The organism is Nocardia sp. NPDC052316, assembly GCF_044547795.1.
GTDB lineage: Bacteria > Actinomycetota > Actinomycetes > Mycobacteriales > Mycobacteriaceae > Nocardia.
The window spans coordinates 685,902-741,721 of sequence record NZ_JBIUBB010000003.1; the positions used below are offsets into that span (position 1 = coordinate 685,902).

Sequence of the window (55,820 nt, forward strand, 5' to 3'; positions counted from 1 at the left end):
TGAGCCCCGACCGGCCCGTGCATGTGCTCGCGCACGACTGGGGCTCGGTGCAGGTGTGGGAGGCGGTCTGCGAGCCGCAGGCGGCCGCGCGGGTCGCCTCGTTCACCTCGGTGTCCGGGCCGAACCTGGACCACATCGCGAATTGGATGCGCGCCAGGTTGTCCCGGCCCACCCCGCGCAATCTCTGGCAGCCGTTCAGCCAGGTCTTGTCCTCGGCGTACACCTTCTTCTTTATGACGCCGGGCTTGCCGAGGGCCGTCTTCGGACTGCTCGGCACCGAGCAGCGCTGGCAGCGGGTGGTCTCGATCATGAACGAGACATCGCCGTCGAAGGTGATCCTCGGCCCGACGTTCCGGCAGGACATGGTCGACGGCCTGCTGATCTACCGGGCCAATATCGTGCAGCGGCTGCTCGCGCCGCGCGAGCGGCACACCGAGGTGCCGGTGCAGCTGATCGTCGCGGGCCGCGACGTCGCCGTCCGGCCCGCCGGATACGACGACGAACGCAAATGGGTGCAGCGGCTGTGGCGCCGCGATGTGCCCGCCGGGCACTGGATGCCGTTCTCCCACCCCGAATTGCTGGCCACCGCGACCACCGAGCTGATCGACACGCTCGGCGGCGGCGCGGCCCCGCGCGGGCTGCGCCGAGCCGAAGTCGGCCGTAGCGCAAAGCCGTTCGAGGATCAGCTCGTGGTGATCACCGGCGGTGGCAGCGGTATCGGCCGGGAGACGGCGCTGGCGCTGGCGCGCCGCGGCGCCGAAATCGTGCTCTCCGACATCAATCTCGTCGCGGCCAAGGAGACGGCCGAGCTGATCGCCGCCGAACATGGTGTGGCGCATGCGTACCAGCTCGACGTGTCCGACGCGGCAGCGGTGACCGATCACGCCGCCGCCGTGCTGGAAACCCATGGCGTGCCGGACATTCTGATCAACAACGCCGGAATCGGCCAGGCCGGTGGCTTCTTCGACACCTCGGCGGCGGAGTTCGACCGGGTCATGCGGATCAACCTCGGCGGCGTGGTGAACGGGTGCCGGGCTTTCGGCGCCGCGATGGCCGAGCGGGGGCTGGGCGGACACATCGTCAACCTGTCCAGCATGGCGGCCTACAGTCCGCAGCAAGGGTTCAGCGCCTACTCCACCAGCAAGTCGGCGGTCTTCATGTTCTCCGACTGCCTGCGTGCGGAACTGTCCGGTCGCGGCATCTCGGTGCACACCATCTGCCCCGGCATCGTGCACACCAATATCGTTGCCAACACGACCTTCTCGGGTGTCAGCGCGGAGGAGGAGAAGCGCAAGCAGGAGCGCTACGACAACCTCTACCGGATGCGGCGCTACGGTCCGGAGAAGGTGGCCGAGCAGATAGTGCGGGCGGTCGAGAAGGACCGCAGCATCGTCCCGGTCACCCCGGAGGCCAGGGTGCAGTACCACGTCAGCAGGCTCGCACCCGCGATCGGCCGGTTCGTCGCGGCGCGGGTGAAGCTCACCTAGCCGGCGGGCAGGGTGCGCAGCTCCGCCTCGATGGCCGCGACGCGCGCGGCGTCGACGCCCCACGGGTGTTCGACGCCGACCCTGCTGTCCAGATCCCACAGCACACCGGACTCGCCCGGCTCGGCGACCAGCGCCCAGGCGACCACGGTGCGGCCGAGCTGCTCGCCCATCGAGCCGTGCGAAACCTTCGGTGGCCCAGCACCTTCCGGGAAGTGATGCAGGAAGCGGCCGTACGCGTCGGCACAGAACGCGGCATACCGCTCGGTGCACAGAATGAAGCCGTGCCATGCCTCGTCCACCGCGTGTGACGGCATGCCGATGACCTGTCCGTCGCGCATGGCCGCGCCACAACAGCGCAACCATTGCCGTAGGCCCGTCTCCACCAGGTCGCGCGGCTGCCACGGGACTGTCTTGTAGACGGCCTCGGGCAACTCCAGCGCGGTGACGGCGGCGTTCACGGCACCGAGATCGATCGGGCTCTGCCGGGGTCTGCGGAAGCTGAAAGACGGCACAGTTCACTGTACGCAGGCGGGAGGGGCCGCTACGGTTCATGAATGGGTGGAGTTCTCCTTTTCCTGATCCTGGTGTTTGCGGTCGTGGCGGTGGTCATCATCAGCGTGATCGTCCGGTCGAAGCGTGGTAACAGGCGCAATCCGCGCTACCGGATTGAGCGTGGTGATTCGCACCACGGATATGGCAGCAGTTCTGATTCGTACTGGGTGGCGGGTGTCGCCGGTATCGATGCCGGTTCGTCGAGTAGTTGCAGCGGAGGCTGGTATCCGGAGTCCGGGGGCGGGCACCACCAGCACGGCGGAGGTCACCACGACAGCGGTGGCGGCGGCAGCAGCTGCGGTGGGGGTAGCAGTTGCAGTGGTGGAAGTAGCTCCAGCTGTGGTGGCGGGGGTAGCAGTTGTGGTGGCGGCAGTTCGTGAATTGCTTTCGCGCTGAGTGAAACCACTCGCACACGGCTTGACCTCAATAACGGTTCAGGTTCCATGCTGATTCCTGTCGGACGAAACAGGAAAGCTATGGAGGTTGGTCGTGCGCGCTGTGCAGGTAGCGGAATTCGGTGGGCCCGAAGTACTTACGGTGCATGACGTGCCGGAGCCGGTGGCCGGACCGGGCGAGGTGGTGGTGGATGTGGCCGCCGCCGACGTGATGTTCCTGGACGCCCGGCTGCGCGGCGGATGGGGTGGGGACTATTTCCAGCTGGCGACCCCCTACGTGCCCGGTGGCGCGGTGGCCGGCGTGGTCAGCGCGGTCGGTGCCGGAGTGGACGCGTCCTGGATCGGCAAGCGTGTCACCACCGCTACCGCAGCCAGCAAGATCGGCGGCGGCCAGCCGATCGGCGGCTACGCCGAGAAGGCACTCGCCAGCGCGGCAACACTCACCGTCGTGCCCGACGGGTTGAGCCTGGCGCAGGCCGTCGCGCTCGCGCACGACGGGCAAACCGCATTGGCCGTGTTCGACAAGGCCGCGATCCGGCCGGGGGAATGGGTGCTGATCACGGCGGCAGGCGGTGGACTCGGCACCCTGCTGATCCAGCTCGCGCGTGCGGCGGGTGCACACGTGATCGCCGCGGCGCGAGGCAGCGCGAAGTTGGCGTTGGCCGAACGCGTCGGCGCCGACACCGTGCTCGACTACGCCGAGCCCGGCTGGTCGGACAAGGCCAGGGCGGCGACCGGTGGTGCGGGGGCGAATGTCGTGCTGGACGGCGCGGGTGGTGCACTGGGCGAAGCCGCCCTCGAGGCCATCGCGGACAATGGACGATTCCTCGGCTATGGCATGGCCGCAGGCGAATTCGCGGCGATCGACAGTGCGTCGGCGGCTGCGCGCGGCATCACGGTGACCGGTCTGCTCGATATCACCGACGCCGAGACCGAGTGGCCGCGGCTGGCCGAGCGCGCGCTCGCCGAGGCCGCGGCCGGGCGACTGGAAGTGGTGATCGGCCAAACCTTTCCGCTCGACGAGGCCGAAAAGGCACACGCCGCCATCGAATCCAGGACTGCGGTCGGCCGCACCCTGCTGACGCTGGATTCCGCTGTCTGAGAGACCACCCGAGCAAGCTCTGGCGGGCACCCTGGCTCGGCGCTAGGGTGCCCTGCGTGGAGACTCTGATCGTTGTGGGTGTGGTCCTACTGGTACTCGCTGTCGTGGTGGTGGTCGTGCAAATAGCCAGCAGACCGCCCAAAGACGAAAGTCAATGGGACAGGGATGATCCCGACGACTGGGACGAGCGCGAAGACGACTACCGAGACTGACCCGCAGGCGTCAACACCACCACCGAGATCGGCCGCTTGGTCATCTTCTGATAGGCGCGGTAGCGACCCTTGTTGACCTTGTCCACGATCGCGAACCGGCGGTCATAGTCCGAATCGTCCGGATAGGTAGCCCGCGCGACCACCGGCACCTTGCGCCGCCCGATCTGAATCTCACACTCCTTATTGGCCTTCACATTCGCCAGCCACCCCGGTGGTCGCGGCGATCCACCGTTGGACGCCGTCACCAAGTAATCCGCCCCGTCCCGCCCATACGTCAACGCCGACGTGCGCGCCTGCCCCGTCTTACGCCCCACCGTCCGCAGCAACAGCGTCGGATTCCCGAACAGCGCCCGATGCCCCACCCAACCGCCGCTGTTCTCGTACACCCACTGATGCGCCTTCAGCACCTTCGCGAACACACTCGACATGGTCGACCCTCCACAACGGTTGCCGGACGCCCCACCCTAACCGCCACCCCGGGTCCGAGTGGTGCAAGTCCCACCCCAGCCGGTAGCATCCCCCACGCCTGCGGTACACCCGCAGAAGAGGGGCGGTAGCTCAGTCGGTTAGAGCCGTGGACTCATAATCCATTGGTCGCGGGTTCGAGCCCCGCCCGCCCCACACCCACGCATAAGCGGCTCATGCTCAGGAAGAGTATGAGCCGCTCTCGTTTCGTCGGGGACGACCATTTACCAGCGGCTTCGCCCAGGTCCGCGTGCCGACGTCTTCTTCCGGACCGGAATTTCGATCCGACCGCGCTGACCTGCTGATTCACCGTGTGATCGCCTCACCTGGCTTGGCGGCACATCTGTGCTTCTGATGATGATTGCGGTGCCATCCGCTGGGCAACGGAGCCCGATGGTCGAAGCGCCGCCGGTGGAGGGGATCAGCGGCGTCTTCGGTCTCAGGGGGCCGGTGCAGGGGATCACCGGCGAGGGGGGGCGAGGGCGGAGATGGGTTGTCGCGGTGTTGGTTCGGAGGGGCCGCCGCGGTAACCGATCTCTCGGATCAGATGCTGAGCTCGGCGGCTTGGTCGTGACTACCGGCAAACCGCGCCGAGCCGCGCCTCGGTGGCGCGCTGGTGCAGCCGCAGCGCCGAAATCACGGTGGGCCTGCGTGTTTCAGTGATGCCACAACTGGGGAATTTCATCGCATTTCCACGCGACTTCCGTTGGGCTACCGTCGATTTCACGGTAAGTGCAACATTGAACTTGATGGGGAGGACATGGCAATGCGCATGACTATCAGACAGGGTATGGCGGCGGCGCTGACGGTCGCCGGGCTGGCCGGAATGGGCGCGTTAGCCGCACCGGCGCAGGCCGAGGCGGGGTACGACCGATGCCCGGCCGCTCGCTTCTGCATCTTCAGCGAACCTAACGGCGGCGGCCGGATAGCCTACTTCCGGCTCGGATCAACCGACCTTCGCCTGCAGAACATGGATGGCCAGGTGCATTCGCTCTGGAATCGCACCTCCCAGTGGTGGCAGGGGTATACGGAATACAACTACCGCGGCGGGGTCATCTTCAACGTGAATCCAGGCTTGCAGTCCAACGTTCCTTCCGACGTCGCCCCTCAGATCCACTCGGTACGGGGCGTCTGACTCGCACTCAGTAGATGGCTCGATACCGCAGCCGGGCTCGACGCACAGACTCGACCCGGCTGCGGCTTCGATATCGCGGTGTAGGAAGCGGTTGGGCCGATCGTGACAACCGGCCGCCGCGGTGTTGGGCCTGGGCTTAGCGGCGGTAGTCGGCTCAGGCCGCGCCGCAGGAGTGCACTATCACGCGCGACCTGGCGTGCGCCCGTGGTTCACCATTGTCTAGACCTGGTATGCCGAGCGGAGTGTGGGTATCCGGGAGACGGAGCTGTTGCGGTAGGCGGTGGAGCTCGGTCGCCGCCACAGATGACCCGAACCAGCAGGAGTGGCTGCGCTATGACGACCCGATTTCGTGGTGTGACAAGGGTTTTGGTGTGGTTGGTGATGGCGGTCGTCGGGTTGGTAGGGGTGCCGTCGGCTGCGGCTGCGCCGGTGTATCCGGTCGGTGAATCCGATGGGTTCTACGCGGCGCCAGGGGATCTCGCGAACTATGCCGCGGGGGATGTGGTGCGCAGTAGGCAGGTTTCCGCGCCTGGGTTTCCTGGGGTGGTGGCGTGGCAGCTGTCGTATCGGTCGACGAACTCGGCGGGCGTCCCGATCGCGGCGGTGACGACGGTGTTGGTGCCGCCTGGTGGGGGGAATCGGCCGCTGGTGTCGTATCAGCCGTTCGTCAACTCGCTCGGGGTGCGGTGCGCGCCGTCGCACAGTCTGTTCGACGGGACGATGCAGGAGGCGCCTGCTGTGAATCTGCTGCTGGCCCGCGGGTGGGCGATCGCGGTGCCAGATCATCTGGGGCCGGCGAGTGCCTATGGTGCGGCGCGGCTGGGCGGCACGCTCACCCTCGACGGGATCCGCGCGGTGAAAAGGTTTGCGCCTGCGGGTCTGGCTGCGAGCCCCGTTGGTATGGCCGGTTATTCGGGTGGGGGCATGGCCACCGGATTCGCTGCCGCGCTCGCGCCGGAGTACGCGCCGGAACTGCCGATCGTCGGTGCCGCGCAGGGCGGGGTGCCGGTGAACCTGGCTACGTTGGCCCGTGATGTCGGGTCGACGCCGAACCAGCTGTTCGGGCTGGGTTTCGCAGCGGCTGTGGGATTGGAGCGGGAGTATCCCGATCGGTTACGGCTGGAGCCGCGGCTCAATCCTGCGGGGTTGGCGCTGCGCGACCGGATAGCCAACGCCTGTGCCACCGAGATCATCGACGCGGGGGCCAACCGCCGGCTGGCCGATGTCTTCACCGGCGGCGCCCTGGATGACGATCCGGCGACGGCGCAGGTGTTGCGGGAGAACAGTATCCAGGATTTCGGCGGTGTACCGCGGGTCCCGGTGTACCAGTGGCACGGCACCGATGATGTGGTGTCGCCGCAGGCGGTTCGCGACGTGGCGGGTCGGTACTGCCGTGCGGGGACCCCGGTGCGGCTGGACATGATTCCGGGGGCCGATCACGGTGCCGCCATGCTGGCGGGAGCGCCCCGGGCGCTGGACTACCTGGCCGACCGCTTCGCCGGGCGCCCAGCTCCCAGTACGTGCTGACCGCTAGCTCGGTATGCCGATCTTCTTGGTTTGTTTGGCAAGTTCCTGCTCGAACTGCTCGGGGGTGAACTTCAACTTCCCCTTGGGAAACTCCATGCACCCGTCGGCGGTGACGTCGCCGGTGAGGGCGGCTGCGCCGGTCTCCTCCGTGGCACCGGCCAGCTTGCCGTCGGGTTTGACGCCGCAGACGAAATACTGCCCCTTCTTCGCCGAATCGAGAATGAAGAAGAAGCCGTGGATCTCGCCTGCCTTCGGGGCCTTGTTCGCCGCGGTGCATTTACCGGCTTCGACGGGAGCGAGGTTGTCGCCGATGGCTTTTCCGGGCGTGATCGTCGCGCACCGGTAGCTCGGCGACGTTTCGGCGTTCGTGGCCGGGGCGACGGCCAACAAAGTCGCGAAGGTGGCGGCACCGGTCGCGACGAGATGAGCGGGTCGATAGTGCACGGGGTGACCTCGTTTCTGTGGACGGCTCTGGCGTGGGTATTCGGACCCGAGCCGGTTCTGGATTGGTCACCAAAGGGCGGCGGTCGAATTCGATGATGAAAGTGCTCATTTGGTGAGCACTTAACTGCGGATGATGGGTTCATGGAAAGCATCGACGCAGGTTCTCTTCGTTTCCCGGACGCGGCGCACTGGGAGTCGTGGCTGGCCGACCACTACGACGAGTCGGCGGGCGTCTGGTTGCTGATCGCGAAGAAGGGCGCCGAGGGGATCACGATCGGCGACGCCCTCGACGTCGCCCTGTGCTACGGCTGGATCGACAGCCATCGCAAGGGCTTCGACGACCAGCACTACCTGCAGCGGTACTCGCCACGGCGGCCGAAAAGCCCTTGGTCGCAGGTGAATGTGGCGAAGGCCGAGGCACTGATCGTCGCGGGCCGGATGCGCGAGCCCGGCCTGGCGGCGATCCGGGCAGCCGAGGCGGACGGGCGGTGGGCAGCCGCCTACCAGCGCCAGCGCGACGCCACCGTCCCGGCCGATCTGGCCGCCGCGCTGGCCGAGGACGAGCGGGCGCGGGTCCAATTCGAACTGCTGGATCGGACGCGGCAGTACGCGCTGTTCCTTCGGCTGATGAAGGCACGCACCCCGGCCGGGCGGGCCACGCAACTCGGCCAGATCGTCGCGTCACTCGTGCAGGCGAGCTAGTTGTGTTGCGCTCAGCCCAACGCAACCTTCCGGTCGAACGCCGCTTGGGCACGCTGCGCCAGGCCGCTACCGAGTTTGTACCCCTGGGCGGCTAGTTCTTCATGAGCATGCGGGTCACTGGTCTCGGTCCCATAGAGAACTTCGACGGAGGATTCGGCGATCTCGGGGTAACCGGCGATACCGTGCTCGAGCTGCAGCGTGATCGCGTCCTTGTACCCACGACGATCGAAGGTGCCTTGATTGATGCCCGCCAACGCGATGAAGTGCAGTTCTTTCACCGCGCTCGGGCCGTCGGGGGAGGTGTTCTCGTAGGCCCAGCCGCGGCTGAACACGCGATCGATCCAGCCTTTGGCCAGCGCGGGCATCGACCACCAGTAGACCGGGAACAACACGGCAACGACGTCGGCCGACTCGATCAACTCCTGCTCCCGCCGCACATCGGCGGGCACCCCACCGAGCAGCCGATGCACCGCGAGATCCGCAGGCCGGAATACCGGATCGAATCCCGAAGCGGTCAGATCGTGCACGGCAGCGGTGGTGTTCCCATCCTGGATGCCCTGCTCGACGGCGCGGGAGATGGCCCAGGTGGCGGACTCGTGGTCCGGATGGGACACCACGAGCAGTACTTTCGGCCGACTGCGTTCGTTCGTCATACCGGCCAAGGTAAAGTATGACACTAACGTCAATGTCAAGGAGAAGCTCAGGTGCAGATCAAGGATTTGAGTCGGCGCACCGGCGCGACTCCACGGATGTTGCGCCACTACGAGAACGCGGGCGTCCTGACCCCCGAGCGCGACCCCAACGGGTACCGGCACTACCGCGAGGAGGACGTCAAGACGGTGCACGACATCCGCTGTCTGCTCGCCTCGGGCCTCTCGCTCACCGAAGCCGCCACCTTGATCCATATCGCCTGCACCGCCCCGCAAAGCGCCACCGAGGAAGATCGCGAGCACGTACTGGCCCAGCTCGACGAACGCACCCGGCAATTGGACGCGGGTATCGAACGGCTCCTCGCGGAGAAGGCGAACCTGCTCAAACTCCGCCAGGACCTCGACCGCTGACCTGACGCGCTGCCCGAGAGCCGGAATCGATGGGCCCTGCGCACCACCGACTTCTCGTAGTGTGGTCTATGGACTGCCCACTTGCCGTGGTCCGCGCCGCACCCGAACGCGGTCCGGACGGCGGCCGAGCCGAGCGCGAGGATCATGTCGGACAACGTCACCACAGATCGCTCCGGTTTCGACGCGGTGATCGCGGCCGCTGATTATCCCGTGTTCGTCGTGACCACACGGGCCGATGGGCGCCAGGCCGGGTGCCTGGTCGGCTTCACCTCACAGGTGAGCATCGAACCGCCGCGGTTTCTGGTCGGCATCTCCAAGACCAACTTCACCTTCGGCGTCGCGATGGCGGCCGAGTACTTGGCGGTGCATCTGCTCGGTCGCGAACAGTCCTCGCTTGCCGCACTTTTCGGTGCGGAGACCGGCGACGACATCAACAAGTTCGCGCACTGCAAGTGGCACCCCGGCCCGTCCGACGTGCCGATCCTCAGCGCGGCCGCGGGCTGGTTCACCGGGCGGATCCTCGAACGCCACGACCTGGGCGACCACGTCGGCATGCTCATCGAGCCGGAGGCCGCCTCGCCCCCGCCGGCCCGCACCGACGCCCTACGCTACAACGCCGTCGCCGGGCTCAAACCCGGCCACACGGCGTAAACGTCAGGCAACGCAGACCGCGGGCTCCTCATCCGAGGCCTGGGCGCGCAGCGTGTTCAAGGTCTTGGAGAGAATGCGCGAGACCTGCATCTGCGAGACACCGAGTTGCTCGGCGATCTGCGCTTGGGTCATCGACTCGAAGAACCGCATGATCAGCACCCTGCGCTCCCGCTCGGGTAGCGCGGCGATCAACGGCCGGACCGTCATGGACTGTTCCAACAGCTGATAGCACGGCTCCTCCGCGCCGAGCCCCGCGGCGAGCGGCATCGGCGTGGCCTCCCCGTCGTCGCGGGTCACGGCATCTATCGAGTTGGTCTGGTAACCGTTCTTCGCGATCAACGCCTGGGTGACCTCACCGACATCGAGGTCGAGTTCGGCGGCGATCTCCCTTGCGGTGGGTACCCGGCCGAGCCGGTTCGACAGCGTCTCGGTCGTGGGCCCGAGCAACTGCTGAATCTCCTTGAGCCGACGCGGAACTCGGACCGCCCAGGTGTGATCGCGAAAGTGCCTGCGCACCTCGCCCATGATCGTCGGCACGGCGAAGGAGAGGAACGAGCTGCCGCGCGAGACGTCGAACCGGTCGACCGCGAGAATCAAACCGAGACTGGCGATCTGCTGCAGATCATCGAAAGACTCACCGCGACCGGCGAACTTGCGGGCGATGTGCTCGGCCAGCGGCAGGCACCGCCGCATTACTTCCTCGCGTAACTCGTTTCGATGCGGATCGTCCGCGTCGAGTGTTGCCATCTTCTCGAACCACGGCTCGATATTGTCGTAGCTGTCGCCGCGGGATTGCGTACGTCGCGGTGCGTCGGCCCGGTCCGCCGTGAAGTCACGCTGCATCGGATAACCCTCGCTCCCAACTGAATTCGATGGCCGTCGGATACCCTCCCGCCGTCGGCTCAAAAGGTTCTTTGATCAACTCGGCAGAATCGGTGAGTACCTGCACCAACTGCCAGCTCAACGGGTCACGGGTGATCTCGACATCGCGAGTGGTCGTCGCGCTGATCCGCGCGCTGATGCTGCGCCGGTTATAGGTGAACGCGCACCGCAGCGTCGAGCCGGGCACCGCGTCGAGGATCAGCGCGGTAGCCGCCTCGCTGAGCACCAGGCGAATATCCGGGATCGCATCGAGCCGGACCTCGGCCATCATGCACGTGGTGTCCGAGAGCGCCCGAAGCATGCCGAGCTCGTGCGGCTCAGCGGCCAGCTCGAAGACGACTCGGTGCGCGACCACGGATGTCTGGTGAGATGCAGATGTCCTGGAAGCCACCTTCATCATGTTCACCGCCTCCCATCGATTCACTGGGGCCATACCCGTGCCTGGCCGGGCCAATCACCTCGGCAACTTCTCGGCGTGCACTGTGACGGGCGTTACCCGGCATCGTGCGCGGCGCGCAACGGGCCGAAGACGTTCTCTCGCGCGGTCGGTGCAGGATTCGGGGCTTGTACCCCGAGGGCCCGAGCCAGGATGTCGCACGCGTGTTCACCGAGCACGCTGTGCTCGGCCGCAGGCCGCCGCAGCGGCGCCGACGGCGCCGCGGTCGCGGTACTCAGCAACTCCACCCAGGCACGCGAATGGGTCTATGCGTCAGACGCGATCGCTCAGTAGATCGACGAATTGGCCGGGGTCCTTTTTGAATGCACGGCATTTCAATATGGTTCCGACACGAGCGACCGACCGCCGACTCGATGTGAAAACCGCAGGTGAAGCGCATACTTACCGCGTGATGGAATCAGGCGCACCCGCCACCGAGGCGGCGACCGACGCGGTCGTCCAGGTGGTCGGCGGCGGCACAGCGCAGGCGACCGGGACCTTCGGATTCTGGTTCGCCGATCAGCGCTGGGAATGGTCGGACGCGGTCGCCGCGATGCACGGGTACGCGCCGGGGACGGTGACGCCGACCACGGAACTGCTGCTCTCACACAAGCATCCCGAGGACCGCGCGCAAGTCGCCGAGGCGATCGCCAAGTCGTTGCGCAACGCCGAGCCGTTCTGCAGCCGCCACCGCATCATCGACACCGCGGGGGTGACCCGCCATGTGATCGTGTTCGGCGACACCATGACCGATGACAACGGCAAGGTCATCGGCACCAAGGGGCACTACGTCGACCTGACCGACACCATCGACGAACAACGCCAGGACATGCTCGACGGCGCGCTGCCGGAACTTTTCGAGGCGCGGGCGGTGATCGAACAGGCCAAGGGCGTGCTGATGCGGGTCTACCGGCTCAACGCCGAGCAGGCGTTCCGGGTATTGCAGTGGCGGTCCCAGGAGACCAACGTCAAGCTGCGCACTCTGGCCAGTCGGCTGATCGCCGAACTGGACTCACTGCCGCCTGCGCCGCCGCAGGTGCAGACCGCGTTCGACCACTTGCTGCTGACCGTGCACGAGCATTCCGGAGCCGAATAGCCTTCAGGCTTCCGTTCGTCGCGTGGTGTCGGTGCGGCTCACCTCGTAGCCGAGCAGTCGTTCGGCCTCCTCGATGCCGCCTTGCAGGTCGCCGACCGCGTTCATCTTCGACAGGTCGAGGCCGATGGTGACCAGCGTCAGCGCGATCTCCGAGGAGAGGCCTGTGATGATCACGTTCGCGCCCATCAGACCGGACGCGTCGACGGTCTGCACCAGGTGGTTGGCCACCGTTGAGTCGATGGTCGGCACACCGGTGATGTCGATGACGACGACCTTGGCGCGGTTGGCCCGGATCGCGCGCAGCAGCTGCTCGGTGAGCTGACGGGCACGCTGGCCGTCGAGCACGCCGATGATCGGCAGGATGAGCAGCTGTTCCCGCACCTGGAGAACCGGGGTGGACAGCTCGCGGATCGCCTCCTGCTGCTGGCGGATGATGCGTTCGCGTTCCTCGACGAAGGAGACGCCCACGGTGTTGGCGATGCGGTTGGCGGCCGGTTCGTAGGCGTCGAGCACCGCGTTGAGCAGCTGGAAGTCCGCCTGGTACTTCTCGAACAGCGAGCGAGCCAGCACGTCGCGCAGCAGCAGGACGATGCCGAGGACCTCGTCGGTCTCGACTCCTCTCGGGATGATGCGCTCGGACAGGTCGCGGGCGTAGTCCTGCAAGGCCTCCACCGAACCGGTCTCCAGCACGGCGACGTAGTTGTCGTAGACGGAGGTGGCTTCGGAGAACATCTCGTCCGGCGTCATCGCGGTCAGTAATTGTGCCTCGGTGATACGGCGCGCCCATTCCTCGCGCAACACCGTGCGATTCTGCCGGAGGTGCTCTACCAGCTCGGAAAGCAGACCCTCGCTGACACCGTTGCTGCTGGTGTCGGTCGCGAAAGCAGTAATCGACATCTCGGACAATGCCGCCTCCGGTCCATCCCACCGCGAATCGGACTCTCGCGTGCTCGAAAAACGCGGTGGCCAGCCGTCTGTTGGACCGTTCCACCGACCCGCAGAATCGTATACCTATCGCGGCCGACGGAGCCATCGAAAGGACGCGACGGAGGTTTCCGGGCGCGGCGACGGGATAACCGGTCTGCGTCCCATCCGAGCGCGCAGGAGGTTCTCCGCTATGGGTTTCCCCGAGCAACAGCAAGAAGTCCCCGGTATTCAGGCCCAGATGCAGCCGGTGCCGGACTGTGGCGAGCAGAGTTACCGCGGTTCCGGGAAGATGACCGGCAAAGCGGCGGTGATCACCGGTGCGGACAGCGGGATCGGCCGTGCGGTCGCGATCGCCTTCGCGCGCGAGGGCGCCGACGTGCTGATCTCCTATCTCAACGAGGACGCGGACGCGAAAGAGGTCGCACAGCTGGTGGAAGACGCCGGTCGCAAGGCGGTGCTGATGCCAGGCGACCTGTCCGACCCACAACACTGCCGCGCCGTGATCGACCGTGCGGCAGCCGAATTCGGCAAGATCGACGTGCTGGTCAGCAACGCCGCCTATCAGATGACGCACACCACCCTCGACGAGATCAGCGACGAAGAGTTCGACTACACCTTCAAACTGAACGTCGGGGCCTACTTCTACCTGGTCAAGGCCGCGCTGCCGCACATGCCGCCCGGCTCGTCGATCATCGGCAGCTCGTCGGTGAACTCGGATATGCCCAGCCCGACGCTCGCGCCGTACGCCGCGACCAAGGCGGCCATCGCCAACTTCTCGGCAAGCCTGGCGCAGTTGCTGGGGGAGAAGGGAATTCGGGTCAACAGCGTGGCGCCGGGGCCGATCTGGACGCCGTTGATCCCCGCGACGATGCCGCCGGAGAAGGTCAGCAAGTTCGGCGACGACACCCCGCTCGGCCGGGCCGGGCAACCGGCCGAACTCGCCTCCACCTACGTGCTGCTCGCCTCGGACGACGGTAGCTACATCTCCGGTGCCCGCGTCGCCGTCACCGGCGGCAGGCCGATCCTCTGACCACTGCGAATTCCACTGCGATCTGAGGCCTGAACCCCCAGCTAGCGGGCCTGAATTCCAGTAACTCGCAGTTACTGTGACCGCCCGCACGTGTTTGCCTCGGCGCAGGTGGGTTATCCGCCACACGACCGGCTCGATAAAGGCATGGTCGGTCGGACCCGACGAAAGGGGTTAGACAATGAGCACAGCTGACAAGGCCCAGAACAAGGCTGACGACCTCGCCGGCAAGGCGAAGGAAAAGTTCGGCGAGGCCACTGACGATCAGGACCTGAAGAACGAGGGCAAGGGCGATCAGATCAAGTCCAACCTCAAGGACGCGGGCGAGAAGGTCAAGGACGCCTTCCGCAGCTGACCGAGTCTTCGGTTCACCGTCGAGCGGGTGTGCGCCCCTATCGGGCGCCGCCCGCTCGGCCATGTGCGGGGGAACCTCTGGAGGCTCGGTCACCGAAGCGCGAATTCGTCAGCGCCTGAGCTCCTTTCACGGATCAGTGCTCGATCTTGCTCAGGATGTCGCGCAGGGTCCGCAGATCGTCCGGCGGTAGGGCGGCGACCGAGTCCGGCGCGGGATCCGGGGTGGCTAGAGCCTGTGCGAGTACGGCGCGCCCGTCCATGGTGATGGAGACCAGCTTCTGGCGCCGGTTGGTGGGATCGACCTCCCGCACGACGTAACCCAACTCCTCGAGCTGATTGACCGCGACCGTGGCGGCGGGGGCATCGATGGCCGCCGCGTACGCCAGCTCCTTGACCGTCATCGGCCCGTTCCGCAGCCGGCGCAGCACCCGGATGCGGCCGAACGACAAACCCGTTCGCTCGCTCGCGGCCCGCCGCCACGGGTCGCGGGAGTACATCACGAGACGGGTGAGCATGGCCCATACCTCGTCGGGGTTCGGGGTGTTATCCGGCATGGGCGGGCACTTTCTGTTCCAGCAGTGGGGCGACGCGGTCACTGGATCGCTTGGCCCACGGGGTGTTCGCGGCTATGCCGAGTATGGCGACACCGGCGGTCAGCACCGCGATCACCCACCACAGTCCCGCGCCGGTCAGCGCGCCGCACAGGGCGACACCGATGCTCGTGCCCACCTGACGGCTGGTCGAGGCGACCGAGGACGCCGCGCCCGCCCGATCCAGTGGCATGCCGCTGACCGCCGTGGTGGTGATCGGCGCGTTGACCATGCCGAAGCCGATCCCGAAGATCGCGAACATGACCACCAGGGCCCACACCGGGGTCTGCGGGTCGAGCGTGGTGAGTAGCGCGGCGGCGACGGTCATCGCCACACCGGAGGCGATCAGCGACGGCCGGGTACCGTACCTGCCGACCAGCCGCCCCGACAGCGGCGAGAAGATCACCACGGCGACCGCCATCGCCAGATACAGCAGCCCGGTGTGCACGGCCGAATAGTGCCGCACCGTCTGCAGATACAGCGAGCAGCTGAACAGGAACGCGCCGAGCGCGGCGAAGGAGAAGACGGCGATCACCGTCGCCGAGCTGAACGGCACGCTGCGGAAGAAGCGCAGATCGATGAAGGGGTCGACGCGGCGCGACTCGTAGTAGACGAACGCCGCCAGGGCGATCGCCGAGACCACGAAGATCACCGGCTGCCGCTCGATCAGTCCGAAGACCGTGGAGAACAGGAACACCACCGCGAGGACCTGTCCGATCGGGTCGATGCCGCGCACCGTCGCCGACTTCGACTCCGGCACAAAGACAGTGGTGAGCACCAGCGCCAGCGCACAGATCGGCAGATTGATCCAGAACACCGACTGCCAACCGAGGGTGTCGATCAGCACGCCGCCGACGGTCGGGCCGAGCGCCATCGAGATACCGACCACCGCGCCCCAAACTCCCACCGCCCGAGCACGTTCCACCCGTCCGGTGAACACCGTGGTGATGATCGACATCGCCACCGGGTTGAGCATCGAGCCGCCGATCGCCTGCACGAACCGGGCCGCGATCAAGACCTCGATGGACGGGGCGAGACTGCACAGCAGCGAGCCGAGCGCGAAGGTGATCAGGCCGATGCGGAACACCCTGCGCCGCCCGAACCGGTCCGCCGCCGCACCGGCCAGCATCAGCAGGCTGGCCAGCGTGAGCGTGTAGACGTCGACGATCCACTGCAGCCGGGACAGCGGCGCGTCCAGATCGGCCTTGATGGTCGGGATCGCGACATTCACGATCGTCGCGTCCATCGACACGATCAGCAGGCTCAGGCAGCAGGTGGCCAGCACGAGCGTCTTGCGCCGTGCCGTCATCTCCTCAACAGTTGTGATCACACAATGATTGTGATGTCACAACTATTCCGAACGCAAGGGCTGTGAGCGGCATCGCAGCGCAGAGGTTGGCATGCTGGGCAGGTGATCTCGGAGACGGAAGCGCTGTTTCTCGGCGGACGTTCGGGTGTCGGCAAGAGCCGGGTCGGCCTCGCGGTGCACGCACTGCTGTCCCGCGCCAAGGTGCGCCACGCGCTGATCGAGGGCGACAACCTCGACCTGGCCTACCCGCCGACCTGGGAGCACGGCCTAGCCGAACAGAACCTGGCGGCGATGTGGCAGAACTACCGCGCGCTCGGCTACCGCCGACTGGTCTATACGAATACCGCGTGCGTCTTGCCGGAGGTCATGGGCGAGCTCTCTGCCGCGATGGGCGACACGCCCACCCTCACCGCGGTCCTGCTGACCTGCGACGATCGCACCGCCCGAGCCCGGCTCGCGCACCGCGAGAACGGCATCGAGCTGGCCAGGCACATCGAACGCAGCATCGCCATGTCGCGCGAGCTCGCCGCCGCGGCGCCGGACTGGGTCCACGTCGTCGACACGACCGACCGCACCCCGGAGGACATCGCGGCCGCGGTCGTCGCGTTGACCGGTTGGCGGACCGGTCATCCGGCGGCGACATAGCCGCTGGCCTACCCTGACTACGGGTCGTCGGTGTGATGTAGGGAGTCTCGGTGAGTGCTGCGCTTGTCAAGGGGCAGAACGGGTCGGTGGCGCAGCCTCGGGTCGTGCTGTCGGTGTGGAGTGCGGCGGCCATCGAGCTGTCCGCATTGCTGGTGACGGCGGCGGGGACGGTGCGTTCGGACGCGGACTTCGTGTTCTTCAATCAACCCACCGCGCCCGGTGTGCTGTTGCGGCTCGATGTGGCTGCGGCGCTGGAGGTTTCGTTCGCCGATCTCCCCGCGGAGATCGAGCAGCTGCGGGTGGTGATCACACTGGACGATCCGAACGCCACCTTCGGTGCGTTCGCCGCGCCGGTGGCCACGATGGCCGATCCGTCCGGAAACGTGTTGTACGAGTACCGGATCGACGGCCTCACCGGCGAGTCCGTGGTCATCGCGCTCGAGCTGTACCGCCGTGGTGCCGAGTGGAAGGTCCGGGCGGTGGGGCAGGGGTACGCGGGCGGTTTCGCCGAGCTCGTCACCGATCATGGTGTGCACGTGGACGATGCGCCTGCCTCGGCCGAATTACCCGCCGCCGCAACGGAGCTCGAAGTGCGTACGGTGCCGGGCGAGGCGGCTCTGTCGTTCGAGAAGCGCGACCGGCTGGACATGCGCAAGCGCGCGGTCGCCAAGGTACTGGTCGACACGGGTGCCTGGGGAATTCGCGCACGCGTCGTGCTGGTGATCGACAAGACCGGCAGCATGCAGAAGCAATACCGCAATCAGGTGGTGCACCGCGTGGTGCAGCGGATGGTTCCGGTGGCGACTCAGCTGGACGACAACGGCGCACTGGAGGCGTACCTGTACGCGCTCTCGTTCGCCAAGCTGCCCGATATCACCGTCGCGCAGGCCGACGAGTGGGCGCAGACCTACCTGCACCTCGGCGGCACCCACGCGGGCATCGACTACGACCGAATCGGCGGCCGTAACGACGAATTGCCGGTCATGCGCGACATCATGGCCTCGCTACGCCCCGGCGACGGGCCGACGCTGATTCTGTTCTTCACCGATGGCGGCTTCGCGAACAAACGTGACATCAGCGCGCTCATGCGCGAAGCGTCGCACCTGCCTGCCTTCTGGCAGTTCATCGGCCTCGGCCGGGCCAACTACGGCCTGCTCCGCTCGCTGGACGAGCTGACCGGCCGAATCGTCGACAACGCAGGCTTTTTCGCGCTCGACGACATCGATCGGGTCGACGACGGCGAGTTGTACGCGCGGCTGCTCGGTGAGTTCCCGGCTTGGTTGCGGGCGGCCCGGGATGCGGGCGTCCTGCGCTGAAACGCCTTCAGCGCTCGGGCATCTGTTTCTTCGCCCACTCGGCCCACTCCTTGTTCATCACGAAGAAGCGTTCGCCCCATTCCAGGGCCATGCGGCCGTTTCTGGAGAAGTCGTTGTCCGTCCAGTCGATCGACTCTTTGAGCGCGATCAGGTCGGCGTGACTTCGGGCGGCCCAGTCCTCGATGTCGGTCAGGTACGCCTCGGCTTGGGCGCGCGGTATGACGCCGAGGAAGAACACGCGGAGCAGCAGTTCGTTGCGGTTGGTCTGCTTCGGCGTGGTCTCGGTGAGCCAGTGTCGTAGCGCGGCCAGACCCGTCTCGGTGATGGTGTATTCCTTGCGGCCGCGCGGACCTTCTTCTGACACGTTGATCAGTTCGGCGTCGGCGAGCTTGGTGAGCTCGGTATAGATCTGGCTCTGCGTCGCGGTCCAGATGTTGGCCAGCGAGTTCTTGAACCGATAGATCAGGTCGTAACCGCTGGCAGGGCGGTCGGCCAGCAGGCCGAGCACGGCGTACCGAAGGCTCATGCCGGTCACTCTACATTCCGTTCTTGACAGGTCGGATTCGCAGCATCTAGTTTCGACATGTCAAAACTGGAATGTCGAGCGACGAGGAGCTGTCGGTCATGTCGTATCTGCGGACGTTCGCCCCCTGGATCGTCTACGCCGTGGTCCCCGCCGCGCACTGGCAGTGGGCGGCGCTGGGCGCGCTGCTGCTGTCGCTGTTCGAGGTGACCAGGCAACTCCGGGCCGGTCGTACCCTCGACGCCTTGATCATCGATCTCGGATCACTGATCTTCTTCGCGGCGTTGACGGTGCTCGCTTTCGCCGACCCGGATACCGCGCTGCACCCCTACACCCCCGCGCTGTCCTCCGGCGTGCTCGCGCTGATCGCGGGTGCCTCGCTGGCACTGCGCAAACCCTTCACCCTCGGTATCGCGAAACAGACTGCCCCGCAGGAGCTCTGGGATCACCCGGTGTTCGTCCGCACCGCCTACGTGCTCACCGCGGTGTGGGCGGTGAGCTTCACCCTCGGTTGCGTCGTGCTGACGGCGCTCGCGCATGCCGCATCGACACCGCGGACCGTCGCGCAGGTTCTCGCGTTCGTGGTACCCGCGGTGTTCACGATCCGCTATGTCGCCCACATCAAATCCAAGTCACCAGTCGCCGTCCACGCCTGATCAGATCGGTTGTCTCCCATGACCACTTCCGTGCCGCACCTCACCGGCAACTACGCACCCGTCACCGACGAACTCACCACCTACGACCTGCCGGTTACCGGACAGCTTCCGCCCGAACTCACCGGCTGGTATCTGCGCAACGGCCCGAATCCGCACGCGGCCGCCTCACACCACTGGTTCGCAGGCAACGGCATGGTGCACGGTGTACGGATCGAGAACGGACGGGCGGTCTCCTACCGCAATCGCTGGGTCCGCACGTCGACCTTCACCGACGACACGCCCATCTACGACGAGCTCGGCAACCACAATCTGGCCACCGGTGTGGCCAACACCCATGTCATCCGGCACGCGGGCCGCACGCTGGCGCTGGTCGAGTCGTCTTTTCCGTACGAACTGACCTGCGACCTGGACACCGTCGGTGCTTACGATTTCGACGGCAGGCTGAGCACCGCGATGACCGCGCACCCCAAGACCTGCCCGGTCACCGGCGAGCTGCACTTCTTCGGCTACGAACTCACCAGCCCGCCCTTCTTGACCTATCACCGGGCCGACGCCGACGGCAATCTGCAGCTCAGCCGTCCGATCGAGGTGCCTGCGCCGACAATGCAGCACGACTTCAACCTCACCGCCGAGCACGTCGTATTCATGGATCTACCCGTCGTTTTCGACGTCGCGGAAGCGATTGCCCGCACCGGCATGCCGTTTCGCTGGAGCGACAGTTACCAGGCGCGCCTCGGTGTGCTCCGGCGCGACGATCCGCACGGCGAGGTGCGCTGGTTCCCGATCGAGCCCTGCTATGTCTTCCACACGCTCAACGCCTACGACGAGCCGGGCAAGATCGTGCTGTACGTGATGCGCTATCCGCAGTTGTGGCGCACCGAGACGCACACCTTCGACAAGTCGACCCTGTGGCGGTGGACCATCGATCTCGCCGCGGGCACCGTCGCCGAGGAGCAGCTCGACGATCGGGTCGCCGAATTCCCGCGGGTGGACGATCGTCTGGTCGGGTCGAACGCGCGGTTCGGTCATGCCGCGGTGTCCGACGATTCGGGCGCGCTACTGCGCTACGACCTGCACACCGGCGGCAGCACGTCCCATGAGTTCGGTCAGGGACGGATCCCGGGCGAGGCGGTCTTCGCGCCCGCCGACGAGAACCCGGGCGGCGATGGCTATCTCATGACCTTCGTCTACGACGCCGCGACCGACAGCAGCGATCTGACCATCCTGGACGCCACCGACCTGGCCGCGGCACCGGTCGCCACCATCCACCTTCCGCGGCGGGTCCCGTTCGGGTTCCACGGAAGCTGGTTGGCGGACCAGTAGTTCAGGGCGTAGAGGTGCGGGCGGGGGTCAGCCGATGACGGCGTTCATGATGGTGCCCGCGCTGGTGGCGACGACACCACCGATCATGGCCCCCGCCACCATCTTCGGGGAGTCGAGGCCGCCGCCGGTCCACTTCTCCCACGCGAACTTGCCGCCCGCGTAAATGATGGCGACGATGCCGGCCAGGAGAACGAACCAGGTGAAGTAGCGGACCAGTTGAAGGAACTTGTCGGAGACCGGCGGAGCCTCGGGGCTGGGGTTGCCGATCTGAGCAAGCAGTGTGTCGTGCACGGCGAGCAGGATCATCGTGGTCAGCTCATTCTGGATTCGGGACAGGGCAGGATTCGCTGTCTGCGATGGTATCGGTTTGTTCGCTGCAATGCAGTCGGGTCGGCGCCCTGACGTGAAGTTCCGCGTACCAGGGCACTTGCCGGGGTTGCTGAAGCTCGGGATGATGGGTGGAGCGGGGGTTGAACAACTTTCGCGTGGCAGCTCGGCGGCACCAAGGTTGTAGTGGAGCGTAGGGAGTAGACGGTGAGCATCATTCTGGCGTCGGTCGGGGATACCTTCACGACATTGGCGCAGGTCAGCAACCCGACCCCGGAAGCGCCGCCCTTGTCGGACAAGCTCTTACAGATGGTTCGCTACCTCACCTGGTTCGCGCTGCTGTCGGGGATACTGGCCATCATCTTCGCGGGCGGCAAGTTCGCCTGGGAGAAGTGGCAGGGTGGCGCGCTGCAGTCGCCGAAGATGATCGCGGGAGCCATGATCGGCGGCGTCGTCGCCACCAGCGCGGGCACCATCATGAACGCAGTGCTGGGCACCTGAGCCGCCAACGGCAAACATTTAGCTATACTCCTGCCCGATCGCTGGCCATGTCCGACCGGATCGGAAGCAGGGGAACCTATGGGCGAAGGCGGACTGTCGCGTCGTAGCGTGTTCGGGTTGGCGGCGACCGTTGCCGCGGCGGGGTTGTCGGCCTGCGGTCGGTCCGACGACGCGTCCTCCGGACCCGACACCGTCGCGCCGAGTGTCGCCGAGTCGATCGCCAAGGACGCCTACATCTTCGGCTTCCCACTGGTCCTGATGGACGTCACCAGGGCGGCGGCCCAAGCGTCCACGCCCGCCAATCGGTTCCAGCATGCCGCCGCACTGCCCACACCCGCACGGCGAGATGTGGTGCGGCTCAACCTGGATACGCTGTACTCGGTCGCGTGGCTCGATCTGCGAGCCGAGCCGATCGTGCTGCGGGTGCCCGCCATGGATGGCGGCCGCTACTGGTTGATGCAGCTGCTCGACGCGTGGACGAACACCGTGCACAACCCGAGCAGCGTTCGGCCACAGGCGAAGCCGGGATCGTCGAATACCTATGCCATCGTCGGGCCGAATTGGTCAGGCACCCTGCCCGACGATGTGACACCGCTGCCGGTGCCGACGCCGACGGTGTGGCTGATCGGCCGGATCCAGGTGAACGGTCCGCCGGACCTGGCCGCCGTGCACGCGATTCAACGACAGTTGCAGCTGGTGCCGCTGAGCGACTGGACGGCGGGCCGACCCGTTGCGCCGCTTCCGCCTGCGCCCCAACCGGATTCGACGCCGCCCGCGAAGCAGGTCGCCGAGATGGACGCACGGACGTTCTTCGATCGGATGTGCGCGGTACTGGCCACCAACCCGCCCGCGCCCGACGACGCCCCTGCGATGCAGCGCTTCGCCACGATCGGGATCACCCCGGGCGGCAAGGTGGTCGGGCTCACCGACCAGGAACTGTCCTCGGCGGCGCACACCGCGCGGCAACAGATTCCGGTCTACCTCGATCCGCAGGCGATGCACGAGAACGGCTGGACCTTCGACCCCGCCATCGGCACCTACGGCACCAACTACCTGCAGCGCGCCGCCATCGCGTGGAAAGGGCTCGGCGCCAACCTGGCCGAGGACGCCATCTATCCGACGTTGTTCGCCTCGGCGGACGGCGCGGGCCGGTTCCGACTGCACTTCCCGGCGGGGCAGCTGCCGCCGGTCGAGGCGTTCTGGTCGCTGACCGCCTACGACGCCGACAGCTACTTGATGTCCAACCCGGCCGGGGTCTACGCGGTCGGCCATCAAACCCCCGTGGTGCCCAATCCGGACGGCTCCGTCGATATCGCTGTCCAACACGCGGACCCCGGTTCGAGCGTGCCGGTGGGCAACTGGTTACCCATACCGGAATCGGGGCAGTTCTCCCTCACAATTCGGCTTTATGCGCCGAAAGCCGAAGCGGTCCAAGGGCGTTGGCAGCCACCGCCGCTGCTGCCTGTGTCGTGAGGTCGAGTCGTCCGTCTGGTGTCCGGTACTGGTGGACGGGCCGCGAATCGCTCCCGCTGTGAGTCGGTACCGAGCAGTCGAACCGAGATCGCGCCGAATCGATCGAGGGCTCGGATGCCGGTTAGGAACCGGAAGTTCCTAACCGGCTCGTAGCGTGGAGTCATGACCAATTCGATCAATACCGTTACATCCCAGACGCTTTCGTCGGATGTGCTGGAGAGCTACCGCAGCCGCGGTTACGTGCGTATCCCGAGTGTGCTCAGCGTCGACGAGGTGGCGCAGTGCCTCGCCGACGCGCAGGAGCAACTGGAGCGGCACGAAAAACTCTCCTGGGACACGCCGGGCGAAGGCAACGTGATGGACTGGATCGCCGAACCGGAGGCCAAGAGTGCGGTCATGCGCCGGCTCGCGCTGCACCCCGGCATCACCGGGATCGCCGAGCGGCTCGCTGGACGGCCGCTGCGGATGTTCAAGAGCGAGTTGCTGCGCAAGCGAACCACCGGCGGCACCCGAACGCCGCTGCACATCGATGCCCCGGCCTTCCCGATCGCCGGATCGGCGTCGACCCTGACGGCGTGGGTGGCCCTCGTCGATGTGCCGGTCGAGCGCGGCTGCCTGACCTTCATCCCCGGGTCCCACGAACTACCGCAGCGCGAGGACGCCTGGTTTATCGACCCGTTCGACGCGCACCCGGAGCTGCGCTGGTGGCCGCAGGTCACCGTGCCGCTGCGCGCCGGCGATTGCACCTTTCACGATGCGCGACTGGTGCATTCGGCCGGGGCCAACGAAACCGAGACGGCCAGAATCAGTTTGGCGACGGTGTACATGGATGCCGCGGCCACCTACAACCCCGCTCCGGCGGGTGCCGAGCCGACCTACCAGGACGAGGTGCCCGGCATCGAGCCCGGACAACCCTTCGACACCGACCGTTATCCGCTGATCGGCGCGACCGGCTAGTCGGCCCGACGAGGCGAACGCCGTCCGTGCACTCGGGCGGCGTTCTCATCGCTGCCGGAATTGCTGATTTTGTTAGGAACGAACCTGTCCTAAGAGCTCAATACCGTTGTGTTCATGACAAAGACACCGGAGAACGTCCGCCCCTTCCGCATCGAGATCCCGCAGGTCCAGCTCGATGATCTGCGCGCGCGGTTGGCGAACACCCGCTGGCCCGCCGAACTGCCGGGCGTTGGCTGGAGCCGAGGCGTACCGGTCGGCTACCTGAAAGATCTCGCCGAGTACTGGCGCACCGAATTCGACTGGCGGGCACAGGAATCGCTGCTCAACGCCTACCCGCAGTTCAGCACCGAGGTGGACGGGCAGAACATCCACTTCCTGCACGTCCGCTCGCCCGAACCGGACGCGACGCCCTTGCTGCTGCTGCACGGCTGGCCGGGCGGGGTCACCGACTTCCTCGACGTGATCGGCCCGCTCTCGGATCCTCGCGCGCACGGCGGCGACCCCGCCGACGCCTTCCACTTGGTGATCCCGTCGCTGCCCGGCTTCGGTTTCTCGACTCCGCTGGCCGGACCCGGCATGGGCGCGGCGAAGATGGCGGCGGTGTTCGCCGAGCTGATGGCCAGGCTGGGCTACGACCGCTACGGGGTACACGGCTACGACACCGGTTCCTGGGTCGCGCCACAGGTCGGCAAGCAGGCGCCGGAGCAGGTTGTCGGTGTCCATCTCAGCGCGATGATCACCTTTCCGATGGGCATCGAAGGGGAGATGGACGGGCTCAGTGAGCTCGAACAGCAGCGCTGGGAGCGCATGCAGAATTTCAATGATGCCTACCTGCAGTGCAATGCGAAGCGTCCACAGACGGTGGCCTTCGGGCTGAACGATTCCCCGGTCGGCCAGCTGGCCTGGATGGTGGAGAAGTTCAAGGAGCTGACCATGCCCGAAGACGGTCTGCCCGAGGACGCCATCGATCGGGACCGCATGCTGCTCGATGTCTCGCTGTACTGGCTGACCGGGACCGCGGGTTCGGCGGCGCAGATCTACTACGAGGAGATATCCGCGAACGACTGGAGTTCCGCCGAGTGGTCCGCGGACGAGGGTGTCGAGCAATCCTCGGACGAGTGGGGTGGCGAGCGGAACTCTGAAGAGTCCCAGGGCGGCTGGGCCGCCGAACAGGATGGTGACTGGGCGACCGCGGCCCGCTCGACCGTGCCGACCGGCGTGCTGGTCTCCGCACACGACGTGACCATTCGCCGCTGGGCCGAGCGCGATCACCCCATCGTGCACTGGACCGAACTCGGGCGCGGCGGGCACTTCCTGGCCATGGAGCAGCCGCGAGCGGTGGTCGACGACCTACGCGTCTTCTTCCGGAAGCTCGCCTGAGATGGCCGCCCGCGAGCCGATGCGGCGAACCCGGTCCGGCGTGCTGAGCTCGCGGGCGCTCAACCGCGCCATGCTCGAACGGCAGCTACTGCTGCGGCGGACCGATCTTTCCGTGGTCGCAGCGGTCGAGCAGGTGCTCGGCCTGAACGCGCAGGATCCGAACCTGCCGTACCTGGCGCTGTGGAACAGACTGTCCGACTTCGCGATCGGCGACCTCACCGCCGCGATCGAGGACCGCACGCTGGTGCGTTCCACGATGATGCGCGCCACCCAGCACGTGATGTCGGTGCCGGACTTCCGGCTGGTCCGGCCGGTGCTCGCCCCATTGCTGCGCCGGGTGCAGCGCAACGCGTTCGGTCGTCGCACCGAGGGTATCGACCTCGACGCGCTGGTCGCCGACGCCACCGCGCTACTGGCCGATGGAAAGGTGCTGACCAGGCCCGAACTGGGCAGGCTGCTGGCGGCGCAACGGCCCGGCGCGGACCCGTCCGCACTCGGGTGGACGGCGCAGTACCTCGTGCCGTTCGTGCATCCGGCGCCGAGCGGCACCTGGAACGTCCGCGGTGCGACGCCGTTCGCCGGTACCGAATGGATCGGAATGCCGTCGGCGGCAACCGAAGCGGACCTGCGGCAGTTGGTCCGTCGCTACCTGGCCGCCTTCGGCCCCGCCAGCACCGCCGACGCACGGGCATGGTCGGGGGTGAGCGGACTGCGTGCGGTGTTCGACCGGTTGCGCCCCGAATTGCGCAGCTACACCGATGAATTCGGCAGGGAACTGTTCGACCTCCCGGACGCGCCGCGACCCGACGCGGACCTGCCCGCTCCGGTGCGTTTGCTGCCGGAGTTCGACGCGACCTTGCTCGCCCATGCCGATCGGACCCGGATCATGACCAAGGAGGTGCGCGCGCAGGTCTGCGTCGGCGCGGGCGTCGCCGCGACGGTGCTCGTCGACGGCACGGTCGCCGCGATCTGGACTCGCACGCGGATCGACGACACCGAGGTACTGACGGTGCGGCCGCTGCGCCCACTGGCCTTGGCGGACCGCGCTGCGATCGAAACCGAGGCGCACAACCTACTGGCCTTCGCGACGCCGCAGGGCGTCCGCTGCGACGTTCGGCTGCTGCCGTAGCGGTCCGGAGAATCGAGTAAACGGGTTTTACTAAACACTGTTCACAAAGCCGGGTGCTGTGGTTTCATCGTTACTGGAACGTGTTCCACACAATGACGTGAGGTCTGCAGCCCAGACCGGTAGGAGTTAGCCGTGACCGTGACCACGCCCTCGATTCCCGCGGGATTCGACTTCACCGACCCCGACGTGCTCGCCAGTCGACTTCCCGTGCAGGAGTTCGCCGAGCTGCGCCGCACCGCGCCCGTGTGGTGGTGCGCGCAGTCCGGCCGGGCCAGCGGCTTCGATGACGGCGGCTACTGGGTGGTCTCCAAGCTCGACCACATCAAGGAGATCTCGAAGCACCCGGAACTGTTCTCCTCGCATGAGAACGGCTCCATCATCCGGTTCAACGAGGACGTCACCCCGGAGCAGATCGGCATGCTCAGCGACATGCTGCTGATCAACCTCGATCCGCCCAAGCACACCAAGGTGCGGCGCATCATCTCCAAGGGCTTCACGCCGCGCGCGATCGAGAACCTGCGCGCCGCGCTCACCGAGCGGGCGGCCAAGATCGTGCACGAGGCGAAGAAGTCCGGCGGCGGCGACTTCGTCGAGCAGGTCGCCTGCGAACTACCGTTGCAGGCGATCGCCGAGCTGATCGGCATCCCGCAGGAAGACCGCAAGAAGATCTTCGACTGGTCCAACCAGATGATCTCCTACGACGACCCCGAATTCGAGGGTGACCACCAGGTCGCGACGGCCGAGGTGATGGGCTACGCCTGGAACATGGCCGAGGACCGGCGCAAGTGCCCGGCCGACGACATCGTCACCCAGTTGGTCAACGCCGATATCGACGGTGAGGGCCTGGCCTCGGACGAGTTCGCCTTCTTCGTCATCCTGCTCTCGGTGGCCGGCAACGAGACCACCCGCAACTCGATCACCCACGGCATGAAGGCGTTCGTGGACAACCCGGACCAGTGGGAGCTGTACAAGGCGCAGCGCCCGCGCACCGCGCCGGACGAGATCGTCCGCTGGGCCACCCCGGTGAACGCCTTTCAGCGCACCGCGACTCAGGATCTGGAGCTCGGCGGCCAGCAGATCAAGAAGGGCCAGCGGCTCGGATTGTTCTACGGCTCGGCCAACTTCGATGAGGAAGCGTTCCAGGATCCGTTCAGCTTCGACGTGCTGCGTAATCCCAACCCGCACGTCGGTTTCGGCGGCACCGGCACCCATTACTGCGTCGGCGCCAACCTGGCCCGGCTGCAGATCGACCTGATGTTCAACGCCATCGCCGACGCGATGCCGAACCTGCGCCAGGTCGCCGAACCGGTGCGGCTGCGTTCAGGCTGGCTGAACGGAATCAAGCGGTGGGACGTCGAATATGCCTGAACTGGCCGAATACGCTTGAATGACAGGATGAGTAACCCCAAACCCCGGGGCCGCTCGCCGATCGTGACCGACGCCGAGATCCGGCGGGTGGCCAGGACGCTGCTTGTCGAACAGGGACAAGCCGCGGTGAGCCTGCGCGCGATCGCGCGTGCGCTGGGTATCACCGCCCCCGCGCTGTACCGGTACTACGGATCGCTGGACGAGTTGCTGGAGCGGCTGCGTCTGGAGTTCTGTGCCGATCTCGCCGACGAGCTGTCCGCCGAGATCGCGGCGCTACCCGACGACGGCGTTGTCCAGTTCTTCGCCATCTGCAAGGGATTTCGACGCTGGGCGTTGGCGCACACCAGGGAGTTCACCCTGGTGTTCGCCTCGCCCGGCGGCGGCGAGGCCCGCGCGCTGCGCCGCTTCTCCGAACCGTTCGGGCGGATCTTCCTCGCCGCGGCGGGCAGGCTGCTGGCCAACTACGCCATCGTGACGCCGCCGACCGACGTCATCCCGCCGGAGCTGCGCGAAGACCTGGTGCACTTCCAGACCGAGCTGCTCGCTGCGCTGTCGGAGACCGGGCAGAAGTTCCCGGCGGAGAAGCTCGATCTCGGCGTGATGTATCTGATGATCCAGATGTGGGCTCGCCTGTACGGCCACGTCACGCTGGAGGTGTTCGGCAACTACCCGATCCCGCTGTCCAACCCGGAGATTTTGTTCGACGCGATGCTCGTCGACCTCGGCCGCGCCGCGGGCCTGCTCACCGAGTGAGCTCAGATGCGGGCGCCCTTGGCGCGATTGCAGGCTCGGCACAGGATTTGCAGGTTGGTGGCGCTGGTGGCACCGCCGCGGCTGAGCGGGATGATGTGGTCGAACTCGAGGTAGTGGCTGTCGCCGCATTCGACGCATTTGCCGCCGTCGCGTTGCCACACTTCGGCTTTCACCTCCTGCGGGATGCTGCGGGTGTCGCGCTGGCCTGGGGTGAGGATCAGCCGCTTGGCCACCCGTAGCGCGCCCTCCAGTGCGGCAGCGACGTAGTCGGGGTCGGCGACGGTGAAGGTGGCGCCGCCGCGCGACGAGGTGGCCGCGAGCACCACCGAGTCCTGCTCGGCGTGCACGGAAACGACACGGGTCCATGGCAATTCGGTGCCCGTGCCGTGGCCGACGAAGCGCAGCTTCTTGTTGCTGACGATCAGCCTGCCCTCGGTGAGCCGCGGCCCGCGGGCCAGTTGGCGGACGTGCACCGCGGGCAGATCCAGATGAACCTTCTCCTCGGGATCCAGGTGCAGGCCGGGGGTCCGCAGCACCGGTAGATCGCCGCCGCGCAGCCGAGACAGCGTGCGCCCGCGATGCATCCGCCTGCGCAGGTCCTCGACGAGCGGTCCGGTCAGCGCCAGTTCGGTGACGGCGTGCTCGAACGCCGCCAGCTCCTCGTGCTCGACCTCGCCGTCGGCGAAGGTGAAGGTGACCAACCGCTCCACATAGCTGAGCGCCACGTCGCGCAGAGCCTCGCGGCCCGCCTGCTCCTCGATGCGCTGATAGCGCAGCGACGCCCACAGCGACGCCCACTCGGGGCCGCGCGGGCCATGACCGGTGAGCACTCGCCACGCCTGGGTGTGCCAGTGCGTGAGGAACTCCTCGATCTCGGCCGCGCAGAACTGGCACGGTGCCAGACCGCCGAACAGCTTGCGGCGCCGCAGGTTCGCGCACCGCGCGCAGTGCCGGTCGCTCGGCTGGTGGCGCCGATGGGTGGCGGTGGTCCACTCGGTCCCGTCCCACCAGCGCAGGCGCGCCGGGTCCTCGGGGTCCGGATGCCAGTCGGCGAGTTCGGGGTTCGGCGGCGGTGCGGGCGCGGGCGGCGGGTCGGCCAGGCGGCGGGCGAGGTCGACCGGTCGGGTGCGGGTGGGTGGCTGGTCGAGCAGATCCGTCTGCCGCATGCGTGGATTCGTCGGTGCCTGCGCCGCGTCGAGCGTGTCCGTGGGCAAGCGCTCCGACGCCGGGACGGTAGGTTCCGCAGGGCGGTTGTCATGACCGAACGGGTCTGCCGAATGTGCCGAGCGGTTGTCGGCACCGAATGGCTGCGCCACGCGTGGTGACCCGCTGCCGAACGGGTTCGCCGGGTGCGTGGTTCGCCGCTCGTCGGCCGGATCGTCGACGCTGACACCGAATTCGGTGACCAGCCCGGCCAGGCCGGTGGACCAGCCCTGGGCGATGGCACGGAACCGCCACTGGCCGTCCCTGCGGTAGAACTCGCCGAACATCAGCGCGGTGACCGGATCGGCGTCCTCGATCGCGAACTCCGTCGTCGGCCCGTGCGCGTCGTGGATGGTGAGGGTCAGGCCGGTGATGTCGCCGAAGGTGCCCTCGTCGAGCGATCCGGCGAGCACGATCCTGGCCACGTCGGGCTCGGTGCGTGGCAGCGAGACGCTCAGCCGGGCGGTCTGCGGGGCGGGCTCTTGGTCGAGCGTCACCGCTTGGGAAACATGCCGGGGAGCGTTGTAGAACACCAGATCCCGATCGGTGCGCACCGTCCCGGATTCGCCGAGCAACAGGGCATGCGCGTCTACCGCATGCGCCGACCGCCACGAAACAACCACGGCAAGAAGGGATGTCGGTACCGCTGCATTAGCGCCTTTGCTGAGTTTCATCGTGCTCGAACTATGCCACGACCCTCCGACACGCCGACTCCGCCGACCCCTCCACTCGGCGGGCCGTGGGCCGTGTCCAGGGGTTCTTCCCCGCCCGCAACGGGTTTTCGGGGTCAGCTCGGAAAAATTTGCTCAGCGACCGACGCGGTCGGTCGCGGCGCGCAGCGTGGCGGCGGCCTTCAACACCATCTCGTGGTACTCGTCCTCGGCGTCGGAGTCGAGCACGATGGCGCCGCCCGCCCCGATCCGCCACTGTCCGTCGTAGCGCACTGCGGTGCGGATCACGATGTTGAGATCGGCGGCGCCGCCGAGCCCGAGGAACCCGATGGTGCCCGAATAGATGCCGCGCGCTTCGGTTTCCAGCTCGTCGATGATCTCCATGGTGCGCAGCTTCGGCGCACCGGTCATCGAGCCGCCGGGGAAGCACGCGCGCAGGCAGTCGATCACGCCGACGCCGGGACGCAGCGTGCCGCGCACCGTGGAGACCAGTTGGTGCATGGTCATATACGACTCGATGGCCATCAGCTTCGGCACGTGCACGCTGCCGATCTCGCAGACCCGGCCGAGGTCGTTGCGCAGCAGGTCCACGATCATCAGGTTCTCGGCCCTGGTCTTCGGGCTGTCGGCCAGCTCGCGGGCCAGCCGCTCGTCCTCGGCCGCGCTGGCGCCGCGCGGGGCGGTGCCCTTGATCGGCTTGCTCTCCACCGTGCGGCTCCGGTCGATCTTCAGGAAGCGCTCCGGCGACGAGCAGGCGACTTCGAGGTCGTCGAATCGCAGGTACGCCGCGTACGGCGCCGGGTTGCAGCGGCGCAGCGTGCGATAGAAGTCGAGGCCGTCGTCCTCGGCGGCGGGCACGGTCGCGCCGTCGGTGAGGCAGATTTCGTAGGACTCGCCCGCGAGCAACCGCTCCCGGCAGACCGCGATGTCGGCGAGGTAGCGCTCGCGGCCGCGGGTCAGCAGCGGCTCGACGGTGTCGCCGTCCGACGGCACGTCGAGGGTGGGTGGGTTCGCCCAAGTCGGCAGGGTTTCCAGGGTTTCGCCGGTGTCGCGCAGCCAGTCGGCGCCCGCGCGCAGCGAGTCCGCGGTCGAATCCGTCAGGGAGAGCAGGTGGGTGCGGCCGCCGACGTGATCGACCACCACGATCCGGTCGGCGAAGAGCCACTGCGCGTCCGGCGTCGGTGCCCGATGGGCGGCCCGGCCGCCGCAATCGGCCTTCACCTCATAGCCGAGGTATCCGACGTAGCCGCCCGCGAAATCGAAAGGCAGATCGGGGAGTTCGAGCCTGCGCAGCCGTAACTCGGCGGCCAGATAGTCGAGCACGCCACCGGCGACGACGCGGCGATGGCCGTCGGAGGACTCGACGGTCACCTCGCCCGTGCCGACCCGGTAGCGCACCACCTCCGCGAGCGGTCCGCTCGCATCCCCCAGGAAGGAGAACCGGTCCAGGCCCGGCTCGACGTGCTCGCTGTCGAGCCAGAACGCGGTGGGTGAGTTGCCGTACAGCCGCACGAACGCGCTCTCGGTATCGATCGCGCGCTCGAGCACGGCGTGCTGGAGTTGCCAATGCCGGGGCGGGCCGCCGTAGCGATCCAGGATGTCGGGTCGCGCCGGTGCCGCGGCGAGCTCACCGTCCATGGCGCCGAACTGCTCCACCAGGGCCGGGAACTGCTCATGGGACAGGGTGGATTGCGTTGTCTCCGAGCGAGTTCGGGTGGCGATGGGCTGCGGCAGGGTGATGGGGCGCAGCCGCATCGTCACCGGCTCCGTCCGCGCGCTCGTGTCCCGGCCGATGGCCCGCTCCCGATGTGCCGCAGTCAGTTTCGCGAAGTTGCGCAGGAGCGCGGCGCCGAACTCGCCGGCGATCGACTCGGGATGGAATTGCACGCCCCACTGCGGCCGACTGCGGTGGCGCACCCCCATGATCTCCCCGTCGGCGGCCACCGCGGTGATCTCCAGGCTGTCCGGCAGCGGCCGCTCGGCGCTCAGCGAGTGGTAGCGCACGGCGGTGAAGCCCTGGGGGAGCCCGGCGAACAGATCGCGGTCGTCATGTTCGATCCGGTCCAGGTATCCGTGCCGCGCGGCGGGCGCGGCGGCGACGATCCCGCCCGCGGCGACGACGATGCCCTGATGGCCGAGGCACACGCCGAGCAGCGGCAGATCCGTCGCGCCGATCACCGCCGCCGAGATGCCGACATCGCGGGCGACGTCGGGCCGACCCGGTCCGGGGGAGATGACGATGTTGTCGAATCGGGCCAGCTCCAGCTCGCCGGCCTCGTCGTTGCGCACGACAGTCGGCTCGATGCCGTTCACCTCGCTGATCAGCTGATACAGGTTATAGGTGAACGAGTCGTAATTGTCGATCAACAACGTGCGCATGGTGCCCGAAACCCTACGCCGCCCAGGTTGCGGCCAACTGTTGTCATATGCCGTCAGTTCGGTGCGGCCCGTGGTGCACAATGTTGGGCATGTCTGTTGCGCAACCCGTCGGCGTGGACCGCGAACTCGTCGACTTCGCCCTCGTCGGCAAGTGGATGGATGAGCAGGGCCTGCCCGCAGGCGAATTCGAGGATGTGACCTCGCTCGGCGGCGGCACGCAGAACGTGATGCTGCGGTTCGGCCGCGGTGGTCGGGAGTACGTGCTGCGGCGCGGCCCGAAACATCTGCGGGCCAAGAGCAACGAGGTGATCCGGCGTGAGGCCCGACTGCTCGGCGCGATCAACGGCACCGATGTGCGCGCGCCGCGGGTGATCGCCGCCTGCCCGGACGACTCGGTGATCGGTGCGGTGTTCTATCTGATGGAGCCGATCGACGGCTTCAATCCGGCCAACGAGCTGCCCGAGCTGCACGCGGGCGACCCGGCCGTCCGCAAGGCGATGGGGCTGTCCGCGGTCGAGGCGATCGCCCGGCTCGGCGCGCTCGACTACCAGGCGCTCGGGCTGTCCGACTACGGCAAGCCCGACGGCTTCCTGGAACGCCAGGTGCCGCGCTGGCTCGGCGAACTCGAGTCGTACTCGGCCAACGAGGGCTATCCCGGCCCCGAGATTCCCGGTGTCGAGCGGACCGGCGAGTGGCTGGACCGCAACCGTCCCGCGCAGTGGACCCCGGGCATCCTGCACGGCGACTGCCATCTGGCGAACATGATGTTCGCCTTCGACGGACCGCAGGTCGCGGCCATGGTCGACTGGGAGATGTCCACCATCGGCGATCCGCTGCTCGATCTGGGCTGGCAGATCGCCACCCGACCGGAGCCGGGTACCACCGGCGCCGCGCTGGTCGGCAAGCTCGGTGCCGCGGGCGGGCTGCCGACCCCCGACGAGATGGTCGCCCACTACGGTCGGTTCTCCGATCGCGATCTCAGCGCCGTGCCCTGGTACACCGTGCTCGCCTGCTTCAAGCTCGGCATCGTGCTGGAGGGCACGCACGCCCGCGCGTTCGCGGGTAAGGCGCCCAAGCAGGTCGGCGACTTCCTGCACGCGATCACGCTGGAGCTGTTCGAGCGCGCGCATCGCCTGATGGAGTGATTGTCGGGATGTTGCCGACACTTGGCCGAATATCTCTGGTTACCGATATTCGGCCAAGATAGGTTTGGCCCATGCCGATCGTTCCTGATGTGAAGAACTGGACCTGGGTGGTCGAACGTGCTTGTCCCGATTGCGGTTTCGACCCGAACGCGATCGGCTACGAGGATGTGCCACCACTGGTGCGCGACAGTGCGGCGCGGTTCGCCGAGGTGCTCGATCGCCCCGATGTCCGGGTGCGCCCGGACGACGCCACCTGGTCCCCGCTCGAGTACGGCGCGCACGTCCGCGACGTGTGCCGCCTCTTCGATACCCGCCTCGAGCTGATGCTGCGCGGTGCGGCCGACGGCACGGTGCCGCGGTTCGCGAACTGGGATCAGGACGAGACCGCCGTGGCCGACCGGTATGGCGAGCAGGACCCGGCGCGGGTCTCCGCCGAACTGGCCGTGGCCGCCGAGGCGGTCGCGCACTCCTTCGAATCCGTGCCGCCCGCCGCGCGCGAGCTGCGTGGTGAGCGCAGCGATGGCGCCGTCTTCACCGTCGAGTCGTTCGCGCGCTACTTCATCCACGATCTGGTGCATCACGTGCACGACGTGCGCAGCTGATATTCGTCCCAGTACTAGAACGTGTTCGGAAGCCTCGACCACCGGTACCGCTGAAATTTCGACGCGGTACTAGAACGCGTTCCACTTTTCTCGTAGTGTGGGTGCAGTCACATATAAGCACGTGCATGCGAGAGGGTCGACAGGAATGAAGACGAAGGGCGCGATCCTGTGGGGGATCGACCAACCGTGGTCGGTAGAAGAGATCGAGGTCGGCGATCCGGTCTCCGGTGAGGTGCAGATCCGGCTGGAGACAGCGGGCATGTGTCATTCGGACCATCACATCGTGACCGGCGCGACGCCGATGCCCGCCTACCCGGTGATGGGCGGGCACGAGGGCGCGGGCGTGATCACCAAGCTCGGGCCCAACTGCCCCGCCGACCTGCAGGTGGGCGACCACGTCATCCTGTCGTTCATCCCCGCCTGCGGTCGCTGTCCGTCCTGCGTGAGCGGCAATATGGCGCTGTGCGATCTGGGTGCGGGCCTGCTGATGGGTCAGGCGATCAGCGACGGCACCTACCGGATCCAGGCGCGCGGCGAGAACGTCATCCCGATGTGCCTGCTCGGCACCTTCGCGCCTTACATGACGGTGCACCACACCTCGGTGGTCAAGATCGACCCGAGCGTGCCGTTCGAGGTGGCCTGCCTGGTCGGCTGTGGCGTGCCGACCGGGTTCGGCTCGTCCACCCACGTCGCGCAGGTCGTGCCGGGGGAGACCGTGGTGATCGCGGGCATCGGCGGCGTCGGCATGAGCGCGCTGCAGGGCGCGGTGCTCTCCGGCGCCTCGAAAGTCATTGCGATCGACCCGAATCCGTGGAAGCGGGAGCAGGCGCAGAAGTTCGGCGCCACCCACACCTACGAGAGCATGGCCGCCGCGATCATGCCGATCATGGACGCCACCGAGGGGCGGATGGCCGAGAAGGTCATTCTCACCATGGGCGAGATGCACGGCGACTACATCGAAGAGGGGCTGATCCTCACCGCGAAGGCGGGCATCCTGGTCGTCACCTCGATGGGCCGGATGGACGCGGGCGAGGTCAAAATGAACAGCTTCCTGCTGTCCATGCTGCAGAAGACGGTGAAAGGCTGCATCTTCGGCGGCGGCAACGCCCGCCAGGACGCGCCGAACCTGCTGCGGCTGTACAAGGCGGGCCAGCTCAACCTGGACGACATGGTCACCCGCACCTACTCCCTGGAGGAGATCAACCAGGGCTACCAGGACATGCTGGACGGCAAGAACATTCGCGGCATCATCAAGTACACCGAAGCCGACTGGTAACCGAGCGCTCGTGATCGGGCCGAGCGCTCGGCCCGATCACGAGCGCAGTTCGGCCAGAATGTCCATCGGTTCGGTGCGGGGCATGTCGTCGACGCGCACATCGATGAATCGGACGGTGCGGCTTCGATCGATGATGAGCGTGCTCGGGATGGGGAGTTCCCACTCGCCTTCGGCGTTGCGGTTTCCGATGGCGTAGCCGCCCAGCTCGACCGCGTCCATCAAGGCTTGGTCCGCGTGGGTGCCGATGCCGAGTGCGCGCGCGACCACGTTGTCGAGATCGGACAGCAGGGGGAATTCCAGGGAGTTCAGGAATCGGGTGTATGCCGAGCCCTCGGGGGCTTGGGGACTGATGCCGATGAGGCGCACGCCGCTACCGGTCAGCTCGGGCAGCAGTTCGTGCTGATACCGGCACAGGGCTTCGGCGCAGGGCAACGACCAGGCGCCGCGGTAGAAGACAAGGACGGCATAGCTGTTCGCGGCGACCTCGGAGAGTTTCGTCGGCTCGCCGTCCTCGTCGAGCAGCGTGAAATCCGGGAGGGTGTGGCCGGCCCGGACCGAGTTCGCCGTCACTATCGCGGCGCTGCGAATGTGGGTCTGGGCGAGCTCGGCTTGCAACTCGTCGAGCTCGGCCATCATCTGCCGCAGCCTTCCGAATTCATCATGTGACATCACGTCGGCCATCATGCCGCGCGGTCGGCGTGGCGGCGAACAGATTTCGGACGTATCGGTCAGCGGCGGGTGGCGAGGGCGGTCGCGATCTCCGCGATGAGGTCGTATGGAATGGGTTTGGTCAGTGGGAATTTCAAGGTTCCCTTGCCCGCTCGATACGGTTCGACGGCGCGGTTGAACGCTTTGTCGCCGTCGGGGATCGGGTAAAGGCTGATGTGCTTCTTCCAGCCGGCGAAGTGGACGGTGTTGTGGCCGTTCACCTTGAAAGTGGGGATGTCGTAGCTGATCGCCTCTGTCGCGTTCGGTAGGGCGCGCTGGATGGTGTGCCGGATTTCCTCGAGAATGCCGCGCACGTCTTCGGGGAACGCGGCGATGTATGCATCTACGGTTGCTGGCTGCTCTGCCACGAGGTCCCTCGATTCCGTGAGCGGGTATCGATCGAATCGCTGAAGATGGGTCGAGCATCGTCAGTGTAGGCAGGGCACGCGTTCGGTTACAGGTCCTTGCGGTACCAGCACTGCGCATACATCTCGTCGTTGTGCGGTGTCGACTCGCCGTATCCCAGCCGGGCATACAGTGCCCTGGCCTCCACCAGATCGCGGCGGGTATCGAGCACTATCCGCGCGGCACCGAGGCCGCGGGCCGCTTGCTCGGCGGCCTCGATCAGGACGGTGGCGCCGCCCTTCCCGCGCATATCCGCGCGTAGGAACACGCGCTTCAACTCGGCGGTCGCGGCGTCGAGGAGGCGAACGCCCGCGGTGCCGACAGGTTCACCGCTGTACCGGGCAACCAGCAGTACGCCACTGGGCGGCGACAATTCGGTCCATGTCGCCGCGGCGATCTCGCGTTCGAGTTCCGCCGGATCGGTTGCGCGCCCCTCGTGCAGTTGATACCAGCGGTCGCTGACCTCGGTGTAGTACGCCCGCCACAGCTCGGCGGCGACGGGCGAGTCGAAGGGTTCGGGTTCGACGGTCCAGGTGTCCACATCGGTCACTGCCCGGGGTTCCCGGCGGGTGGCAGACATCCGGTCAGTGGGTGCAGCGGAGCAGGGCCTGGCGGAGGTTGCGGCTGCGGACGTCGTCCAGGACGGCGAGGCCGAGGCGGTTCATCGAGTAGCCGAAGCCGAGACCTGTCGCGGGGTCGGCGAAGCCGAAGGAACCACCGAGGCCGGTGGTGCCGTAGGCGCGCTTGTCGGAGCCGAAACGGAACTCGCCGCCGGACTTACGGAAGCCCAGGTGGTAGCGAGTCTTGATGTGCAGCACCAGGTCTCCGGCGGGGACATCGTCGGCGGTGTCGGCCGCGGCCAGCTGGTCGAGCAGGGCGTCGTCGATGGGCAGGGCGCCGGTGCGGCCCGCGGCGGCGCCGTAGACGCGGGCCAGCGCGCGGGCGTTGCCGACGCCGTTGGAGCCGGGTAGCTCGACCTCGAGGAATTCGCGCCGGGTCGCCCGTGCCGGACTGCCGGTGCGTGGATTGCTCAGCGCGGCATAGGCGTGTCCGCGCTTGGCGGCGATCTCGGCACCGATGCGCAGCGGGAAGTCGCGCTCGTAGCGCAGCGCGTCCATGCCGCGGGTGGCGGCCATGGTGGCGATGCGTTCCAGCCCTTGGTCGGCGGGCAGGCCGATGAAGAAGTCCAGCCCGAGCGGTTTCGCGATGTCCTCGGCGAAGATTCGCCCGAGCGTGCGGTGCTGCGGATCGACCCGGCGCAGCAGTTCGCCCTGGTAGAGGCCGAGCGTGATCGCGTGATAGCCGTGCCGGGTGCCCGGCCGCCATGCGGGCTTCTGTGCGGCGAGGATCGGCGCGAGCCCGTCCAGGTCCGCGATCTGACTCAGCCGCACCACCGGGTCCAGGCCCGAGAGCCCCGCCTGATGGTCGATGAGCTGCCGCACGGTGATCTCGTCTTTGCCGTTGGCGGCGAACTCGGGCCAGTACCGCGCCACCGGCTGCTCGTAATCGAGCAGGCCCTTCGACACCGCCGCGGCCAGCGTGAACGCGGCAAGCCCCTTCGTCGAGGAGAACACCGGGACGATCGTGTCGCGTTCCCACGGCAGCGTCCGGTGCCGATCGCGATGGCCCGCCCACAGATCCACCACCGGCCGGTCGCCCGCGTACACCGCCACCGCGGCGCCGATCTCGCCGTGCTGGGCGAAGTTGCGCCGGAAGGCGTCGGCGACGGGCCCGAAGCCGGGCTCGACGTCACCGTGGATCGTCAGCTTTTCACTCATGGTCATTCGATGGTAACGGCGTTCTTCTCGTACGCTCGCTGAGTGCGTTCACTCGAGCAGATCAGGGATTGGCCGGTTCGGCACGCGGCGGCCGCGGTCGTCTCCGGCGACGGGGCGGCGGCGAGCGAAGGCGAGGTGGATCGGGTGTTTCCGCTCGCGTCGGTGACCAAGCCGCTGGTGGCCTACGCGGTGCTCGTCGCGGTGGAGGAGGGTGCGGTCGAGCTGGATCAGCCCGCGGGTCCGCCGGGGTCCACGGTGCGGCACCTGCTCGCGCACACCTCCGGACTGGCCTTCGACACCACCGACATTCAGGCCGCGCCCGGTACCCGGCGGATCTATTCGAGCGCCGGATTCGAGGTGCTCGCGGGATTCGTGGCCGAGCAGACTGAGATCGCGTTCGCGGAATATCTGCACGCCGCGGTGTTCGAGCCGCTCGGCATGACCAGTTCGGTGCTGGCCGGACCCGCCGGGCACGCCGGGCGGTCGACCGCCGCCGATCTGGCTCGTTTCGCGGCGGAATTGCTGAACCCGCGGTTGATCTCCGCGCAGACGCATGCCGAGGCGACCTCGGTCCAATTCCCCGGCCTGAATGGCGTGCTGCCCGGTTACGGTTCGCAGCGCCCCAATGACTGGGGTCTGGGTTTCGAGATTCGGGACGGGAAGACTCCGCACTGGACGGGTAGTTCGAATTCGGGGGGAACTTTTGGTCATTTCGGGCAGTCCGGCACCTTTCTGTGGGTGGACCCCGCGTCGTCGTTGGCGTGTCTCGCATTGACCGACCAGAATTTCGGCGACTGGGCGAGAGCGGCCTGGCCGCCCCTCAGTGATGCCGTTATTGCGGAGGCGACGCTTCCACGCAACACGGCGGTGAAGTAACACACGTAACTTCGGGCACTCCAGTACACTCAGGCAACACCAGCAGACGGGTCGTTGGGGAAGACGTCCCCCGTCGACGCTGGAGGTGTTAGTAGTGCGCGCATCGAGTCAGTTCGCGGACGTGACGGCGGGTGTGGTGTATATCCACTCGTCGCCTGCCGCGCTGTGCCCGCACGTCGAATGGGCGCTCACCTCGGCCCTCGCCGCCCCCGCCAAAATGCGCTGGACCGCCCAACCCGCCGACGGCCAACTCCGCGCCACCAGCGAATGGATGGGCCCCGTAGGCACCGCCGCCCGCATCGCCCAAGCCCTGCGCTCCTGGCCGGTCCTGCGCTTCGAAGTCACCGAAGACCCCAGCGAAGGAGTAGACGGCGAACGCTACTGCTTCGTCCCCGGCCTCGGGTTATGGCACGGATCCACCAGCGCCAACGGCGACGTCACCCTCGGCGAGATGCGACTACGCGCCATGCTCCAAGCCGCCGGAGAACTCGGAAAATACACCACCTACGACCTCGCCGCCGAAATCGACCGAGCCCTCGGCACCCCATGGGACGAGGACCTGGAGATCTACCGATACGGAACAGAGTCCGGCGCCGAAGTAACCTGGCTGCGGCGGGACGTGGGTTAGTCCCTTACGCCCGTTGGGCTTTGCCGCCATCGCTGCGCGGCGGTGCGTGATTGTCGTTGGGACGACGAAGCCATTCTCGGAGAATGGTGAAGTCTTCGTCGCCGAGACCGCGGGATGCCTCGACGTAGTGGAGCAAGGCTGGACCGGGATGTTGTGCAGCCACCCATTCGCGGTCGGAGTCGGTGAGCTCGTCGTCGATCCAGGCGAAGGGGCGTCCGGCGGCCCAGGTGACGAGGGTTCGGGTTTTCCAGTGGAGGCCGAACCACTGGTCTTCGTGCTGGTGGTCGGCGGATGGGTCGGGCCAGGGGACTACCGGCAGGTGGGGGAGGCCGAGTCGTGGCGCTATCTCGGTGTTCGCGGCTTCGTTCCAGGTGGTGGCCCAGACCAGGTCGCAGGGGAGTGCGGCGAGGTGGCGTCCGAGTTCTGGTCGCAGTCTTGCCGAGTGGGAGTGGGGAGGCGGGTTGGACTGGGGGCTTATGCCGAAGGGGAGCAGTGGTCCGTCGACGTCGAGGAAGAGCAGGGGACGCTCTTCAGTGGTCACGGGTCGAAGGATAGTCCGGTGGGGCAGGGTCTTTCGACGCTGGTTTCTCCTCGGTGTGCGACTCGGGTTGGAAGAGTCGAGGAGATGCTCTGTGGTGCAACACATCCCGGCACGGTCAGGTCCGTGCCGGGATGCGTTCCCCCCATATTCAGGTCTTCAGTTGTGGTGGGTGGTCGATGCGGTCGGTGTCAGGAACGACCGCATCGACCTGCTCGTTACTTGATGAGCCCACCGTGGTGGTCATGCACCTTCCCGCGCTGCGCGGCAGCGGCCTTGGGTGTCGTGCCGCCGGGCGGGTTGTCGCTGAGCGCGAACGTCGCGACCGAGTAGGCGATCGCACCGGTGTTCACCGCCAACGCCTTGTCGTTGATGTTGCTGGTCGTGTCGCACGCTCCGTGGTAGCAGGCGTCGTAGGGCTTGCCCGCCTCACCACCGAACATCTGGTGCTCCTCGGGCGTCTTGATGCCCTCCGCGCCGGTGAACAGCCCGCCTGCCGGGATCCCCGCCGCGATGAACGGCCCGTAGTCCGAACGCCCGTCGAGCGGGGTGCTCACGTGCGGCAGCCGGAGGAAATCGAAGTAGCGGGCAAACGCCTTCTCGATCTCCGCGGAACCGGCAGGCCCCGCGCTACCGTCGTAGATCTTGTACGCGAAGTTCGGCGAACCGATCATGTCGAAGTTGAGGTAGAGCCGGATCTTGTTGCGCTCCGCCTCGGGCAGGGTCGCCACGTAGTGCTCAGAGCCGAGCAGACCCAACTCTTCGGCACCCCACCAGGCGAACCGGACCTTGTTCTTCGGCGGCAGCTGCGCCATCCGCAGCGCGACCTCGAGCAGCCCGGCACTGCCGGACCCGTTGTCGTTGATGCCGGGACCCGCGAGCACGGAGTCGAGGTGCGCACCGGCCATCACGACCTTGTCCGCGTTGCCCCGCTTGCTCTCCGCCACCACGTTGTGGGTCTGGCGCATGGTGCTCTCGGTGTCGGTCTTCAGCCGGACGACCGTGTTCGCCGGGGAGGCGAGGTCCTGGCCGACGGCGAAGCTGACGCCGACCACCGGCACGGTGATGCCGGGTCCGCCGAGTGTTCCGGTGAAGGTGTCGGTCCGGCCGGGTTGCCCCTCGTTGAAGATGATCACGCCGGAAGCGCCTGCGGTCTGGGCGTTTCGGGCCTTGTCGGCGAAGGGGCAGGTGCCGCGCTGGATCAGCGCGATATTGCCCGCGGTGAAGCTGGCGAAGTCCTGGGCCTCGCAGCCGGAGGTCGAGCTCGGCTCCGGCGTGGGCGGCAGGGTCAGGTCGACGGCCTGCACGGTGGCGTTCGCGGTACCCGAGCCGGAATAGGTCAGGGTGGCGAAATCGCCGAGCTCACTGCTGCCGGGCGGGGTCGGCTTGTAGGTTTTGGCTTCGGGGGAGACCTGCTCCATGGCCGCCGTCGACCGTTCCCGGAAGAACGGGAAGTCGAACTGCTGCACCGATACCTGATAGCCGGCGCCGCGCAGCTTCGTGGCGACGTAGTCGCGCGAAGCGTCGTAGCCCGGCGTGCCCGAGGCGCGGGTGCCGCCGTTGGCGGTGGCGAATCTCTGGAACTCCTGCAGGTGCCGTTTGATGTTCGGTGCCTGCATCGAGCTGGCCAATTGCTGCTCGGGCGGCGCGGCGGGTTCGGCGAATGCGGACCCAGCGAGTGCGAGCGAAAAAACGAGAGGCAGCGCGGCGGCTGCGGGGATAACGCGGCTGGCTCTGACGCGGCGGAAAATATGGGGCATGTCGGCTCCTCCAAAGGGACGGAAAAATCCCGATAGTCGGAAGTTAAACCGCTACGCCGCTTCGGTGGTACCCCAGTTCAAGTGGGGAAAGCCATTGCCCCGGTTGGTTTTCTGCAACCGCCCGGCACAGTTGCGCATTCAGGCCGACGCCCCGCTCGGCGACCGCACCGCTGCGTGGGCGCGTCGAGCGTCCCTGCGGAATGCGTCGCATGGAACTGCTCGGTACGCTTGATGAAATTCATTGCCACGCAGATTATTACGGCCTGAGAATCCCTGATTCGGCGTCATATAAGAGGACGCGGTCCGGTTGCGGGATTACCCACCCCACGCTGCCCACCGCCGGTTCTTCCGCTTCCGGCACGGTGACAGCGACGGTGAAACCGTCTGCCTGCACGGTAACCAGAGACGTCGCGCCGAGGTGTTCCACCGTGGATACCGTGCCGCGCAACCCACGTTCTAGGGGGGTGGTGGAGTAGGCCAGATATTCGGGTCTGGCTCCCCAGATGACCGACGGCTCCAGCCCGACGAGCTCGCCGGGAATCAGGTTCATCGGGGTCGACCCGATGAAGTTGGCGACAAAGGTATCGGCGGGGCGGCGGAAAACCTCTCGGGCGGTACCGAGTTGGCGGATCCGCCCGTGCGACATCACCGCGATCCGGTCGGCCAGCGCCAGCGCCTCGGCCTGGTCGTGGGTGACGAACACCGTGGTCACGCCGAGCTCGTGTTGCAGCTTCTTCAAGAAGGTCCTAGCCTCCAGCCGCAGCCGCGCGTCCAGATTCGACAGTGGCTCGTCGAACAGGAAGACCTTGGGGTGGCAGGCCATCGCCCGCGCCAGCGCCACCCGCTGCTGCTGCCCGCCGGACAGCTCGGCCGGGCGGCGCGCCATCAATCCGCCCAGCGACAGCTGATCCCCGGTCTCGTGCGCCTTCGCCGCCCTGGTGCGGCGATCGGTGCCGCGAACCTTGAGCGGGTAGGCGATGTTGTCGACCACCGTCATGTGCGGGAACAGCGCGTAGTCCTGGAACACCATGGCCACGTCACGGCGGCCCGGTGACAGCCGGGTGACGTCCTGCTCGCCGATCCGGATCTGCCCGCCGGTAGGGGTTTCCAGCCCGGCGATGGTGCGCAGCAGAGTGGTCTTGCCGCAGCCGGACGGGCCGAGCAGCGCGAAGAACTCCCCGTCCTCGATCGTGAACGACAAGGCGTCGAGTGCCGTGACGTCGCCGGGGAAGACCTTGGTCAGGTCCGTCAGATCGATCCGCGCCATTTAGGACTTGATCCCTCCGTGGAGCCGGAAGCCGTAGCGCCGGTTGACGAACAGGTACATCAGCACGACCGGGATCGAGTACAGCAGGGAGAACGCCGAGATCGGCCCCAGCTGTGCCCCACCGCCTTCGTCGTAGAAGGTGCGCACCACCACCGCGGCCGGTTGTTTTTCCTGGTCACGCAGCAGCAGGAACGGCACGAGGTAGCTGCCCCACACATTCACCACGGTCCATACCGCGATGGTGGCCAGTCCGGGCCGGGCGACCGGCACCACGATGTCGCGCAGGATGCGCAACGGCCCAGCACCGAACACCCGCGCCGACTCCTCATAGGACTTCGGCACCGAGTCCATGAAGTCCTTCAGGATGAAGATCGCCGCGGGCAGCAACCCGCCGGACAGCACCAGCACCACGCCCAATTCCCGGTCCAGCAAACCCATTTTCCAAATCATCAGGAAGATCGGCACCATCGCGGCGGTGCCGGTGACCACGCTGGACAGCAACAGCAGCAGATACAGCAGTGCGTCACGGCCGGGAATCCGGACCCGCGACAGCGCGTACGCCGCCAGCGCCGCGCCGGCCACCACCAGCACCATGCTGGCGAAGGACAGCAGTACCGAGTTCCAGAGCGACCCCATGGTGAGTTCGTTCTCGAAGAGCGCCGAAAAGTGCTCGAGCGTAGGTTTTTCCGGTATCCGCGGTGCGTACCCAGGATTGGCGTCGAACGGCGCGGAGGCAAGCCACAGCATCGGCAGCGCGAAGAACCCGGTCAGCACCGCGACGAATGTATAGAACCCGATCCGCGAGACAACGTGCTGTGGACTCATGCCGGTCTCCCAGCGGATATTCGGCGCGACAACGTGATTGGCTCGCTCATGATGTCCTCCGCCGCAGCAGCCGCAGATAGAACAGCGCGAGCACCAGGTTGATCAGCAGCATCAGCACCGACGCGGCGGCGCCGTATCCCAACGCCCCGTCGTCGATTCCCTGCCGGTACAGGAAGATCGGCAACGTCTCGCTGCGATGGTTCGGCTCACCCCGCGTCAGCAGGTACGGCGTGAAATCGTTGAAGGTCCACAAACTGATGAGCAGCGTGTTGGTCAGGATGTGCCCGCGCATGGTCGGAAAAACCACATCCCGCAACGTTTGCGGCCCGGACGCCCCGACCAGCCGCGCGGTCTCCAGGTGCGAAGGCGGCACGGTGGACAGGGCCGCCGAGTACAGCAGCATCGAAAACGCAGTGCCGCGCCAGATGTTGAACACGATGATGACGGCCAGCGGCTGCTGGATCATCCAGGCGTACCCGGGACTGTTCAGCAGCCGGTTGGCGCTGCCCTCATCGCGGTCGAGCATGGCGATCCAGAGCACCGCGACCACACTGGCGGGCAGGATCCAGGCCAGCAGCACCAGGCTTTCGACCAGCGCACGCACCCAGCGGACGGCCTTGCGCATCGACCACGCCAGCGTGAAGCCGAGGACGTTCTGCCCGACGATGGCAGAGCCGAAGACGAACAACAACGTGATCCAGACGCTGTTTCCGAACAGGGGGTCCCGCAGCGCTTTCGCGTAATTGTCCAGTCCCACAAAGGAAACATCGACGGAGGTGCGCCCGGACACGGTGAGATCGGTGAGCCCGATCCAGAGCAGCCACAGCGCCGGGAACACCAGGAACGCCGCGATCAGTAACAGCGCGGGCGTGACGAACGCGCTCGCCTTCCAGCGCCCCAATCCGGCCACATCGGTGTCGGGCCCGCCTCGCCGGACCTCGGCGACCGCGGCGGGGCCGGGGGTCGTCGGGTCAGTCACCGGCTACCTTGTCCTTGTCGCCGACCGCCTCCTCCACGGCTTTGCCATATGCCGCTGCGGCATCCGCGGTGCCGGTGCCGGTGACCACGTCCAGCGTCGCCTGCTGCAACGCCTTCGACACCTTGGTGTACTCCGGCAGCGCCGGGCGCAGCGACGTGATCGGCAGGACCTGCTCGGACACGAAGGTCAGCATCGGATCATCGCCCAGCGCTTGGGCATTTACATCTCGGCGGGCCGTGATCCGTGGCCCGCCACCGGCGAGCAGTTCCTGAAACGCTTCGGGCGAGTTCATGAATTGCAAGAGCTCCCAAGCCAATCCGACGTTCTTGCTCTTCGGATTGATCACGCGTCCGCCGCCACCGGACATGCTCACGAAGTCTTGTCGGCGCACCCCGGCACCAGGCATCGCGGCCGGGATCTTCGCCCACCCCACCTGAGTGTCGCGCTCGGCCATCGGGAAGCTGCCGCCGGTCGGGTTCAGCACGCCGCGCCAGAAGTAGTCGCCCTCCAGCAGGATGCCCACCTGCCCTTTGGCGAACTTCTCGAAGCTCTTCTCCCGCCCCTTGGCGTCCTGCTGCAACTCCGCGTCGCCGAGCCGCTCGTTGTACACCGTGCGGTAGAAGTCCAGCACCCTACGGAATTTCGCGGTGTTCCCGACCCACTTGCCGCCCTCGAACAAGGTGCTGCCCGTGCCCGCCAGCAACGGCAGCACGCCCTGGGTGGTCGTCGCCTCGCCGAAGCTGGTGCCCGCGTTCAGTTGTACCGGGGTGACGCCGGGGACCGCCTTCAACCTGCGGCCCGCCTCCAGCACCTGGTCCCAGCTCGTCGGCTGCCAGTTCGCCGGTAAACCCGCCTGCTCGAACAGCTTTCGGTTGAAGAACAGCACCCGCCCGTCGGTCTCCTGCGGTATGCCGTATTGCACGCCGCTGTAGGAGGTCAACTGCCGCACGGTGTCCGGCATCTGCTGCCAGCCGTCCCATGCCCGTACCTTGTCGGCCCCGACCAGCTCGTCCAGCGGCCTGATCTGCTCGCCCTCGGCGAACTCACCGACCCAGATCCCGTCCAGCGACACCACATCGGCGCCGGTGCCGGTCTTGAGGTCCTTGGCGATCCGGCTCTTGTAATCCTCGTCGGGCACGCCGGTCGCCTGGAATTTCACCGTGACGGTGACGCCTTTGGCCTTTTGCTGCTCCACAAACTTCGGGATGACCCAGTCTTCGATCCATTTCGCCTCGGCCGCGTTCTTGCCGCCCGCCGAGTTGATGGCGTTCGCGGTGATCGTCAGCGACTGCCCGTCGGCGTCGTCCCCGCAACTCGCCGTCCCCATCAAGAGCGCGCCTACGCTCACCACCGCCGCGAACACCCGCCAGTTCGATGCCATGGGTTCCTCCTGAAAGGCAAATCCATCCTCACTCCGACGTTGTCACAAGACGCCGCCCACCGACGCGCATTCAGGGAATAGGCCCCAACATTCGGGGCGCCTGGCCGGAGCCGTCGATTACGCCGGAGAACGCACCGCGCTGTGGAGAATGGGAGTTGTGTGTTGATCACGTTCCCCGATCCGATCGGAGCCACCGCTATGCACGATGACCGTCGGTTGATCGAGGACCGCCTCGGGCGGGTGCTGATGGAGCGGATCATGCCCGCGGTCTACCCGGAGTCGGTGCCGCTGACCGCGTCCATCTGGGTGGCGCCGGATGAGCCGGTGCCGGTCGCCGAGGGCTTGGCCGCGCCACGGACGCCGACTCGGCCGGGAGCGCCCTGGGGTGCGCCGTGGGGGACCAGTTGGCTCACCGTCGAGGGGACGGTGCCCGCCGAATGGGCGGGCAAGACCGTCGAGGCGATCATCGACCTCGGTTTCGACCGGAACATGACGGGCTTCCAGTGCGAAGGGTTGGTCTATCGGCCGGACGGATCGCCGGTCAAGGGCCTGCACCCGCGTAACCAGTGGGTGCGGGTGGCCGCCCCTGCGGTCGGCGGCGAGCAGGTGCTGCTGCACGTCGAGGCGGCGTCGAACCCGATCATTCCATTCTTCGCGCCGAACCCCCTCGGCGACAAGCTCACTGCCGGGACGGAGCCGCAATACCGGCTCGGCCGAATGGATCTCGCAGTGCTCGACGAAGAGGTCTGGAACCTGGTGCTCGATCTGGAGGTGCTCGGTGAGCTGATGCACGAGATGCCGGAGGACCCCGCGCGCCGCTACACCATCGTCCGCGCGATCGAGCGGGCACTCGACGCCATCGATCTGCAGAACGTGAACGCCACCGCGGCCGCCGCACGGGCCTGCCTGGTCGATGTGCTTGCCACACCGGCGATACCGTCCGCGCACCTGATCTCCGCCGTCGGGCACGCGCACATCGACTCGGCGTGGCTGTGGCCGCTGCGCGAGACGGTGCGCAAGGTCGCGCGCACCACCGCGAACATGACCGCCTTGCTGGCCGATGAACCCGAGTTCGTCTTCACGATGTCCCAGGCCGCGCAGTACGACTTCATCAAGCGGCACCGGCCCGAGGTCTACGCGAAGGTGAAAGAGGCGGTGGCGGCGGGCCGATTCGTGCCGACCGGCGGCATGTGGGTGGAGGCCGACACGAATATGCCCGGCTCCGAGGCGATGGCGCGGCAGTTCGTGCACGGCAAGCGGTTCTTCCTGGAGGAGTTCGGCGTCGACAACCAGGAGGTGTGGCTGCCCGACACGTTCGGATTCGCCGCCGGGCTACCGCAGATCATCAAGGCGGCCGGTTCGAAATGGCTACTGACACAGAAGATCTCCTGGAGTCAGATCAACAAGTTCCCGCACCACAGCTTCCTGTGGGAGGGGGTCGACGGCACCCGGATCTTCACGCACTTTCCGCCGGTCGACACCTACAACTGCACCATGCACGGCCGCGAGATCGCGCACGCCGCCCGCAATTTCAAGGACAAGGGGCGCGCGTCGCGTTCACTGGCGCCCACCGGCTGGGGTGACGGTGGCGGCGGGACAACGCGCGAGATGGTCGCGAAGGCCGCGCGGATGAAGAACCTCGAAGGTTCGCCGAAGGTGTTCTGGGACACTCCTGCCGAGTTCTTCGCCAAAGCCGAGGCCGAGTATCGGAACCCGCCCGTCTGGGTGGGCGAGCTGTACCTCGAGCTGCACCGCGGCACGCTGACCAGTCAGTCGAAGACCAAGCAGGGCAACCGACGCAGCGAGCACCTGCTGCGGGAAGCCGAGCTGTGGGCCACGACGGCGACGGTACGCAAGAACCTCGAGTACCCGTACGCTGCGCTGGACCGGCTCTGGAAGACCGTGCTGCTGCACCAGTTCCACGACATCCTGCCCGGCTCGTCGATCGCGTGGGTGCATCGCGAGGCGGAGCAGACCTATGCGGAGGTGGTGGAGGAGCTGACCGCGCTCATCGAGCGAGCCAAGTGGGTGCTCGGCGGTGAGCGGGTGGGCCCGAACGGCTTCAACCCGGCACCGCACGTGTGGCGTTCGATTCCGGCCGGTGCCGCGGGCCCGGTGGCGGCGGCTCGCCCGTGCTCGGTGACCGAGCGCGCGGGTGGCGGGTTCGTGCTCGACAACGGGCTCCTCCAGGTCGAAGTGGATGCGCGTGGCCTGGTCGTTTCGGTGTTCGACGTCGAGCATCTGCGCGAGACCCTGCCGCCGGGTTCGGTCGCGAATCTGCTGCAACTGCATCCGGATCTGCCGAACTCGTGGGATGCCTGGGATGTCGACATCTTCTACCGGAACCGGGTCACCGATCTCACCGACGCGGAGTTCGTTGTGGCAGAGCCGGATTCGGGCGTGGTACGGATCGGTCGATCGTTCGGCTCCTCCACGGTCGAGCAGACGCTGACGCTGCACGAGTGGGCGCTGGAGATCGACACCAGCGTCGACTGGCACGAGACCGAGAAGTTCCTCAAACTGGCCTTCCCCCTGGATATCCACGCCGACCGCTACGCCTCGGAGACCCAGTTCGGGCATCTGTTCCGGCCCACCCACACCAACACCAGCTGGGAGTACGCGAAGTTCGAGGCGTGCGCCCATCGGTTCGTCCACTTCGCCGAGCCAGGGTGGGGCGTGGCGCTCGTCAACGACGCCACCTACGGCCACGACGTCACCCGCACGGTGCGGGCCGACGGCGGGACGACGACCACGGTGCGCGCCTCGCTGCTGCGGGCACCGCGATTCCCGGATCCGCAGACCGACCACGGTGTCCATCACTTCCGGCACTCGCTGCTCCCCGGCGCCGCGATCGGCGACGCGGTGAACGCGGGCTACCGCGTCAACCTCACGCCGCCGACACCGGGTGTCGCCGAAGCCGTCGAGCCGCTGTTCGTCATCGACAACGACGCCGTGGTGACCAGCGCCGTCAAACTCGCCGACGACGGCAGCGGCGATGTCGTGCTCCGCGTCTACGAGGCGCAGGGCGGCCGAGCCTCGGCCTTGGTGACTCCCGGGTTCGACGCCACCGGATTCCAGCTGTGCGATCTGCTGGAACGGCCATTGCCGGCGGACAGCTCCGCGAGCCCGGAGGATGCGGGAGTCCGCCTGCGGCTGCGGCCTTTCCAACTCCGCACGCTGCGATTCGCCCGTTCGGCCGCCGCCGAATAGCCTGCGGTAACGGCGTATCCGCGAGAGACTCGCCTGACAGCAGGCGCAGCGCCGAGAACATCGGCGTTCGTGACCCTCGGCACTACCGGCCGGGCCGGTCCTGCGCCGGGTTACCGAAAGGACTTCCACCATGGGACGCCGCAGTACGATTTCCCTTCTCGGCCTAGCCCTGTCAGCCGTTCTGGTCGTCGGTTGCGGCGCCGACTCCGGCAACGGCGCTGCGGTGACTTCCGTGCCGCCTGCCAGCGCGTCGACAACCGTCGTTCCCTCCGTACCGGGCGCTCCGCCGCGGGTCACGATCCTGGCCACCGGGGGCACCATCGCCGGAAAGGCCAACGCGGAACCGGGTGTCGGGTACAAGGCTGGGCAAGCCAGCGCGCAAGACCTGATCGCCGCGGTGCCCGGCATCGACAAGATCGCGACGCTGCAAGCGGAGTCGATCGCCAATATCGGCAGCCAGGATATGAACGAGGAAATCTGGCTCACCTTGGCGCGCCGGATCAATCAGCTCTTCGCGGACAACGCCACCGACGGTGTGGTGATCACCCACGGCACCGACACGATCGAGGAGACCTCGTTCTTCCTCGACAACGTAGTGGCTACCGACAAGCCGGTGGTGCTCGTCGGGGCCGTGCGCCCGGCCAACGCGCTGAGCGCGGACGGACCGGCCAATCTGCGCGCCGCCGTCACCATCGCCGCGGCGCCCGCGGCTCGCGGGCGGGGCGCGATGGTCGTGCTGAACGACACCATCCACAGCGCGCGCGACGTCACCAAGACACACACCTCGAGCATGCAGACCTTCGCCTCGCCCAACACCGGGCCTGCGGGGTACGTGTCCGGCGATTCGATCCGTTTCGTCAAAACACCGCAGTCGCACACACGTCCGCGCTTCCCGGTGCCGGACGGTTCATCGCTGCCACGGGTCGACATCGTGTATTCGCACGCCGGCATGCGGCCGGACCAGGTGGACGACGCGGTCCGGCACGGGGCGAAAGGCATTGTGCTGGCCGGTGTCGGCGACGGCAACACCGCCAAGGCGGTGCTCGATGCGCTCGCCAAGGCCAACGACGATCGCGTGGTCGTTCGTTCGACCAGGGTCGGCTCCGGTGAGGTGGTGCGCAACGCCGAGGTCAACGACGACGAGCTCGGCTTCGCCACCTCCGCCGATCTGAACCCGGCGAAGGCGCGCGTGCTGTTGCAGCTGCTGCTGACCGTCGGCATCACCGACCCGGTGCGCGTCCAGCAGGAGTTCGACGCTCGATAGCTCGCCCTCTTGCTCAGCCGGAATACGTAATCGGGCAGGTCGGGGTCTGGTGTGGGTCGTCGAAATATTGTGCGCAGAGGCGGAGGCGACGCGCGTCCAGCACCATCCAGGTGCCGAGGACGAGCTGAGTGACGCCACGCCAGACGTCCTCGAAGCGGTCCCGCAGCCGCAGTCCGGTCAAGGCCGCGCGCACCACGCTGGGGGATGGCGGGTCATCGGCGGACAGGAGGAGGCAGGGGGCGCGGTGCGGGATGGAGCGGGTGTGCGAGACCGAGGAGCTTAGTCGGTAGCGGCCCAACACGGTTCGGGTGACCGTGCGCATCGCGATGGGGGAGAGTCGCCAGGCTGGGCACGGACGGTTGGCTGCCACGCCGAACGGGATGTGGTGGGTGTCCTTGGCCCGCTGGGTGGTCCACCGGTCGGGGTCGAATCGGTCGGGATCGGTGTGTCCGGTTCGCTCGAACTCCTGATAGTTGAAGCACAGCACTGTCCCGGCGGGGATCGCACTGCCGTCGCCGACGTCGATATCGGCGGTGGTGATCCGATGCGCGATGCCGAAAAGCGGGAACTGGCGGAGGGTTTCGTCCAGGACGTGATCCATGTATGGCGTGTCCGGCTCGGCGAGGATGCGGCGCTGTACATCTCGGTGCTGGGCGATCGCGAGCAGCAGGTGTGCCATGCCCTCGGACATCTGTACGACGGCTGTGTTGAAGAACGCGCCCTGTAGGTAATGGGCCTGCTCGCGCCGGCTGAGCAGGGCGGGCAGCTGGTGCGGCACCTCGCCCGCATCGATCCTGGCGAGCAGGTACCGGGTGAGGCGGTCGCGTCGGCGCATATGCCGCAGCCCAGTGCATTTCAGCGACGTCACCACATCGTCGGCATTGCCGACGATCAGGTCCCGGGCGGTGCGCGGGCATGGTTCGCGAAAGACCAACTCGTAGAAGAACTCTGCCCAGATCGGCATCATCAGGTCGCGCAGTCGCACCAGAGTCAGTGGCCGGGGCGACAGTTCGTCGAGTACCCGACGGGCGCAGCGGTCGGCGAGTCGCTCGATGTCGGCGGTGGACAGGGACAAGACGGCGCGAGTGGTTCGGGCCGCCTCGTCGTAGCGGGGGCCGTCTTCGAGGTGCTCCTGATGTACTTCGGGTCCGGGGGCCAGCCAATACCAGAACAGATCCGACAGCGCCGCGCCCCGGCTGCGTCCGTTGGCGGCCGGGTGTGCGTACAAACGCAGGAAGAGCTCTGGGTCGCCGCGTTCACCGGGCAGGGTTATCTCGTTGCTGCCGTTGACTTTCGCGAAGATCCACACCCGCAGGGTCACCACCGCTTGGGGTAGCCAGCGGGAGACCGCCCAGAGTGCGCCCGCGGTCGCCAGTATCGGCGTCAGCCTGGTCACCGTGCCGCCCCTCGGGTGCTGACCAGGCCTGCGTTGAGCTCGGACAGTGCGGCTACCCCACACAGTGTCAGCGTGTGCTCTATCTCCGCGCGTAGGTTGTCCAGCACTCCGGTGACTCCTTTGTCGCCGCCGACGGTCAGGCCCCACAGCACCGGCCGTCCCACGCCTACCGCCGTGGCGCCGAGTGCCAAGGCCAGCACGACATCCGAGCCGCGGCGTACGCCGCCGTCGAGAAATATCGGGACCCGACCGGCCACCGCGGCGGTGATCGCGGGCAGCGCGTCCAGCGTCGCGGGCGCGAGGTCCAGCTGACGCCCGCCGTGATTGGACACCAGGATCGCATCGGCCCCGCGCTCCACTGCCAGGCGCGCGTCCTCGGGGTGCATGATCCCTTTGAGCACCAAGGGAAGTCGCGTCACCTTGCGGAGCAGGGCGAGCTGGTCCCAGGTCAGGTCGGCCGACATCGCGATCGGCCGGACGCCGCTTTCGGTCGCGCCCGGTAGGCCCCGCATGTTTTCCGCGTACATGCCTGCGGGCAGGTCGTGAAAGTTGTGGCGGTCGTCCCGGGTGCGGTGACCCAACGCCGGAGAGTCGACGGTGACCACCAAGGCCGTGCAACCCGCTCGCTCGGCGCGGCGGATGAGTTCGGTGGTCACCTCCGGCTCTGGCTGCACGTACAGCTGGAACCACACGCGCGCGTCTCGGTCGACCTCCCTTGCGGCGGCGGTGACTTCGTCGATGGCTACCGTCCCCGCCATGCTGGCGATGAGGACGATCCCCGCCGCCGCCACCCCTCTCGCGGTGGCCCGCTCGCCCTCCTGATGGGCCAGCCGGTGGAACGCGGTGGGAGACACGAACACCGGCATGGTGCTCGGATCGCCGAGCAGGTTCGTCGCGATGGACCGGCCAGTAGTGTCCCGTAATACCCTGGGCAGCAGCGCCAGCCGACGAAAGGCTTGCTCGTTGTCGGCCATGGCGAGCTCGTCTCCGGCACCACCGGCGAAGTAGTCGTAGTGCACGGGGTCGAGCAGCTCCTTGGCCCGTTGCTCGAGTGCGACCAGCTGGTTGGTCACCGCAGCGGCTCCGGCGCGCGCAGTGCGGTGTCGAGGAAGTCGACCAGCGGCTTGCGGTGCACTGTTTCGTGCGTCCACTCGTTCTCGAGGTTCTCGGTGATGTGGTGCTCGGCGATCTGCCCGTCGATGCGGTATTGGCGCACCACCGGATGCAGATAGCGGCCGTCCAGGGCGTGCTCGGCATCGGACTGCGCGATCCGGCGGGCGTTGATGTCGAACGGGTCGAGACGGTCGTGGTCCTTGCCGTACTCCAGGGTGATCACCAGGTAGGTGTCCACCTCGCCCAGGAAGCCCGCCGCGACGGCGTCGGGCACGAAATCGACCGGTAGTTCCTCCCAGTACCGCGCCGAACCGTCCGCGGTGAGCGTGACGACGTCGCCGATGAAGGCGAACAGTTGCCACAGGGCGGAGGTCCGGTTCACTCGTTCCAGGATTGCCGCGCCGACCTCGCCCGCACTGCCCGCCAGCTCGCGGTGCGGCCAACGCCGATCGTGGTGGCGTTGCTCCAGAATGCGGTGCAATGCCCTTGTCGCGTAACGGAAACCGTGGATGAAGGCGCTGGTGGACTTCTTGAAATCGCGTTCTTGGGTGATCGTGCCCGCGAAGTACAGGCCGGGCACGTTCACCGATTCCCAGGCCGGGGTCTGTGCGGGGAATCGATCGTTGATCGCCAGGCTGGGCCTGCATTCGGGGGCGAAAATCGAGGCGTCGAAACGGAATCCGGTCGCTACGAGCACCCGGTCGTAGCGGATGTCCTTGGTGACCTCGTCGGCGCGGGAGAAGCTCACCGTCACCAGGTACGACGAATCCGACTGCCGGGCGATGTCGACGACGTTGCCGTCCAAGATCGCGTTCTGCGACTTGAGCTGGTAGGTATCCAGGAAGTTGTTGTTGACCGCGCGCAGATGGCCGAGGAAGTGCGTCTGCCAGGCGAGCCGCAGGGAATGTGGACCGGCGACGTGGATGACGGCAGCATTCTCGATGAGGTTGTCGGCGGTTTCGAAGGCCGAGTTGCCTTTTCCGATGATCAGCACTCGCTGGTTGGTGAAATCCGCTGGATCTGTCGACATTTCGGTGTACAGCTCAGCGGTCTCGATGCCGGGGATCTCGGGGACATAGGGTTTCGAGACGCCGGTGGCCACGATCAACCGTCGGGCACGCAGCACGTTGCCATGCTGATCGACGGCCTCGAAGTAGTCGGGCCGGGTGATCCGCTCGATTCGCGTGTCGTACTGGACCGACAAGCCGTGTACCGCAGCGAAATCCCCGAGGTACCGGACCATGTCGTCGGCGGCGGGGAAGAAGCGCTGGGTGTACTCCTTGAACAGCGGCCCAGCCAGCAGTGAGTTCCAGTCCATGCGCAGGTTCAGTTCGGGGTCGTCCCAGCCCGTGTACACCTTGTTGATGGAGATCAGTTTGCGGTGCCGGGGGAACTTGCTGAAGAACGTGCCGGCGGCCTCGCCGGCCTCCACGATCAGGTAGTCGCGGCCGGCCTGTTGCAAATGGTGGCCCATTTGGAGGCCGGCCGGCCCAGCGCCGATGACCAGGTAGTCGAGTTCGGGCACGTTCTCCTCCAAATATTGTGCGGTTACCGGGGATACAGCTCCAGCAAGGCTTTCTTGTCCGGCTTGCCGCTCGCCGCGATCGGAGCCTCCGGCACCACCGTGTAGGTCTGCGGCACACTGGACTCGCCGAGTCCGGTCCGCACCAGCGCGGACAATGCGGTCGGCTCCGGTACTCGGTCCGCGCGG

The 55,820-nt window shown here is 67.0% G+C and carries 57 protein-coding genes and 1 tRNA gene (2 of these 58 cut by a window edge); 30 read left to right on the top strand and 28 right to left on the bottom strand.

Going from position 1 to position 55,820, the window contains the following annotated elements; translation table 11 throughout:
- Positions 1-1,487, top strand: partial view of an SDR family oxidoreductase gene (locus ACIHA7_RS15870; RefSeq protein WP_397289886.1) — the 3' portion only. Its footprint begins 292 nt before the window's first position; 1,487 of the gene's 1,779 nt are visible here — the last part of the coding sequence; the start codon falls outside the window, past its left edge; the stop codon is at positions 1,485-1,487.
- Here ACIHA7_RS15870 and ACIHA7_RS15875 read toward each other — a convergent pair.
- Complete coding sequence (locus ACIHA7_RS15875) at positions 1,484-1,999, bottom strand: hypothetical protein (RefSeq protein ID WP_397289889.1); 516 nt, start codon at positions 1,997-1,999, stop codon at positions 1,484-1,486. The genes ACIHA7_RS15870 and ACIHA7_RS15875 overlap by 4 nt on opposite strands.
- A 529-nt stretch (positions 2,000-2,528) precedes the next feature.
- Between ACIHA7_RS15875 and ACIHA7_RS15880 the strand changes: the two genes are divergently transcribed.
- Both ACIHA7_RS15880 and ACIHA7_RS15885 read left to right on the top strand, forming a co-directional pair.
- Entirely contained in the window at positions 2,529-3,536 is a 1,008-nt protein-coding gene (locus tag ACIHA7_RS15880) for a zinc-binding dehydrogenase (protein ID WP_397289892.1), read from the top strand.
- A 56-nt stretch (positions 3,537-3,592) separates the two neighbouring features.
- The gene (locus ACIHA7_RS15885; protein WP_397289894.1) at positions 3,593-3,748 is read left to right on the top strand and encodes a hypothetical protein; all 156 of its coding nucleotides are present in this window, start codon (positions 3,593-3,595) and stop codon (positions 3,746-3,748) included.
- On the opposite strand, the gene ACIHA7_RS15890 is transcribed toward ACIHA7_RS15885, so the two are convergent.
- Positions 3,736-4,176 (bottom strand): nitroreductase/quinone reductase family protein, encoded by a 441-nt coding sequence (locus tag ACIHA7_RS15890; protein ID WP_397289896.1) that lies wholly within the window; start codon positions 4,174-4,176, stop codon positions 3,736-3,738. The genes ACIHA7_RS15885 and ACIHA7_RS15890 overlap by 13 nt on opposite strands.
- Before the next feature lie 119 nt (positions 4,177-4,295).
- Between ACIHA7_RS15890 and ACIHA7_RS15895 the strand changes: the two genes are divergently transcribed.
- From ACIHA7_RS15895 to ACIHA7_RS15905, 3 genes are all read left to right on the top strand, one after another.
- Positions 4,296-4,369, top strand: a tRNA-Ile gene (locus tag ACIHA7_RS15895).
- Between the two features lie 610 nt (positions 4,370-4,979).
- Positions 4,980-5,348, top strand: coding sequence for a peptidase inhibitor family I36 protein (locus tag ACIHA7_RS15900; protein WP_397289898.1), 369 nt, complete (start codon positions 4,980-4,982; stop codon positions 5,346-5,348).
- Positions 5,349-5,681: 333 nt separating this feature from the next.
- Positions 5,682-6,875: a lipase family protein gene (locus tag ACIHA7_RS15905; RefSeq protein WP_397289900.1), complete on the top strand. Its 1,194-nt coding sequence runs from the start codon at positions 5,682-5,684 to the stop codon at positions 6,873-6,875.
- Positions 6,876-6,878: 3 nt separating this feature from the next.
- Here ACIHA7_RS15905 and ACIHA7_RS15910 read toward each other — a convergent pair whose 3' ends face one another.
- Positions 6,879-7,319 (bottom strand): hypothetical protein, encoded by a 441-nt coding sequence (locus ACIHA7_RS15910; protein WP_397289902.1) that lies wholly within the window; start codon positions 7,317-7,319, stop codon positions 6,879-6,881.
- A gap of 141 nt (positions 7,320-7,460) precedes the next feature.
- Between ACIHA7_RS15910 and ACIHA7_RS15915 the strand changes: the two genes are divergently transcribed.
- Complete coding sequence (locus ACIHA7_RS15915) at positions 7,461-8,021, top strand: YdeI family protein (protein WP_397289904.1); 561 nt, start codon at positions 7,461-7,463, stop codon at positions 8,019-8,021.
- An 11-nt stretch (positions 8,022-8,032) separates the two neighbouring features.
- Here ACIHA7_RS15915 and ACIHA7_RS15920 read toward each other — a convergent pair whose 3' ends face one another.
- The gene (locus ACIHA7_RS15920) at positions 8,033-8,674 is read right to left on the bottom strand and encodes an NAD(P)H-dependent oxidoreductase (protein ID WP_397289906.1); all 642 of its coding nucleotides are present in this window, start codon (positions 8,672-8,674) and stop codon (positions 8,033-8,035) included.
- A gap of 51 nt (positions 8,675-8,725) precedes the next feature.
- On the opposite strand from ACIHA7_RS15920, the gene ACIHA7_RS15925 reads away from it, so the two are divergent.
- Positions 8,726-9,082 (top strand): MerR family transcriptional regulator, encoded by a 357-nt coding sequence (locus ACIHA7_RS15925; protein ID WP_397289908.1) that lies wholly within the window; start codon positions 8,726-8,728, stop codon positions 9,080-9,082.
- Between the two features lie 144 nt (positions 9,083-9,226).
- Positions 9,227-9,733 (top strand): flavin reductase family protein, encoded by a 507-nt coding sequence (locus ACIHA7_RS15930; protein ID WP_397289910.1) that lies wholly within the window; start codon positions 9,227-9,229, stop codon positions 9,731-9,733.
- Between the two features lie 3 nt (positions 9,734-9,736).
- Here the strand turns inward: ACIHA7_RS15930 and ACIHA7_RS15935 are convergent, their stop codons facing one another.
- The 3 genes from ACIHA7_RS15935 to ACIHA7_RS15945 form a co-directional block, all read right to left on the bottom strand.
- A complete protein-coding gene (locus tag ACIHA7_RS15935) occupies positions 9,737-10,576 on the bottom strand; it encodes an RNA polymerase sigma factor SigF (protein ID WP_397289912.1) in 840 nt (279 codons plus the stop codon).
- Positions 10,566-10,886, bottom strand: a complete 321-nt coding sequence (locus tag ACIHA7_RS15940; RefSeq protein ID WP_397289915.1) for an anti-sigma factor — start codon at positions 10,884-10,886, stop codon at positions 10,566-10,568. The genes ACIHA7_RS15935 and ACIHA7_RS15940 overlap by 11 nt, the downstream gene beginning before the upstream one ends.
- 221 nt (positions 10,887-11,107) lie before the next feature.
- Entirely contained in the window at positions 11,108-11,299 is a 192-nt protein-coding gene (locus tag ACIHA7_RS15945) for a hypothetical protein (protein ID WP_397289917.1), read from the bottom strand.
- Positions 11,300-11,463: 164 nt separating this feature from the next.
- On the opposite strand from ACIHA7_RS15945, the gene ACIHA7_RS15950 reads away from it, so the two are divergent.
- Positions 11,464-12,147 (top strand): PAS and ANTAR domain-containing protein, encoded by a 684-nt coding sequence (locus ACIHA7_RS15950; protein ID WP_397290792.1) that lies wholly within the window; start codon positions 11,464-11,466, stop codon positions 12,145-12,147.
- Positions 12,148-12,150: 3 nt separating this feature from the next.
- Here the strand turns inward: ACIHA7_RS15950 and ACIHA7_RS15955 are convergent, their stop codons facing one another.
- Positions 12,151-13,044, bottom strand: a complete 894-nt coding sequence (locus tag ACIHA7_RS15955) for an STAS domain-containing protein (protein ID WP_397289919.1) — start codon at positions 13,042-13,044, stop codon at positions 12,151-12,153.
- A gap of 220 nt (positions 13,045-13,264) precedes the next feature.
- On the opposite strand from ACIHA7_RS15955, the gene ACIHA7_RS15960 reads away from it, so the two are divergent.
- Both ACIHA7_RS15960 and ACIHA7_RS15965 read left to right on the top strand, forming a co-directional pair.
- Positions 13,265-14,104 (top strand): SDR family oxidoreductase, encoded by an 840-nt coding sequence (locus ACIHA7_RS15960; protein ID WP_397289921.1) that lies wholly within the window; start codon positions 13,265-13,267, stop codon positions 14,102-14,104.
- 178 nt (positions 14,105-14,282) lie between these two features.
- Complete coding sequence (locus tag ACIHA7_RS15965) at positions 14,283-14,456, top strand: CsbD family protein (protein WP_107654970.1); 174 nt, start codon at positions 14,283-14,285, stop codon at positions 14,454-14,456.
- Between the two features lie 133 nt (positions 14,457-14,589).
- Here the strand turns inward: ACIHA7_RS15965 and ACIHA7_RS15970 are convergent, their stop codons facing one another.
- Together ACIHA7_RS15970 and ACIHA7_RS15975 are read right to left on the bottom strand one after the other, a co-directional pair.
- The gene (locus ACIHA7_RS15970; protein WP_397289923.1) at positions 14,590-15,009 is read right to left on the bottom strand and encodes a MarR family winged helix-turn-helix transcriptional regulator; all 420 of its coding nucleotides are present in this window, start codon (positions 15,007-15,009) and stop codon (positions 14,590-14,592) included.
- The gene (locus tag ACIHA7_RS15975) at positions 14,999-16,375 is read right to left on the bottom strand and encodes an MFS transporter (protein WP_397289925.1); all 1,377 of its coding nucleotides are present in this window, start codon (positions 16,373-16,375) and stop codon (positions 14,999-15,001) included. The genes ACIHA7_RS15970 and ACIHA7_RS15975 overlap by 11 nt, the downstream gene beginning before the upstream one ends.
- Positions 16,376-16,456: 81 nt before the next feature.
- Between ACIHA7_RS15975 and ACIHA7_RS15980 the strand changes: the two genes are divergently transcribed.
- Positions 16,457-16,999, top strand: coding sequence for an ATPase (locus ACIHA7_RS15980; RefSeq protein WP_397289927.1), 543 nt, complete (start codon positions 16,457-16,459; stop codon positions 16,997-16,999).
- A 50-nt stretch (positions 17,000-17,049) separates the two neighbouring features.
- The gene (locus tag ACIHA7_RS15985; protein WP_397289929.1) at positions 17,050-18,315 is read left to right on the top strand and encodes a VWA domain-containing protein; all 1,266 of its coding nucleotides are present in this window, start codon (positions 17,050-17,052) and stop codon (positions 18,313-18,315) included.
- Positions 18,316-18,322: 7 nt separating this feature from the next.
- Here the strand turns inward: ACIHA7_RS15985 and ACIHA7_RS15990 are convergent, their stop codons facing one another.
- Positions 18,323-18,841, bottom strand: a complete 519-nt coding sequence (locus ACIHA7_RS15990) for a PadR family transcriptional regulator (protein WP_397289931.1) — start codon at positions 18,839-18,841, stop codon at positions 18,323-18,325.
- Between the two features lie 71 nt (positions 18,842-18,912).
- Between ACIHA7_RS15990 and ACIHA7_RS15995 the strand changes: the two genes are divergently transcribed.
- Both ACIHA7_RS15995 and ACIHA7_RS16000 read left to right on the top strand, forming a co-directional pair.
- Positions 18,913-19,494 carry a hypothetical protein gene (locus tag ACIHA7_RS15995; protein WP_397289933.1) on the top strand — a complete coding sequence of 194 codons (582 nt, stop codon included), beginning with the start codon at positions 18,913-18,915 and terminating at the stop codon, positions 19,492-19,494.
- Between the two features lie 18 nt (positions 19,495-19,512).
- Positions 19,513-20,817: a carotenoid oxygenase family protein gene (locus ACIHA7_RS16000; RefSeq protein ID WP_397289935.1), complete on the top strand. Its 1,305-nt coding sequence runs from the start codon at positions 19,513-19,515 to the stop codon at positions 20,815-20,817.
- A gap of 27 nt (positions 20,818-20,844) precedes the next feature.
- Here the strand turns inward: ACIHA7_RS16000 and ACIHA7_RS16005 are convergent, their stop codons facing one another.
- Entirely contained in the window at positions 20,845-21,123 is a 279-nt protein-coding gene (locus ACIHA7_RS16005; RefSeq protein ID WP_107654974.1) for a hypothetical protein, read from the bottom strand.
- A gap of 228 nt (positions 21,124-21,351) precedes the next feature.
- On the opposite strand from ACIHA7_RS16005, the gene ACIHA7_RS16010 reads away from it, so the two are divergent.
- From ACIHA7_RS16010 to ACIHA7_RS16040, 7 genes are all read left to right on the top strand, one after another.
- The gene (locus ACIHA7_RS16010; protein ID WP_218475583.1) at positions 21,352-21,645 is read left to right on the top strand and encodes a hypothetical protein; all 294 of its coding nucleotides are present in this window, start codon (positions 21,352-21,354) and stop codon (positions 21,643-21,645) included.
- A 78-nt stretch (positions 21,646-21,723) separates the two neighbouring features.
- On the top strand, positions 21,724-23,118 hold the full coding sequence (locus ACIHA7_RS16015) for a DUF1254 domain-containing protein (protein ID WP_397289938.1): 1,395 nt from the start codon (positions 21,724-21,726) through the stop codon (positions 23,116-23,118).
- Positions 23,119-23,280: 162 nt separating this feature from the next.
- Complete coding sequence (locus ACIHA7_RS16020; RefSeq protein WP_397289940.1) at positions 23,281-24,075, top strand: phytanoyl-CoA dioxygenase family protein; 795 nt, start codon at positions 23,281-23,283, stop codon at positions 24,073-24,075.
- Between the two features lie 114 nt (positions 24,076-24,189).
- Entirely contained in the window at positions 24,190-25,455 is a 1,266-nt protein-coding gene (locus ACIHA7_RS16025) for an epoxide hydrolase family protein (RefSeq protein WP_397289942.1), read from the top strand.
- Between the two features lies 1 nt (position 25,456).
- Positions 25,457-26,584 (top strand): winged helix DNA-binding domain-containing protein, encoded by a 1,128-nt coding sequence (locus ACIHA7_RS16030; protein ID WP_397289944.1) that lies wholly within the window; start codon positions 25,457-25,459, stop codon positions 26,582-26,584.
- Positions 26,585-26,722: 138 nt separating this feature from the next.
- Positions 26,723-27,952 (top strand): cytochrome P450, encoded by a 1,230-nt coding sequence (locus ACIHA7_RS16035; protein WP_135237927.1) that lies wholly within the window; start codon positions 26,723-26,725, stop codon positions 27,950-27,952.
- Positions 27,953-27,979: 27 nt separating this feature from the next.
- The gene (locus ACIHA7_RS16040; RefSeq protein WP_397289946.1) at positions 27,980-28,705 is read left to right on the top strand and encodes a TetR/AcrR family transcriptional regulator; all 726 of its coding nucleotides are present in this window, start codon (positions 27,980-27,982) and stop codon (positions 28,703-28,705) included.
- Positions 28,706-28,707: 2 nt separating this feature from the next.
- On the opposite strand, the gene ACIHA7_RS16045 is transcribed toward ACIHA7_RS16040, so the two are convergent.
- Both ACIHA7_RS16045 and pabB read right to left on the bottom strand, forming a co-directional pair.
- Positions 28,708-30,531, bottom strand: coding sequence for a TerD family protein (locus ACIHA7_RS16045; RefSeq protein WP_397289948.1), 1,824 nt, complete (start codon positions 30,529-30,531; stop codon positions 28,708-28,710).
- 183 nt (positions 30,532-30,714) lie between these two features.
- Positions 30,715-32,958 (bottom strand): aminodeoxychorismate synthase component I, encoded by a 2,244-nt coding sequence (gene pabB / locus ACIHA7_RS16050; RefSeq protein ID WP_397289950.1) that lies wholly within the window; start codon positions 32,956-32,958, stop codon positions 30,715-30,717.
- 80 nt (positions 32,959-33,038) lie between these two features.
- Here pabB and ACIHA7_RS16055 point away from each other — a divergent pair, with 80 nt between their 5' ends.
- The 3 genes from ACIHA7_RS16055 to ACIHA7_RS16065 all read left to right on the top strand — a co-directional run bounded on the left by ACIHA7_RS16055 (position 33,039) and on the right by ACIHA7_RS16065 (position 35,981).
- On the top strand, positions 33,039-34,103 hold the full coding sequence (locus ACIHA7_RS16055) for a phosphotransferase family protein (protein WP_397289952.1): 1,065 nt from the start codon (positions 33,039-33,041) through the stop codon (positions 34,101-34,103).
- A gap of 71 nt (positions 34,104-34,174) precedes the next feature.
- Positions 34,175-34,705, top strand: a complete 531-nt coding sequence (locus tag ACIHA7_RS16060; protein WP_397289954.1) for a DinB family protein — start codon at positions 34,175-34,177, stop codon at positions 34,703-34,705.
- A 145-nt stretch (positions 34,706-34,850) separates the two neighbouring features.
- Positions 34,851-35,981: an NDMA-dependent alcohol dehydrogenase gene (locus ACIHA7_RS16065; RefSeq protein WP_397289956.1), complete on the top strand. Its 1,131-nt coding sequence runs from the start codon at positions 34,851-34,853 to the stop codon at positions 35,979-35,981.
- Between the two features lie 36 nt (positions 35,982-36,017).
- On the opposite strand, the gene ACIHA7_RS16070 is transcribed toward ACIHA7_RS16065, so the two are convergent.
- The 4 genes from ACIHA7_RS16070 to ACIHA7_RS16085 form a co-directional block, all read right to left on the bottom strand.
- Positions 36,018-36,650, bottom strand: coding sequence for a peroxiredoxin-like family protein (locus tag ACIHA7_RS16070; RefSeq protein WP_397290795.1), 633 nt, complete (start codon positions 36,648-36,650; stop codon positions 36,018-36,020).
- A gap of 59 nt (positions 36,651-36,709) precedes the next feature.
- On the bottom strand, positions 36,710-37,057 hold the full coding sequence (locus ACIHA7_RS16075; RefSeq protein ID WP_397289959.1) for an iron chaperone: 348 nt from the start codon (positions 37,055-37,057) through the stop codon (positions 36,710-36,712).
- An 86-nt stretch (positions 37,058-37,143) separates the two neighbouring features.
- A complete protein-coding gene (locus tag ACIHA7_RS16080) occupies positions 37,144-37,644 on the bottom strand; it encodes a GNAT family N-acetyltransferase (protein ID WP_397289961.1) in 501 nt (166 codons plus the stop codon).
- 34 nt (positions 37,645-37,678) lie between these two features.
- On the bottom strand, positions 37,679-38,872 hold the full coding sequence (locus ACIHA7_RS16085) for a serine hydrolase domain-containing protein (RefSeq protein ID WP_397289963.1): 1,194 nt from the start codon (positions 38,870-38,872) through the stop codon (positions 37,679-37,681).
- Between the two features lie 42 nt (positions 38,873-38,914).
- Between ACIHA7_RS16085 and ACIHA7_RS16090 the strand changes: the two genes are divergently transcribed.
- Positions 38,915-39,748 carry a serine hydrolase domain-containing protein gene (locus ACIHA7_RS16090; RefSeq protein WP_397289965.1) on the top strand — a complete coding sequence of 278 codons (834 nt, stop codon included), beginning with the start codon at positions 38,915-38,917 and terminating at the stop codon, positions 39,746-39,748.
- A gap of 94 nt (positions 39,749-39,842) precedes the next feature.
- Positions 39,843-40,376, top strand: a complete 534-nt coding sequence (locus tag ACIHA7_RS16095) for a DUF3145 domain-containing protein (protein ID WP_135235728.1) — start codon at positions 39,843-39,845, stop codon at positions 40,374-40,376.
- Between the two features lie 4 nt (positions 40,377-40,380).
- On the opposite strand, the gene ACIHA7_RS16100 is transcribed toward ACIHA7_RS16095, so the two are convergent.
- The 6 genes from ACIHA7_RS16100 to ACIHA7_RS16125 all read right to left on the bottom strand — a co-directional run bounded on the left by ACIHA7_RS16100 (position 40,381) and on the right by ACIHA7_RS16125 (position 47,126).
- Positions 40,381-40,917, bottom strand: a complete 537-nt coding sequence (locus tag ACIHA7_RS16100) for an HAD domain-containing protein (protein WP_397289968.1) — start codon at positions 40,915-40,917, stop codon at positions 40,381-40,383.
- A gap of 215 nt (positions 40,918-41,132) precedes the next feature.
- Entirely contained in the window at positions 41,133-42,674 is a 1,542-nt protein-coding gene (locus ACIHA7_RS16105) for a M28 family metallopeptidase (RefSeq protein WP_397289970.1), read from the bottom strand.
- 256 nt (positions 42,675-42,930) lie between these two features.
- Positions 42,931-43,941, bottom strand: coding sequence for an ABC transporter ATP-binding protein (locus ACIHA7_RS16110; protein WP_397289972.1), 1,011 nt, complete (start codon positions 43,939-43,941; stop codon positions 42,931-42,933).
- Positions 43,942-44,766, bottom strand: coding sequence for a carbohydrate ABC transporter permease (locus tag ACIHA7_RS16115; RefSeq protein WP_397289974.1), 825 nt, complete (start codon positions 44,764-44,766; stop codon positions 43,942-43,944).
- Between the two features lie 46 nt (positions 44,767-44,812).
- The gene (locus tag ACIHA7_RS16120) at positions 44,813-45,745 is read right to left on the bottom strand and encodes a carbohydrate ABC transporter permease (protein ID WP_397289976.1); all 933 of its coding nucleotides are present in this window, start codon (positions 45,743-45,745) and stop codon (positions 44,813-44,815) included.
- Positions 45,738-47,126, bottom strand: a complete 1,389-nt coding sequence (locus tag ACIHA7_RS16125; RefSeq protein WP_397289978.1) for an extracellular solute-binding protein — start codon at positions 47,124-47,126, stop codon at positions 45,738-45,740. The genes ACIHA7_RS16120 and ACIHA7_RS16125 overlap by 8 nt, the downstream gene beginning before the upstream one ends.
- A gap of 198 nt (positions 47,127-47,324) precedes the next feature.
- Here ACIHA7_RS16125 and ACIHA7_RS16130 point away from each other — a divergent pair, with 198 nt between their 5' ends.
- Positions 47,325-50,336, top strand: a complete 3,012-nt coding sequence (locus ACIHA7_RS16130) for an alpha-mannosidase (RefSeq protein ID WP_397289980.1) — start codon at positions 47,325-47,327, stop codon at positions 50,334-50,336.
- 130 nt (positions 50,337-50,466) lie between these two features.
- A complete protein-coding gene (locus ACIHA7_RS16135) occupies positions 50,467-51,600 on the top strand; it encodes an asparaginase (RefSeq protein WP_397289982.1) in 1,134 nt (377 codons plus the stop codon).
- A gap of 13 nt (positions 51,601-51,613) precedes the next feature.
- On the opposite strand, the gene ACIHA7_RS16140 is transcribed toward ACIHA7_RS16135, so the two are convergent.
- The 4 genes in view from ACIHA7_RS16140 to ACIHA7_RS16155 are tightly spaced (at most 23 nt apart) and all read right to left on the bottom strand, a layout consistent with a single transcriptional unit that may run on beyond the window.
- Positions 51,614-52,996 (bottom strand): cytochrome P450, encoded by a 1,383-nt coding sequence (locus ACIHA7_RS16140; RefSeq protein WP_397289984.1) that lies wholly within the window; start codon positions 52,994-52,996, stop codon positions 51,614-51,616.
- Positions 52,993-54,069, bottom strand: coding sequence for an alpha-hydroxy acid oxidase (locus ACIHA7_RS16145; RefSeq protein WP_397289986.1), 1,077 nt, complete (start codon positions 54,067-54,069; stop codon positions 52,993-52,995). The genes ACIHA7_RS16140 and ACIHA7_RS16145 overlap by 4 nt, the downstream gene beginning before the upstream one ends.
- Positions 54,066-55,634, bottom strand: coding sequence for an NAD(P)-binding domain-containing protein (locus tag ACIHA7_RS16150; protein WP_397289988.1), 1,569 nt, complete (start codon positions 55,632-55,634; stop codon positions 54,066-54,068). The genes ACIHA7_RS16145 and ACIHA7_RS16150 overlap by 4 nt, the downstream gene beginning before the upstream one ends.
- Positions 55,635-55,657: 23 nt before the next feature.
- A protein-coding gene (locus tag ACIHA7_RS16155) for a class I adenylate-forming enzyme family protein (protein WP_397289990.1) crosses the window boundary here: on the bottom strand, positions 55,658-55,820 show its 3' end. Its footprint extends 1,235 nt past the window's final position; only the last 163 of its 1,398 coding nucleotides appear in the window; its start codon lies off the right edge, out of view; its stop codon occupies positions 55,658-55,660.

Excerpts from the sequence above, each read along its gene's own strand:
- ACIHA7_RS15950 (WP_397290792.1), top strand. The coding sequence starts at position 11,464 with ATGGAATCAGGCGCACCCGCCACCGAGGCGGCGACCGACGCGGTCGTC.
- ACIHA7_RS15960 (WP_397289921.1), top strand. The coding sequence starts at position 13,265 with ATGGGTTTCCCCGAGCAACAGCAAGAAGTCCCCGGTATTCAGGCCCAG.
- ACIHA7_RS16020 (WP_397289940.1), top strand. The coding sequence starts at position 23,281 with ATGACCAATTCGATCAATACCGTTACATCCCAGACGCTTTCGTCGGAT.
- ACIHA7_RS16085 (WP_397289963.1), bottom strand. The coding sequence starts at position 38,872 with ATGAGTGAAAAGCTGACGATCCACGGTGACGTCGAGCCCGGCTTCGGG.
- ACIHA7_RS15890 (WP_397289896.1), bottom strand. The coding sequence starts at position 4,176 with ATGTCGAGTGTGTTCGCGAAGGTGCTGAAGGCGCATCAGTGGGTGTAC.
- ACIHA7_RS15970 (WP_397289923.1), bottom strand. The coding sequence starts at position 15,009 with ATGCCGGATAACACCCCGAACCCCGACGAGGTATGGGCCATGCTCACC.
- ACIHA7_RS16015 (WP_397289938.1), top strand. The coding sequence starts at position 21,724 with ATGGGCGAAGGCGGACTGTCGCGTCGTAGCGTGTTCGGGTTGGCGGCG.
- ACIHA7_RS15990 (WP_397289931.1), bottom strand. The coding sequence starts at position 18,841 with ATGAGCCTTCGGTACGCCGTGCTCGGCCTGCTGGCCGACCGCCCTGCC.
- ACIHA7_RS15930 (WP_397289910.1), top strand. The coding sequence starts at position 9,227 with ATGTCGGACAACGTCACCACAGATCGCTCCGGTTTCGACGCGGTGATC.
- ACIHA7_RS15955 (WP_397289919.1), bottom strand. The coding sequence starts at position 13,044 with ATGTCGATTACTGCTTTCGCGACCGACACCAGCAGCAACGGTGTCAGC.
- ACIHA7_RS16005 (WP_107654974.1), bottom strand. The coding sequence starts at position 21,123 with ATGATCCTGCTCGCCGTGCACGACACACTGCTTGCTCAGATCGGCAAC.
- ACIHA7_RS15905 (WP_397289900.1), top strand. The coding sequence starts at position 5,682 with ATGACGACCCGATTTCGTGGTGTGACAAGGGTTTTGGTGTGGTTGGTG.
- ACIHA7_RS16130 (WP_397289980.1), top strand. The coding sequence starts at position 47,325 with ATGCACGATGACCGTCGGTTGATCGAGGACCGCCTCGGGCGGGTGCTG.
- ACIHA7_RS15965 (WP_107654970.1), top strand. The coding sequence starts at position 14,283 with ATGAGCACAGCTGACAAGGCCCAGAACAAGGCTGACGACCTCGCCGGC.
- ACIHA7_RS16065 (WP_397289956.1), top strand. The coding sequence starts at position 34,851 with ATGAAGACGAAGGGCGCGATCCTGTGGGGGATCGACCAACCGTGGTCG.
- ACIHA7_RS16000 (WP_397289935.1), top strand. The coding sequence starts at position 19,513 with ATGACCACTTCCGTGCCGCACCTCACCGGCAACTACGCACCCGTCACC.
- ACIHA7_RS16135 (WP_397289982.1), top strand. The coding sequence starts at position 50,467 with ATGGGACGCCGCAGTACGATTTCCCTTCTCGGCCTAGCCCTGTCAGCC.
- ACIHA7_RS16060 (WP_397289954.1), top strand. The coding sequence starts at position 34,175 with ATGCCGATCGTTCCTGATGTGAAGAACTGGACCTGGGTGGTCGAACGT.
- ACIHA7_RS15935 (WP_397289912.1), bottom strand. The coding sequence starts at position 10,576 with ATGCAGCGTGACTTCACGGCGGACCGGGCCGACGCACCGCGACGTACG.
- ACIHA7_RS15995 (WP_397289933.1), top strand. The coding sequence starts at position 18,913 with ATGTCGAGCGACGAGGAGCTGTCGGTCATGTCGTATCTGCGGACGTTC.
- ACIHA7_RS16105 (WP_397289970.1), bottom strand. The coding sequence starts at position 42,674 with ATGCCCCATATTTTCCGCCGCGTCAGAGCCAGCCGCGTTATCCCCGCA.
- ACIHA7_RS15940 (WP_397289915.1), bottom strand. The coding sequence starts at position 10,886 with ATGATGGCCGAGGTCCGGCTCGATGCGATCCCGGATATTCGCCTGGTG.
- ACIHA7_RS16030 (WP_397289944.1), top strand. The coding sequence starts at position 25,457 with ATGGCCGCCCGCGAGCCGATGCGGCGAACCCGGTCCGGCGTGCTGAGC.
- ACIHA7_RS16055 (WP_397289952.1), top strand. The coding sequence starts at position 33,039 with ATGTTGGGCATGTCTGTTGCGCAACCCGTCGGCGTGGACCGCGAACTC.
- ACIHA7_RS16110 (WP_397289972.1), bottom strand. The coding sequence starts at position 43,941 with ATGGCGCGGATCGATCTGACGGACCTGACCAAGGTCTTCCCCGGCGAC.
- ACIHA7_RS16040 (WP_397289946.1), top strand. The coding sequence starts at position 27,980 with ATGAGTAACCCCAAACCCCGGGGCCGCTCGCCGATCGTGACCGACGCC.
- ACIHA7_RS15900 (WP_397289898.1), top strand. The coding sequence starts at position 4,980 with ATGCGCATGACTATCAGACAGGGTATGGCGGCGGCGCTGACGGTCGCC.
- ACIHA7_RS15915 (WP_397289904.1), top strand. The coding sequence starts at position 7,461 with ATGGAAAGCATCGACGCAGGTTCTCTTCGTTTCCCGGACGCGGCGCAC.
- ACIHA7_RS16125 (WP_397289978.1), bottom strand. The coding sequence starts at position 47,126 with ATGGCATCGAACTGGCGGGTGTTCGCGGCGGTGGTGAGCGTAGGCGCG.
- ACIHA7_RS16115 (WP_397289974.1), bottom strand. The coding sequence starts at position 44,766 with ATGAGTCCACAGCACGTTGTCTCGCGGATCGGGTTCTATACATTCGTC.
- ACIHA7_RS15920 (WP_397289906.1), bottom strand. The coding sequence starts at position 8,674 with ATGACGAACGAACGCAGTCGGCCGAAAGTACTGCTCGTGGTGTCCCAT.
- ACIHA7_RS16070 (WP_397290795.1), bottom strand. The coding sequence starts at position 36,650 with ATGTCACATGATGAATTCGGAAGGCTGCGGCAGATGATGGCCGAGCTC.
- ACIHA7_RS16025 (WP_397289942.1), top strand. The coding sequence starts at position 24,190 with ATGACAAAGACACCGGAGAACGTCCGCCCCTTCCGCATCGAGATCCCG.
- pabB (WP_397289950.1), bottom strand. The coding sequence starts at position 32,958 with ATGCGCACGTTGTTGATCGACAATTACGACTCGTTCACCTATAACCTG.